At 30.6% G+C, this 55877-nt stretch carries 72 protein-coding genes (2 of these 72 running past the window's edge); 8 read left to right on the forward strand and 64 right to left on the reverse strand.

Annotated elements, in window-relative coordinates; genetic code table 11:
• The 7 genes in view from UEQ13_RS05700 to UEQ13_RS05730 are tightly spaced (at most 11 nt apart) and all read right to left on the reverse strand, a layout consistent with a single transcriptional unit that may run on beyond the window.
• Positions 1–202: the 5' end (the start) of a hypothetical protein gene (locus UEQ13_RS05700; protein ID WP_329805400.1), read on the reverse strand. The gene continues 263 nt to the left of window position 1, outside the view; only the first 202 of its 465 coding nucleotides appear in the window; it begins with the start codon at positions 200–202; the stop codon falls past the left edge of the window.
• A complete protein-coding gene (locus UEQ13_RS05705; protein WP_329805401.1) occupies positions 180–1103 on the reverse strand; it encodes a hypothetical protein in 924 nt (307 codons plus the stop codon). Before UEQ13_RS05705 ends, UEQ13_RS05700 begins: the two co-directional genes overlap by 23 nt.
• A complete protein-coding gene (locus UEQ13_RS05710; protein ID WP_329805402.1) occupies positions 1103–1312 on the reverse strand; it encodes a DUF7220 family protein in 210 nt (69 codons plus the stop codon). Before UEQ13_RS05710 ends, UEQ13_RS05705 begins: the two co-directional genes overlap by 1 nt.
• Positions 1312–1608: a hypothetical protein gene (locus UEQ13_RS05715; RefSeq protein ID WP_329805403.1), complete on the reverse strand. Its 297-nt coding sequence runs from the start codon at positions 1606–1608 to the stop codon at positions 1312–1314. Before UEQ13_RS05715 ends, UEQ13_RS05710 begins: the two co-directional genes overlap by 1 nt.
• Positions 1609–1619: 11 nt before the next feature.
• On the reverse strand, positions 1620–2654 hold the full coding sequence (locus UEQ13_RS05720) for a DUF6712 family protein (RefSeq protein ID WP_329805404.1): 1035 nt from the start codon (positions 2652–2654) through the stop codon (positions 1620–1622).
• Between the two features lies 1 nt (position 2655).
• Entirely contained in the window at positions 2656–4023 is a 1368-nt protein-coding gene (locus UEQ13_RS05725) for a hypothetical protein (RefSeq protein ID WP_329805405.1), read from the reverse strand.
• A gap of 4 nt (positions 4024–4027) precedes the next feature.
• Positions 4028–4306, reverse strand: a complete 279-nt coding sequence (locus tag UEQ13_RS05730; protein ID WP_329805406.1) for a hypothetical protein — start codon at positions 4304–4306, stop codon at positions 4028–4030.
• Positions 4307–4748: 442 nt separating this feature from the next.
• Between UEQ13_RS05730 and UEQ13_RS05735 the strand changes: the two genes are divergently transcribed.
• The 5 genes from UEQ13_RS05735 to UEQ13_RS05750 all read left to right on the forward strand — a co-directional run bounded on the left by UEQ13_RS05735 (position 4749) and on the right by UEQ13_RS05750 (position 6610).
• Positions 4749–5180: a hypothetical protein gene (locus UEQ13_RS05735; protein WP_329805407.1), complete on the forward strand. Its 432-nt coding sequence runs from the start codon at positions 4749–4751 to the stop codon at positions 5178–5180.
• Between the two features lie 71 nt (positions 5181–5251).
• Positions 5252–5479 carry a hypothetical protein gene (locus UEQ13_RS05740; RefSeq protein WP_329805408.1) on the forward strand — a complete coding sequence of 76 codons (228 nt, stop codon included), beginning with the start codon at positions 5252–5254 and terminating at the stop codon, positions 5477–5479.
• Positions 5469–5654: a SymE family type I addiction module toxin gene (locus UEQ13_RS15510; protein WP_407934649.1), complete on the forward strand. Its 186-nt coding sequence runs from the start codon at positions 5469–5471 to the stop codon at positions 5652–5654. Before UEQ13_RS05740 ends, UEQ13_RS15510 begins: the two co-directional genes overlap by 11 nt.
• Positions 5647–5964, forward strand: a complete 318-nt coding sequence (locus UEQ13_RS05745; RefSeq protein ID WP_329805409.1) for an ArdC-like ssDNA-binding domain-containing protein — start codon at positions 5647–5649, stop codon at positions 5962–5964. The genes UEQ13_RS15510 and UEQ13_RS05745 overlap by 8 nt, the downstream gene beginning before the upstream one ends.
• Positions 5957–6610, forward strand: a complete 654-nt coding sequence (locus UEQ13_RS05750; protein WP_329805410.1) for an N-6 DNA methylase — start codon at positions 5957–5959, stop codon at positions 6608–6610. The genes UEQ13_RS05745 and UEQ13_RS05750 overlap by 8 nt, the downstream gene beginning before the upstream one ends.
• A gap of 90 nt (positions 6611–6700) precedes the next feature.
• On the opposite strand, the gene UEQ13_RS05755 is transcribed toward UEQ13_RS05750, so the two are convergent.
• The 41 genes from UEQ13_RS05755 to UEQ13_RS05955 all read right to left on the reverse strand — a co-directional run bounded on the left by UEQ13_RS05755 (position 6701) and on the right by UEQ13_RS05955 (position 32650).
• The gene (locus tag UEQ13_RS05755; protein ID WP_329805411.1) at positions 6701–6928 is read right to left on the reverse strand and encodes a hypothetical protein; all 228 of its coding nucleotides are present in this window, start codon (positions 6926–6928) and stop codon (positions 6701–6703) included.
• Between the two features lie 15 nt (positions 6929–6943).
• Positions 6944–7156 (reverse strand): hypothetical protein, encoded by a 213-nt coding sequence (locus tag UEQ13_RS05760; protein WP_329805412.1) that lies wholly within the window; start codon positions 7154–7156, stop codon positions 6944–6946.
• 4 nt (positions 7157–7160) lie between these two features.
• Positions 7161–7448, reverse strand: a complete 288-nt coding sequence (locus UEQ13_RS05765; protein WP_329805413.1) for a hypothetical protein — start codon at positions 7446–7448, stop codon at positions 7161–7163.
• On the reverse strand, positions 7439–7834 hold the full coding sequence (locus tag UEQ13_RS05770) for a hypothetical protein (RefSeq protein WP_329805414.1): 396 nt from the start codon (positions 7832–7834) through the stop codon (positions 7439–7441). Before UEQ13_RS05770 ends, UEQ13_RS05765 begins: the two co-directional genes overlap by 10 nt.
• A gap of 38 nt (positions 7835–7872) precedes the next feature.
• Positions 7873–9582 carry a hypothetical protein gene (locus UEQ13_RS05775; RefSeq protein ID WP_329805415.1) on the reverse strand — a complete coding sequence of 570 codons (1710 nt, stop codon included), beginning with the start codon at positions 9580–9582 and terminating at the stop codon, positions 7873–7875.
• Complete coding sequence (locus UEQ13_RS05780; protein WP_329805416.1) at positions 9554–10198, reverse strand: hypothetical protein; 645 nt, start codon at positions 10196–10198, stop codon at positions 9554–9556. The genes UEQ13_RS05775 and UEQ13_RS05780 overlap by 29 nt, the downstream gene beginning before the upstream one ends.
• Complete coding sequence (locus UEQ13_RS05785) at positions 10185–10508, reverse strand: hypothetical protein (protein ID WP_329805417.1); 324 nt, start codon at positions 10506–10508, stop codon at positions 10185–10187. Before UEQ13_RS05785 ends, UEQ13_RS05780 begins: the two co-directional genes overlap by 14 nt.
• A complete protein-coding gene (locus UEQ13_RS05790) occupies positions 10501–10677 on the reverse strand; it encodes a hypothetical protein (RefSeq protein WP_329805418.1) in 177 nt (58 codons plus the stop codon). Before UEQ13_RS05790 ends, UEQ13_RS05785 begins: the two co-directional genes overlap by 8 nt.
• Positions 10678–10679: 2 nt before the next feature.
• Positions 10680–11282: a phospholipase D-like domain-containing protein gene (locus UEQ13_RS05795; RefSeq protein ID WP_329805419.1), complete on the reverse strand. Its 603-nt coding sequence runs from the start codon at positions 11280–11282 to the stop codon at positions 10680–10682.
• Complete coding sequence (locus tag UEQ13_RS05800; RefSeq protein WP_329805420.1) at positions 11263–12375, reverse strand: hypothetical protein; 1113 nt, start codon at positions 12373–12375, stop codon at positions 11263–11265. The genes UEQ13_RS05795 and UEQ13_RS05800 overlap by 20 nt, the downstream gene beginning before the upstream one ends.
• A gap of 137 nt (positions 12376–12512) precedes the next feature.
• Positions 12513–13337, reverse strand: a complete 825-nt coding sequence (locus tag UEQ13_RS05805; RefSeq protein ID WP_329805421.1) for a hypothetical protein — start codon at positions 13335–13337, stop codon at positions 12513–12515.
• 29 nt (positions 13338–13366) lie between these two features.
• Entirely contained in the window at positions 13367–15532 is a 2166-nt protein-coding gene (locus UEQ13_RS05810) for a hypothetical protein (RefSeq protein WP_329805422.1), read from the reverse strand.
• A 32-nt stretch (positions 15533–15564) separates the two neighbouring features.
• Positions 15565–16446 carry a Clp protease/crotonase-like domain-containing protein gene (locus UEQ13_RS05815; RefSeq protein WP_329805423.1) on the reverse strand — a complete coding sequence of 294 codons (882 nt, stop codon included), beginning with the start codon at positions 16444–16446 and terminating at the stop codon, positions 15565–15567.
• Between the two features lie 4 nt (positions 16447–16450).
• A complete protein-coding gene (locus UEQ13_RS05820) occupies positions 16451–17044 on the reverse strand; it encodes a hypothetical protein (protein WP_329805424.1) in 594 nt (197 codons plus the stop codon).
• Position 17045: 1 nt separating this feature from the next.
• Positions 17046–17591 carry a peptidoglycan recognition protein family protein gene (locus UEQ13_RS05825; protein ID WP_329805425.1) on the reverse strand — a complete coding sequence of 182 codons (546 nt, stop codon included), beginning with the start codon at positions 17589–17591 and terminating at the stop codon, positions 17046–17048.
• Positions 17575–18102, reverse strand: coding sequence for a hypothetical protein (locus UEQ13_RS05830; protein WP_329805426.1), 528 nt, complete (start codon positions 18100–18102; stop codon positions 17575–17577). The genes UEQ13_RS05825 and UEQ13_RS05830 overlap by 17 nt, the downstream gene beginning before the upstream one ends.
• A 57-nt stretch (positions 18103–18159) precedes the next feature.
• A complete protein-coding gene (locus tag UEQ13_RS05835; protein ID WP_329805427.1) occupies positions 18160–18711 on the reverse strand; it encodes a hypothetical protein in 552 nt (183 codons plus the stop codon).
• 5 nt (positions 18712–18716) lie between these two features.
• Positions 18717–19187: a hypothetical protein gene (locus tag UEQ13_RS05840; RefSeq protein ID WP_329805428.1), complete on the reverse strand. Its 471-nt coding sequence runs from the start codon at positions 19185–19187 to the stop codon at positions 18717–18719.
• A gap of 3 nt (positions 19188–19190) precedes the next feature.
• Positions 19191–19640: a hypothetical protein gene (locus tag UEQ13_RS05845; protein WP_329805429.1), complete on the reverse strand. Its 450-nt coding sequence runs from the start codon at positions 19638–19640 to the stop codon at positions 19191–19193.
• Positions 19637–21100: a hypothetical protein gene (locus UEQ13_RS05850; protein WP_329805430.1), complete on the reverse strand. Its 1464-nt coding sequence runs from the start codon at positions 21098–21100 to the stop codon at positions 19637–19639. Before UEQ13_RS05850 ends, UEQ13_RS05845 begins: the two co-directional genes overlap by 4 nt.
• Positions 21101–21105: 5 nt before the next feature.
• Complete coding sequence (locus tag UEQ13_RS05855; protein ID WP_329805431.1) at positions 21106–21597, reverse strand: hypothetical protein; 492 nt, start codon at positions 21595–21597, stop codon at positions 21106–21108.
• 1030 nt (positions 21598–22627) lie between these two features.
• On the reverse strand, positions 22628–22933 hold the full coding sequence (locus tag UEQ13_RS05860) for a helix-turn-helix domain-containing protein (RefSeq protein WP_329805432.1): 306 nt from the start codon (positions 22931–22933) through the stop codon (positions 22628–22630).
• Between the two features lie 2 nt (positions 22934–22935).
• The gene (locus UEQ13_RS05865; protein WP_329805433.1) at positions 22936–23247 is read right to left on the reverse strand and encodes a hypothetical protein; all 312 of its coding nucleotides are present in this window, start codon (positions 23245–23247) and stop codon (positions 22936–22938) included.
• A gap of 343 nt (positions 23248–23590) precedes the next feature.
• Positions 23591–23848: a hypothetical protein gene (locus UEQ13_RS05870; RefSeq protein ID WP_329805434.1), complete on the reverse strand. Its 258-nt coding sequence runs from the start codon at positions 23846–23848 to the stop codon at positions 23591–23593.
• Positions 23849–23870: 22 nt separating this feature from the next.
• A complete protein-coding gene (locus UEQ13_RS05875) occupies positions 23871–24038 on the reverse strand; it encodes a hypothetical protein (RefSeq protein WP_329805435.1) in 168 nt (55 codons plus the stop codon).
• Between the two features lie 5 nt (positions 24039–24043).
• Positions 24044–24376, reverse strand: coding sequence for a hypothetical protein (locus tag UEQ13_RS05880; protein ID WP_329805436.1), 333 nt, complete (start codon positions 24374–24376; stop codon positions 24044–24046).
• 5 nt (positions 24377–24381) lie between these two features.
• Positions 24382–24648, reverse strand: coding sequence for a hypothetical protein (locus UEQ13_RS05885; RefSeq protein ID WP_329805437.1), 267 nt, complete (start codon positions 24646–24648; stop codon positions 24382–24384).
• Between the two features lie 5 nt (positions 24649–24653).
• Positions 24654–24857 (reverse strand): hypothetical protein, encoded by a 204-nt coding sequence (locus UEQ13_RS05890; protein WP_329805438.1) that lies wholly within the window; start codon positions 24855–24857, stop codon positions 24654–24656.
• Between the two features lie 8 nt (positions 24858–24865).
• On the reverse strand, positions 24866–25198 hold the full coding sequence (locus tag UEQ13_RS05895; RefSeq protein ID WP_329805439.1) for a DUF3850 domain-containing protein: 333 nt from the start codon (positions 25196–25198) through the stop codon (positions 24866–24868).
• Complete coding sequence (locus UEQ13_RS05900; protein WP_329805440.1) at positions 25199–25402, reverse strand: hypothetical protein; 204 nt, start codon at positions 25400–25402, stop codon at positions 25199–25201.
• Positions 25403–25601: 199 nt separating this feature from the next.
• Positions 25602–25883, reverse strand: coding sequence for a DUF3127 domain-containing protein (locus UEQ13_RS05905; RefSeq protein WP_329805441.1), 282 nt, complete (start codon positions 25881–25883; stop codon positions 25602–25604).
• A gap of 9 nt (positions 25884–25892) precedes the next feature.
• On the reverse strand, positions 25893–26078 hold the full coding sequence (locus tag UEQ13_RS05910) for a hypothetical protein (RefSeq protein ID WP_329805442.1): 186 nt from the start codon (positions 26076–26078) through the stop codon (positions 25893–25895).
• Between the two features lie 11 nt (positions 26079–26089).
• Entirely contained in the window at positions 26090–26746 is a 657-nt protein-coding gene (locus UEQ13_RS05915; protein WP_329805443.1) for a hypothetical protein, read from the reverse strand.
• Entirely contained in the window at positions 26727–27011 is a 285-nt protein-coding gene (locus UEQ13_RS05920; RefSeq protein ID WP_329805444.1) for a hypothetical protein, read from the reverse strand. The genes UEQ13_RS05915 and UEQ13_RS05920 overlap by 20 nt, the downstream gene beginning before the upstream one ends.
• Positions 27001–27411, reverse strand: a complete 411-nt coding sequence (locus UEQ13_RS05925; RefSeq protein ID WP_329805445.1) for a DUF2528 family protein — start codon at positions 27409–27411, stop codon at positions 27001–27003. The genes UEQ13_RS05920 and UEQ13_RS05925 overlap by 11 nt, the downstream gene beginning before the upstream one ends.
• Positions 27412–27598: 187 nt before the next feature.
• Complete coding sequence (locus UEQ13_RS05930; protein ID WP_329805446.1) at positions 27599–27928, reverse strand: hypothetical protein; 330 nt, start codon at positions 27926–27928, stop codon at positions 27599–27601.
• 190 nt (positions 27929–28118) lie between these two features.
• Positions 28119–28637, reverse strand: coding sequence for a hypothetical protein (locus UEQ13_RS05935; protein WP_329805447.1), 519 nt, complete (start codon positions 28635–28637; stop codon positions 28119–28121).
• Positions 28638–28647: 10 nt separating this feature from the next.
• Complete coding sequence (locus UEQ13_RS05940; RefSeq protein ID WP_329805448.1) at positions 28648–31524, reverse strand: primase-helicase family protein; 2877 nt, start codon at positions 31522–31524, stop codon at positions 28648–28650.
• Between the two features lie 3 nt (positions 31525–31527).
• A complete protein-coding gene (locus tag UEQ13_RS05945; RefSeq protein WP_329805449.1) occupies positions 31528–31713 on the reverse strand; it encodes a hypothetical protein in 186 nt (61 codons plus the stop codon).
• Between the two features lie 89 nt (positions 31714–31802).
• The gene (locus tag UEQ13_RS05950; protein ID WP_329805450.1) at positions 31803–32345 is read right to left on the reverse strand and encodes a helix-turn-helix transcriptional regulator; all 543 of its coding nucleotides are present in this window, start codon (positions 32343–32345) and stop codon (positions 31803–31805) included.
• Between the two features lie 20 nt (positions 32346–32365).
• A complete protein-coding gene (locus tag UEQ13_RS05955) occupies positions 32366–32650 on the reverse strand; it encodes a hypothetical protein (protein WP_329805451.1) in 285 nt (94 codons plus the stop codon).
• 91 nt (positions 32651–32741) lie between these two features.
• On the opposite strand from UEQ13_RS05955, the gene UEQ13_RS05960 reads away from it, so the two are divergent.
• Positions 32742–33065 carry a helix-turn-helix domain-containing protein gene (locus UEQ13_RS05960; protein ID WP_329805452.1) on the forward strand — a complete coding sequence of 108 codons (324 nt, stop codon included), beginning with the start codon at positions 32742–32744 and terminating at the stop codon, positions 33063–33065.
• Positions 33066–33514: 449 nt separating this feature from the next.
• Here UEQ13_RS05960 and UEQ13_RS05965 read toward each other — a convergent pair whose 3' ends face one another.
• The 14 genes from UEQ13_RS05965 to UEQ13_RS06030 all read right to left on the reverse strand — a co-directional run bounded on the left by UEQ13_RS05965 (position 33515) and on the right by UEQ13_RS06030 (position 52084).
• Positions 33515–34579 carry a DUF6371 domain-containing protein gene (locus UEQ13_RS05965; protein WP_329805453.1) on the reverse strand — a complete coding sequence of 355 codons (1065 nt, stop codon included), beginning with the start codon at positions 34577–34579 and terminating at the stop codon, positions 33515–33517.
• Positions 34580–34618: 39 nt separating this feature from the next.
• Positions 34619–35650, reverse strand: a complete 1032-nt coding sequence (locus tag UEQ13_RS05970) for an AAA family ATPase (protein ID WP_166125777.1) — start codon at positions 35648–35650, stop codon at positions 34619–34621.
• A gap of 4 nt (positions 35651–35654) precedes the next feature.
• Positions 35655–35921 (reverse strand): helix-turn-helix domain-containing protein, encoded by a 267-nt coding sequence (locus UEQ13_RS05975; RefSeq protein WP_166125779.1) that lies wholly within the window; start codon positions 35919–35921, stop codon positions 35655–35657.
• 58 nt (positions 35922–35979) lie between these two features.
• On the reverse strand, positions 35980–36546 hold the full coding sequence (locus UEQ13_RS05980; RefSeq protein ID WP_329805454.1) for a hypothetical protein: 567 nt from the start codon (positions 36544–36546) through the stop codon (positions 35980–35982).
• A gap of 368 nt (positions 36547–36914) precedes the next feature.
• Entirely contained in the window at positions 36915–37793 is an 879-nt protein-coding gene (locus UEQ13_RS05985) for an Abi family protein (protein WP_329805455.1), read from the reverse strand.
• 178 nt (positions 37794–37971) lie between these two features.
• Positions 37972–41079: an Eco57I restriction-modification methylase domain-containing protein gene (locus UEQ13_RS05990; protein ID WP_329805456.1), complete on the reverse strand. Its 3108-nt coding sequence runs from the start codon at positions 41077–41079 to the stop codon at positions 37972–37974.
• Between the two features lie 242 nt (positions 41080–41321).
• Complete coding sequence (locus tag UEQ13_RS05995) at positions 41322–43313, reverse strand: heavy metal translocating P-type ATPase (protein ID WP_329805457.1); 1992 nt, start codon at positions 43311–43313, stop codon at positions 41322–41324.
• Between the two features lie 10 nt (positions 43314–43323).
• On the reverse strand, positions 43324–43689 hold the full coding sequence (locus UEQ13_RS06000; RefSeq protein WP_329805458.1) for a DUF3703 domain-containing protein: 366 nt from the start codon (positions 43687–43689) through the stop codon (positions 43324–43326).
• Between the two features lie 2 nt (positions 43690–43691).
• On the reverse strand, positions 43692–44048 hold the full coding sequence (locus tag UEQ13_RS06005; RefSeq protein WP_329805459.1) for a cation transporter: 357 nt from the start codon (positions 44046–44048) through the stop codon (positions 43692–43694).
• 15 nt (positions 44049–44063) lie between these two features.
• Positions 44064–44381 carry a heavy metal-binding domain-containing protein gene (locus tag UEQ13_RS06010; RefSeq protein WP_187003023.1) on the reverse strand — a complete coding sequence of 106 codons (318 nt, stop codon included), beginning with the start codon at positions 44379–44381 and terminating at the stop codon, positions 44064–44066.
• Positions 44382–44421: 40 nt separating this feature from the next.
• Positions 44422–45711, reverse strand: coding sequence for an efflux RND transporter periplasmic adaptor subunit (locus UEQ13_RS06015; RefSeq protein WP_166125799.1), 1290 nt, complete (start codon positions 45709–45711; stop codon positions 44422–44424).
• Positions 45712–45721: 10 nt separating this feature from the next.
• Entirely contained in the window at positions 45722–50071 is a 4350-nt protein-coding gene (locus UEQ13_RS06020; RefSeq protein ID WP_329805460.1) for a CusA/CzcA family heavy metal efflux RND transporter, read from the reverse strand.
• Between the two features lie 96 nt (positions 50072–50167).
• Positions 50168–50494 (reverse strand): DUF6660 family protein, encoded by a 327-nt coding sequence (locus UEQ13_RS06025; RefSeq protein ID WP_225875131.1) that lies wholly within the window; start codon positions 50492–50494, stop codon positions 50168–50170.
• 291 nt (positions 50495–50785) lie between these two features.
• The gene (locus UEQ13_RS06030; RefSeq protein WP_329805461.1) at positions 50786–52084 is read right to left on the reverse strand and encodes a phage integrase SAM-like domain-containing protein; all 1299 of its coding nucleotides are present in this window, start codon (positions 52082–52084) and stop codon (positions 50786–50788) included.
• Between the two features lie 213 nt (positions 52085–52297).
• Between UEQ13_RS06030 and UEQ13_RS06035 the strand changes: the two genes are divergently transcribed.
• Together UEQ13_RS06035 and UEQ13_RS06040 are read left to right on the forward strand one after the other, a co-directional pair.
• Positions 52298–53152, forward strand: coding sequence for a zinc-dependent peptidase (locus tag UEQ13_RS06035; protein ID WP_329805462.1), 855 nt, complete (start codon positions 52298–52300; stop codon positions 53150–53152).
• 161 nt (positions 53153–53313) lie between these two features.
• Positions 53314–54291 carry a T9SS type A sorting domain-containing protein gene (locus UEQ13_RS06040; protein WP_329805463.1) on the forward strand — a complete coding sequence of 326 codons (978 nt, stop codon included), beginning with the start codon at positions 53314–53316 and terminating at the stop codon, positions 54289–54291.
• Between the two features lie 62 nt (positions 54292–54353).
• Here UEQ13_RS06040 and rpe read toward each other — a convergent pair whose 3' ends face one another.
• Both rpe and UEQ13_RS06050 read right to left on the reverse strand, forming a co-directional pair.
• Positions 54354–55016 carry a ribulose-phosphate 3-epimerase gene (gene rpe / locus UEQ13_RS06045; protein ID WP_329805464.1) on the reverse strand — a complete coding sequence of 221 codons (663 nt, stop codon included), beginning with the start codon at positions 55014–55016 and terminating at the stop codon, positions 54354–54356.
• Positions 55017–55287: 271 nt separating this feature from the next.
• Positions 55288–55877, reverse strand: partial view of a sigma-70 family RNA polymerase sigma factor gene (locus tag UEQ13_RS06050; RefSeq protein WP_026718320.1) — the 3' portion only. 274 nt of this gene lie beyond the right edge of the window; 590 of the gene's 864 nt are visible here — the last part of the coding sequence; the start codon falls outside the window, past its right edge — the gene reads right to left on this strand; its stop codon occupies positions 55288–55290.

A 55877-nucleotide genomic window follows, 5' to 3' on the forward strand; every position in this document is an offset into this window, starting at 1 on the left:
TTTCGTACTTAGTTCTGTCTTCAGTTCCTGTTAAACCATGATCTGGTATAACAGCAAAAAACATTATATTATCAGATTGTTTTCTTTCCTCTAAGAATTTTTTAAAGTCATCATCTGTGGTTAAAACTTCCGCATATTTTATTTGTGGAATAGCATCTTTTACTTCAGCGACTAATTCTCTAACTCGATTGACTTGTAGCATTTTCTTGTTGTTTTTGAAGTTGTAATTCTTTTATACGTGCATCGTACATTTTTATCATGATTGTCCAGAACGATGTTAGATCTACTTTTTCAAGATTCCCAAAAACACCACTTTCGGCCATAACAAAAACCACAGCATCTAATCCAATGCCATCGGCTTCAATTTCTTCGCTTTCACCTTGTTGCGTGAATAAAATTGAAAAGTCTAATACTTTATCACCCCAAGGAACTTCTGCGCTTGAAACAAACATTTGCATACTGGCAAAATATAAGTAAACACCGTAAACGAAACCAATTGGTCCTTTTTTAAAGACATCGATACGTTTTTTCATTTGGTAACTATTATATTTTTGACGAACATCACCATCAAACTTGTTTAATAGTTTTTCTACGAAAAGGAACGGTTTTTTTGGTCGATATAATGTAGCTGCTAATTCATATAATAATTCTATTTCACCTGTTTTGTTGAATTCTAAAAACAATCTTAATGCATCTCGATATTCACCAAATTTTACATTCATAAACCCGTCGGATGGACCGTGATATTTTCTCCATAATGGCTTATATGATTCAACAGGATTGTTTATATAATTTTGCTTTATTTTTAGCTGGTAAGATTCTGGATTATCAGGATTCTCAATTTTTTCGAAAAATGATTCTTCGATTAGTTCGGTTATTAGAATTAAATTCGAATTATCTGAATTTTGGTTCTTTTTTTTACTTGGAACCATGTCCAGCAATTTATAAGCAGCATCTACTAAAAATTGTTCTTTGGTGATAAGTTGTGATTGATACCTAAGAAACAAATCGCAGATATAAATATATTGCCAAGATTGACATTCCGACAATTCAGCCGGAATGTATCTTTTTATGTTTGCTTCTGGAAATTCAAGTAGGTGCATTATTTTATGGAATTAAAAAATCTTCTTATGAAATAACCTCTTATTAGTGATGCGATGAAAAACACTAAAGTGATAATAATGTTTTGCTTTGTTGAAACCGAAATATTGAGTATTGGATATAAAATTATTTGAATGAAATAACTAAATAAAAGGCCAATTAAAATATTGGTTAAAGTTTCTAAAAATGATAGTTTTTTTGATTGTTTCATTAAACAAATTTTAATTCATCAGTAATTCCAATCCCTAATAATCTCATTTTATAGCCGTAATCTTTTAAAATCATTGCCTTGATTCTAATTCTTGAAACGTAACTCATTGGTATATATACCGATTTTCCTTTTCTTACTTTTTTTGGAATCATTGCTGAAGCTTCGCGAATTAATTTGATTTTTTCGGCTTCTTTATTGATGATTCCTTTGATTAGTAATTTTTCATATTTTTTGGCAGCTAAATATTTTTTCCAATGCCATAAATTGAAGAAAAACGTTTTGATTTTAGATAACATATAATTGGTTTTTAAGTTAGTGATATAAATTTTTCTGAAGAACAGACTGGTCGTAAAACTTCTCTCGTTTGCGTTTCTTCAGGTAATGGTTCTGGCTTTACTAAATCTTCAATATCAATTAAAGTTTGTGAAACCGTTTGCGCAAATGATTGTCGTGCTAATTCATGTTCGTTTAGCATTGCTGGCTTTTTTGCTTGTGTGGTGGTTCTATCCGAAACTTGAAATTGAAGTACACCTTCTGGAAACAATGTTGCAGACATTCTTGGAATTGCCCAAGCTAATGCATAAAAGGCAGTTGCTTTTTCGATTAGTAAAATTAATTCTTTGTCTTTATCTTGTAAATCAGTTCCTTCTTTTAGAAAAGCCATTTTTTCTTTACCAATTCTAGAAATAATTTCACGTGTTTCACATTCGATTATTCCAGGAGTAATTTTTATAAGAAGAAGCCTTGATTCAATCGAAAATACATCATTGAATTTATCTACTGTATTTAAGAAACACTTTTTAATTTTTTTGAATGAATCAGAATTTATCCACTTATAATAAAGCGTTTCTTTTTGAGCAACTTCTTCCATTTCTGCATAACCTTCTGAAATAGATTCATCCAACAAGTCAATTAAATCATCCAATGCACGATAAAATCTCTTTTCCTGTGCTTTGTTATCTTCGTCGATTTGCCATTGCCAAGGTTGCTTATTGTTTTCTCCAGCTCTAACAGTCCTTCCGTCTCCAGTATGTGATAAATCGTTATTTGGTGCGAATAACCAATAAGCTTTTACTAAAATAGGGTAGCGCAATGCTCTTAGAATTACTGATTCGCTATCTGTAAAATCATATGTATAGGTACCATCTGTTAAACCATCTTCATAATGTTTATGAAGATGATCATAAACTTCTGTCCCAATAAGTTTTTTCACTTCTTTAGTAGAAGTCATAACATCTGGTAATAAATTTTTATAGCTCAAATCAGCATCAACATAACCTAAATGCTCTTTTATTTCGTCTGAAGAAATATCTTTATCTTCAAGGTTGAAAAGTAATTTCATACTATTGATTGTTTTTAGTTCGTTCTGCGGGTGGTGTATTTTGTTGCAATTCAGGAACATTATGAAAAAATCCTATTTTAATATTCTTATCAGGGAAATTTGCTTTCAATGCATAATTCAATGGTTTGCAAATTATCATTTCTTGAATATCAACACCTGTATTCAAATAATTAAGTAAGGCATATATTTGCTCGCTTCCGCTATTTGATTTACCCGAGTCAGTCATATTCGCTAAAACTGGATGAATATTTACTCCTGCTGATATTGCTTTGTCCGCTTTATCTGAAATTAATATCTGTGCTTGAACAAAGTCTTTTACCTTTTGGTCAAGTACTTTTATTTCCCAACCTTCTTCGTGCAGTTCATGTCCTTTTACAACCATTCCTCTAGTGGTGTGCAAAAATTTACCCGCATTTGCGTCTCCAGATAAAACTTCACCGATTTGTTTTAAGAAACTATTTTCGAATTCAGTCAACATACTTTCATCGTATGTTATATTTTCATTTCTACACTTATCCTGAAGCTGTACTCTTTTCTTATCCCAAAAACCTGCAGGAGAAATGATATGGTATTTAAGATTTACTGCATTCATCGAAAACGCTTTAAATATCAATGGCACAGCAGTACTACGATTAATCCATTCTAATGAACCATATAAATCAGGCACAGTGTAATAATCTGTACAGAATGAATAGAAGTTGCTATAAAATATTGAGTTCTCAAATTTAAATGGATAATTGAAATTGAATAGGTTATAGGCTCTTGTTTCTGAAATAGCATTAATGTGATTGAAGTTCCATGTACCAACTAATACATGGGTAGGTTTTTCTTCAGTAGCTTTTCTTAATCTTGCTAATCTTGCTCTATCAGGGTTAACATGATGCAGTCTGTTAATAGATGGCTTACCTATACGATTACCTCTATTTAATTCAAATCGTGTGAATGTACCCTGTAGATGTTGGTAGTCAACACAGCATTGCAGTAAGTAATCTACAGCGCCCCATGAGTCCAACCATTTCTGTACATCTTTATCTTCAACTCTTTTTCTTACATCCTTTCCATCTTCTGTTATAGTGTCAGTATATAGCTTAGGTCCATTGCCCCAAAGTAGTTCTGTTTTCCTTTTTAGAAAGCCAGGAACATTATAACTATTATCAACAGTATCTTTTATTAATTTAGGTATATCGTTGTTTACTCCATAAGGATATACAACATACTCACCGAAATGATTCTGGATGTTATTCCATTGTAAGTTACTAATAGGTAACGTAGTATTAAAGTCTCTTGGAGTTGTTCCTGCTACTTGATAAGTGAATGCTACATTAGCTGTCTCAACGATTTTACCTGTACTATGGTTAGTAATGTTCATGCTTTTAAGGTTTTATCTTATAATTATTAAATGATTGAATCAACGACAAGCGGAAGAACCTTGGCGCTTCCTCTTGGTCTAAGTCAACATAAGCTATCAATACTTTAGCGTATTCACTCTGGTCGTCACGTAACCCCATTCTTAACACTGCGCGCTTGACTTCTTTCAGTCCGTCTGTTTTATCTTTTGTTTTATTGTATGAGTTGAATGTAAAAGAAAAAGGAACTCCTATCTCTGAATACCTACGCATCATAAACAACGCTTCGTATGGTGTTGCGGTCATGTAATTACCAATTATGATACAAGTTTAGTATGATAATATATTAAAGAGTGTAACGTGACAAATTATTGAACTTACAGTTGGTGGGCTTCGCCAATTGGTGGGCTTCGCCCTGCTAGTTGGTGCGGTCTGTCATATTTCTACTTTTTCGCCCTTTGATGTAATTACCAAACGAGAACTTAGCGGGGCGCGCTTTTCTTTCAAACAAATAACCTTAACCATTTTTTTTATATGGTTAGGTCGTTGTTTTTCAGTTAGTTAGTTTTTTGTTTTTGTTTTAAAGTGTGTTTTTTGCATTCGCTTTTTATGTGTTTTTACCTTATTTAGAAAGATTTTAAATATATTATTTATGTCATTGTTTTAGTGTTTTTGTGCTTAAAATAGTTGTGTGTAATTACCGTTTTTTGTATCTTTAAGTATTGATAATCAAATAAATAGTAACATTATGAGCCAAAAAGAGCAAGTGAAAAAAGCGGAAGAAGTTGTAAAAAATGATGCAACGTTAAAAGTGGTTGAAACTCAAAAAGCAACCGTAGAAATTAAAAAGCCTATAATTTCACAAGAAGAAAAAAACAAGGCAAACGAGGAAATAATTAAAATGTTACATCCAACAGCAGAAGAGAGACTAAAAAGCCTTGAACAAATGAGAATTTTAGGAGACAAATTCACGTTTTTAAAAACAAAACAGGATGAATTGGAAAAGTTTATGTTGTCAAGTGATGGAACAAAAGAAAAAATTTCTTTAAGTAATGCAAGCGGTTTTAATTTTGAAGTTTCAAATTCTCAAACCATCGAAAAAGTTTTAGAGGTAATATCTTCAGATTTGAAAATATTTACCGAAAGAGCAGACAAAGAAATTTTAAATTTCTCAATCTAAAACCTTTTTAAACATATAACGCCACGAGTGGAAGTCGTGGCGTTATTTGATAACCAAATAATATACACGCCATGCAGACACGTACAAATTTGAACGACAAAAATAGCGCTTTTAAGTTAAGCACGCAAGTAAATAATATACTACACGAAAAAGGGTTTTCTTTCCTTTTCAATTACAACGATTATAAATATTTCAAAGCACAGGTAAACGACGCATTTAACAAAGCGGTTGTAATTGCTGAAATGTTTATAGAATACTACGGAGACAATAACAACGATTTTAGCGATTATGTTTTTTAGGTTGAGGAATTGCACAATTTCGTCTTTAGTTGTGCGCCCACGATGGAAAAAAGCATATATAAAACCAAAAATAACGATTTCGGGGAATTGGCTAAAAGATGCAGGATTTCAAACAGGCGAAAAAGTAGAAATCCAAGTTTATAAAAATAAATTAATCATTACGAAAAATGAGTAAAAGAGATAAATTAAGAGAACTTTCCAAACTCGCAAAAAATAAAATGCAGTTAGATTGTGAAGGTATGAGTGTAAACGAAATTTTAATTCAAGAATTTTATACAAACGAAGAACACCAAATTTTTAAAACTTTCCACGATTGGAAAAAAGAAGATTTTTTTGTAAAAAAAGGAGAAACGGCTTTTTTAATTTGGGGAAAACCCAAAGCATTAAATAAAAAAGAGCAGGCAGAACCAAACGAAGACGAAAGCGAATTTTTCCCGATTTGTTTTCTTTTTTCTAACGCTCAAGTAAAACAAAAAGATGCTTAAAAATAGAGAAGTACCACAGGAGTTAAAAAATTTTAACTCCTTATTTTTAGATTTTAAATATAAATATGATTTGAATATTATTTTTGATGACCTTCTAACAATTATTATTTGTGCACTTGGTAGAGAAACACAAGAAAAATTATATTTTGAAACAATAGCGAAATATACCAGAGAAGAATTAAATATTTTTTGTAAACTTTTCGGAGAGCTTTTAATAATTTATGAAACAAATATTTCCGCAGGTTATTGGTGCGACACATTAGGGGAGTATTACGAATGTTTAGCGGGTAATTATAAAAAATCTAATTTTGGGCAATTCTTTACACCAAAAGCAATTTGCGATTTAATGGCAGTTTTTGTAATAGATTCAAACGAATGGGGGAAAAATATAAACGAGCCAGCGTGCGGAAGTGGTCGGTTTATTTTAGCCGCTAACCACAAAGCAAAAGGCAATTATTATGTATGTGAAGATTTAGACCCAATTTGTTGCAAAATGACTGCAATTAATTTGTGCCTACATGAAATAAGGGCAGAAATTCATTGTCATAATGCTTTATTAATGGATAAACCCCGCTTTTCCTTGGCTATAAATTACGAATTTTGGAAACATAACACAAAGTGTATTTTGTTTTATCCTAACGCTTAAAACGGCTTATTTAAAGCCGTTTTTCTTTTATAAAAAAATTCCGCCACTGGGGTGGCGGAATTGCTTTCTTTTTCTTTTTTTTTTAAAATACTATCGTATTTCTTTACTTTCTATCGATTGAAGTAAAAACCCATCTTTAATATAGAAATTATCACCCTTTGGAAGTTGAATATCGAAATTAACCTCAATAACAGTCTTACCATGACTAGTATCAACCTCTAAGATACCATTTTCAAATGATTTTTTTATTTCATTAATAAAATTTGTTTTCACGACAGATCTACCACCAACAAAATATAATCCATTATCTTTTGACATACTTTATCTTTTTTATTAATTGAATTCAGTTTCTCCTGCAGATAATTCTATTAGCTTTTCCTTTTCTTTTGAAGATAATTTCATTGTGCCTTCAAACCTAAGTGTGAAAATTTCTTTTTTAAAATCATTTAAAGAATCTTCATTTATAAATGTAGGATTTATAACTAATTCAGCTCCGTTTTCAAAAATCAAAAGCACATTTTTGTTTGTATTTGGAATATCATTCATAATATTACTTTTCAATTTCAGACAATCTACTTTCTTCAACAATCTCATAAAGCGCACAACCGAAAAGTAATTCCGCACCCGGTTGTTTATAAATTGGAAGTTCGTTTTTAATTTTAGCAATAGCATCAAACTCATTTACTTCGTTTACTTCCATTACTTTCCAAATAATTTGACAGAATGGAGCTATAGTTTCTAAATATTTTTCGCCTTGTTTTTCACGAAAAGCATCCCTTGCTGTTTTCAAAATCAATAAACTTGAAATTGTTTTTCTTTTTGTACCAATTAATCCCATCTAAATATATTTTTAGTGTTTACTTTGATTAATATTTTATTTTCATTCGCAAACCTTCTAACTTCAAACTTATAACCTAGTTGAATAGTCATTGCTTTTTCAATACACATCAAATCTTCAATTTCAAATTTCAAATCTTCAGTTTCATTTATTATATAACTAAAAATATTTTCTTCTCTGTTTTTAATAATTGCATTATGAAAAATCATCATTAATTGATGAATTAGTTCTTTATGTTTTGAAACTAATCCGGCATCTTTAACTGATCCCGAAAAAAATCTTCTATCAGTTTCATTAGAAATTCTATTTTGAATTTGTATAAATTCATCAATTTTATTTTGACGAACTAACTTTTCCCAAATTTTATTACTTTCAGCGCTATCCATAACTTGTTAAAAATTAAGTTATTCAAATATACAAAATTTTACTTAACAGACGGGTCCACACCAACATAAATAGTGTGAATGTTAATTCGATTAAAGAAATCTTCGCGACAAATCCAATATTTAAAAGCATCGGAAAAGTTAGTAGAAAACATTGGTCTGGAAGCTAAAGGAAGTTTCTCAGACGATTTGTCTTTGTGAATTGTTCTTGAACCTAATCTATCTGTTTTTACAGTGATTTTTGTTAGTTTTAAAGAATTCGTCATACACGGACATTTCAATTTATCAATTTTTAAAGTAGGTAATCCTGGAACCATATTTCCCATCATCGATTTAGCTAAATTAAATTCTTCTTCCTGATAAATATTTCCTTGGCCAACATTCATTAAACGAACATCCCAACCAGTTGGAGTTCCATCTGGATGATACATAATTGCATTCATCAAATATGTAGCCTTATCTTCTTTGATTTTCGCATTGTTGTTTCCGGAACGGTCATAATACATATACAAAACTTTGTATCTGTGTTCTTGATAAAATTCACGGAACTTTATTCCTAAAATAGTTTCATCTTCTGGATGTAACGTATAAAATTCTTTCAAAGCGTATAAATAGTTCCCACGATATTGTCCAGAAACCATTGAAGACATATCTCCAAAATCCACACCGCACTCCATTGGACTATTTATATCGTAGTATTTTGCATTTAAAGATTTGCATCCATCTACAACACCTCCTAAAATATCAAATTGATTAAAATAAGACAGATCAGTTCCGTCTTCGTAAAAATGTTGTTCGCCTAAATGAGAATAGAATTTTTCGCCTTTAGAAACATTAATTTTAAAAGATAAAATTGCCGATCTAAATTCTTCAGGACCTAATGCTTTTAAAGTTGATTTAAAATAATTATCAGTTAAGTTGTCCAGGTTAACTAATGAAGAAACTGCATAGAAAAAAGTACTATCTTTTCTAATTCGTGTATAATATTCATTCCATTGTCGATATGCTTTTTCTAATCGTGTACGTTCTGACACAATTCCCATTTGCTCATTGGCCAACATTTCACGTTTAATATCATTCAAAACTAAAGCAGCTTGTAACGCAAGTTCTATTTGTTCGGAATCCATTTCCTTTTCCATCTGCAAAATCCAATCATCATCCGTTGTCAGAAGATTTGGCATATCGGTAGTAAATGTATTTCCCATGTAATATGGAGAATGTCCAAAACGAACAAATTCACCACGCAAAGCAGGAGTAGAGCGGTCTAGTTTTTTCTTTTTTAATAATCTGGCTTCATCACCAAATCTGTGTTGATACGAACCACCGGCTAATCCAGATGGCTGGTCTAAACTTCCCAGATTAAACATATTCCCTGTAAATGTGGAAATAGTATGTTTGTAGTGTAATGGCGGTTTGTATGGAAGTTTGAAATGTGCAGGCGGTCGTTTATCGGTAACAAAGTGAATTCCTTCACGCCATCCCATTCTTTGCCAACCTTCAATTAAAGCAGGTAATACATTTGTTAAAGCATTCATGTAAGTATCAGCCACAAACATGGAATAACATCCTTGCATATCATAACAAATATGCTGTGAACGTTGGGCCACAATTCCAGAAGTTTTAGCTAGTGCACGACCACCAATAAAATATAAATCTTTCGGACGAATTAGATCAACTAGCATTTGTGCCTTGTTGACTAATTTTCCATCTACGTTTTCATCCTTAATTTTTACGTGGATTCTCTTTGTCATTTTGCAAGGCTTTAAAAGGTAGAATATCGGCTTCTTGGTACAATCTGTTTTTTTCCGATTCAGTTAATTCAGGAACTTTGTTATCAATAAATTCCTTGATTCTATTTCTGTCAACTTTTGGCAATCCTAGAGCTTCAGCATCAGAAGTATAAACCACCCATTTTGGAGTAAATAATTCCGCAGGTAATTCTTCTTTTACTTCTTTACCACCGCCACGAATTTCGTAAGCATCTTTTATCAGTTTTCCAACAGCTCCTGCGTCTTTAACATCTTTCACGGCCATCATTGCCAAATTGATAAGTTTATCCATTTTTTCGGCATAAATATTTTGCCAAGCTTCAATAGAAACTTTCTGATCACAATAAAAGAATTCGCGAGCTTCATTTATGACTTGCTTCGCCTTGTATTGCGATAACTTATCAGTAATTACAAGTGTTTTTACAATTAAATTATCGTTTGGATATTTATCAAAACGAATTAACATCCCTCTAACTTTATCTAAAAGTTCTAAATATTCAGCGACTCCAACAGGAGCGGCATTCGGATTTCCGTTTTTTAAAAAAGATTGGATATCATCCAAACTCATGCTTTCAATTATTTCATTAATCTTCTCCAAAATACACGAGTTTTTTAAGGTTTTCGAATTCTAATCTTTCAGATTCTTTCATGAATATTTGAGCAGCTGTAATATTTCCGCCTTCAGCATGTTCTTTTTGCTTAGTCATGATCGCTAAAGTAGTTGCCAGTTTTCCTGCATCATAAGCCTGTCGAACCTCACTATCTTTATCATTAAAATGCTGAAGAAATATTTTTTTATCCATACACAACTGAAGTGCAATTTCGCCAGTAGCAAAATTACAAGCAGCCATATCTTGTATGGTTTGAATTTCGGATTCATCTAAATGAACTGGAAGTAACTTATTCATCTTGATTTTTTGATTTTATCATTAAAAAAATACCAACCAAAAAACAGACAAATGCAGAAAAGACTAACGGCCTAACATCTGTGTCATTTTTTTTAAAATCAGAAATAATACCAATTAAAAAACCAGTAATTATAAATAACAAACCAAAAACCGAAAATGCTTTTTTCATACTTAGTATTTTATCATTTTAATAGTTGTAAACAGCTGTAATCTGAAATCGTAAAGTCCTTTACTATTTGCAAACAAATACTGCTCGTAATGTGCGTTTTCTGCCCAATTTCCAGAACCTTCAATAACGAAATGGAAATCGTGTGTTTTCATCAAACAAACTTTAGCATGTGACCAGGCGTATAAAACTTTCATATTCGGTCTGGATGTACACATTGCTTTTAAATTGTCAATTGTTTTTGGATTTCGCTTGATCATACTTTCAGAAATTAAAAGCGTGATTTGCTCAATCATTCCTTTATCGTGCATTTCAATTAACGCATCAATAACTCTTGATGAAATCGAGTAGGTGCAAGCGTATAATTCTTTTATTGGATATATTTTCGCAACAAATGGAATAAAAGTAAATGCATTAAAAGCTTTGTCTGTTTGAAGAAAGAAAAACTCATCTTTCGTCGGAACTCTCATCAAATCATTTTCTAAAGATTCTATCTTTTGAAAGTGTGACGCAATGTATTTAGATGTCCAAACTTCGTTGAGTTTTTCTTCTTTTTTTACTTCTTTTGATTGGTTGAAATCAAAAAATTTATTTTTTTTCTCCAGCATCAACTACACCTGCTTTAGCTTTTACTAAACTTAATTTGTATTTTCTGTCTTCAATTTTGGAGTTGATTTCCGCAATTTTAACCGCATCATCCTTGTGCTTTTCTAATTGCTTTTTTTGTTCAGTAAAGAATTTAGAAGTTGCATTGATATATTTAAACAATTGCTCGTTTGTCATTGTTTCAACTTCTTTTTTGATGTTATCTTCACGGAAAATAGGATGCTTACCTAAAATTTCATTTGTAGTTGCATAATGATTTAATTCATCCCACAAAGCTCTGTTATCAGAAAAAGCAAAATCGCATTCAGCAGTAATATATTTCAATTCTTCTGGAGTCGCTTCTAATTTTCCTTCGTTGATTTCTTGAAGCTTTGCATGTAGTTCTTTGTGCTTATTATATGTTGCAATTCTTTTACCTACGACAACATATAATATTTGTGGGCAATCAGGATTATTTAAGAAAGGAAATTCCGCACGTAAACTAGTTTCAGTTTCAGTATTTACACCTGCATCTAATTTTAATACTTTTCCTGCAGTATCTACTGGCGTTTCATCAACATCAATATTATTTATGTATGTATCAATAAGTAAAGGATTTTCTTCAAGTTTTGCAGATAAAATATCAGACATTGAGAAATCTTTGTTTTCACTAATTACTAACTCAATATTTTCATTTTTAAAAGTTTCAAAATAACTCGTTCCAATAGCAACAGATTCTTTTAATGGTTCTGAATTTTCAATTAAATCTTGGAACTTTTCAAGCAAAATAGCTGCTTTTAAAATCGAATCCTTTGTTTCTTCAGATAACTTTTCAAAAGCATCTGCAATTGTATTTGTCGAAGCTATAACTTTTTCAGTTATAGGTTCAGAATTTGAAAAAACATCTACATCTGTAATTTCGTAGGCTTTTTTCAAATCATAAAGTAAATTCTTTAAACCTTGCTCTGAATAACCTCTGCGGTTATAAGAAGCTTCATTTATTTTGTTTTTTTTCGATGAATTTCGATATAATTCAAAAGCTTTATTGAATTGTTCGAAAGGACTTTCTGGAAGATCTCTCAAAAAGTCTAATACTGGTTTTTTTAAATCTGACATGTCTTATAAATTTATGTTAGTAATTACAAGTAGCTAATTTGGTAATTACATTTTTTTAAATGTGTAACGTGACAAATTATCATAAAAAAAAACCCTTTAAAATAAAGGGTTTTTAAATCAACTCAAAAATAATATAACTAACTTCTGTTTACTTCAATTAAGTAAGTTATTGCACCAGACTTGAAAACTCGTAAGTTAAATACAGCATTTTCTAAAGCTACCCAATTAGTTGAACCGGCCAATATAACATGAACAGTATTAGCTCCTCCATTAGATAATGTTGCAGGATTCGCACCACCGTTTCCAATTAATGTTACAATTTGTCCATGCTGTAAAGTTACAGGCTGATTAAATCCAATTTCTGTAGCTACTGACGTTGCAGGAATTTTGTACATAAGTCCATTGATAGGATTTAAACTAATATTAGTCGCGTCAACTACATCAAATGGTTCAGCAAAAACAACAGCTCCGTTATATTCTTTAGGCACAAAACCTGATTTTGCAAACGGCTCAAATGTTAATGTCCACATTCTACCGTCATTGTTGTCCTGTTTAGCAGCTTTTAACTGAAGTGGTGCACATGGCGTACCCATAACTTCATAGTGATTTTCACCACAAGCTTTATGCATAGCTACAACATTTCTACCAGTCCAGTACTGAACAAACTCTTTAACTTCTGTTGAATTACCCGGATGCTGCAAAACCAACTTAGCCTTAAACGACATAGTATCTTCGTCTCCTTCTGTCTCCATAGGTGCATCTGTTTTCGATTTTGTTGAATAAACAGTAACCATGTTGGTTCCGTTTTTCATAACAAAACTACCCTGCATAACTACACCTTTTTCATCTGATATTGGGAAAACCGCAATATCTTCTGCTTCCATAATGATAATTTCATTTTTTGGAGCAGCAGAACCAGGAGATGAACTCCCGGTTGCTTTATTTAAATTTATTTTAAACATAATTTATTGATATTAAGCTTAATTATTTATTAAGCGATTAAACGACTAGTTTCGTACCAAATACCATTTACACGTGTAAGTGTAATGTAATTCGCAGCAGCTCCAAGTACCGCATTAGAAGCAACTTCTACTAAACCTGCAACATCCGCAACAGTGAAATCAACTCCAGCAGCATCAGTACCATAAATTGTAATTGATTTACCATCAACACCATTTAAAATGGTTGCTAAAGTTGCGCTTGCCGCACCACCATATCTAAATACTGAAGTACCTTTTACATCAATTGAATTTGTTGTAAATGTTTTATCTGTTTCTGCAGGAGCTGCAGGACCAGTTGTAGCACTTAATTTTTTCAATTTTAAATCTTGTTGAACTACTAGTGTTAATGTACCACCTGTATTCAATTCGAAATCTGCACCAAGTATTAAGTTCGCGTTATTCTTAACTTTTCTCGCAGCTGATAAAGTTTCTAATCCTGTAATCGTAACGATTTGTCCAGGAACAACACCTGTAATGTTAACGATGTCCTGACCGTAATCGTTTTGAACGATTTCTAAGTGTGGATAAAAGAATGGAAACTTGAATGAAATCGTTGTCGATTTTGGATCAAACAATGGAATTCTAGTTTCAGATGAGAAAACAGGAACTGAGTTAGAATAAACCATTTGGAATTCGAATTCTTTTGGCTCACCTGCAGTATATTTTCTACCAACTTGTACGAAGCGGATTCCTTCTTTGAAATCTGCAAACATGTTAGTATCTCTTTTATCTCTAGTTACTGTTAACTCTCCTTTTTCGTTTTCACGATAGTATAAAGTTTCAACATTTTTAGATTTAGTAATACCAATAAATAAAGTATCTGTTTGGTCAACTAATGGTTGAAATTTAAAGTTCGGATAATTTAACGGAGAAACTCCTGTGTAATTAGATTTACCTTGATCAGTTGCATAATGTAAAGCGTAAAACTCTCCAGCTCTTTCTTTATACCACAATAACATATCAGTTGACATTTGAATTTCCCAACCTTGCTGATTTCTTTTGTTCAAAGGAATCATTTCAATCATTGTTTTTACATAATCAACAATGTTCTCTTTTGTAGGTTCTCCAATATCAAACGCTTTGTATTTTTTCTCAATATCTCTATAGTAGTACCATAACGAACGTAATCCATTTTGTGAATTAACATTCATACCAGTTAATTCTTTTGGAGTTTTAACGAAAATACCGTTAACCATAGCGATACGAGAATCTAAAACAGCTTGTTTGAAATACTCACCTAATAAGAATCCAACGAATGTAGTTTTCCATGGGTGAGAACCGTCGTTACCATTCATGAACGTTATCCAACTTTTTTCAATTTGTTTTAGTTTTTCACCAGTTAAAGTAATGTCGATTTTCTTATCATAAACTCGACCTTCTTCTGTTTCGATAACAACTTCACCTTTTGGATTCCATCCGCCGTTATCACCTTGAGTAATTTCAGAAGGAGCAATTAAACCATTGATAACTCTATCAATAATACCTGATTGAGTTCCCCAGTCTTTTGGTAATCCTTCAAAATCATCAAAAATTGATTCTAAAACTGTTGGGTTTTTTCTAACGAAGTGCTCAATATCACCTTGTAACAAAGGAATATCAACTTTGTCATTAAAATTAGAAACACCTGCAGTTAATCCAGCAGCTCTTTTATTCCAAGAACGACCTTCAAAAGCGTCGAACTCAAATCCAGATGCATGTAAATGCGTAGATGAATGTTGTTTCATTTGTTTACCACCGTTTAATTTGATTACTTTTCCAGTGTCTCCAACACCTTCACCAACCAAGGCTTTAAATTTTGCTTCCCACTTCTTGTTTATAGCTGAAATTTGTTCATGAAGTGGTGAATTTGCCGCTTCTGGTTCTTCCGCTCCTGTTCCTGGAGCATTTTCTTCTTCTTCTAAAGCTAAAGCTTGTCTTGCAGCTGCCAGTTCATCTTGAATAGCTTTTAAATCGAAATTCGTGCTGGCAAAAGTTTCTAACTCTTTGTTAATTGCCGCTCGAACATTTTCATAGTCTTCGCCCAACGCCGCTTTAGCTTGAGCTTCTTGTTCTGGAGTTAACTCCATTTCTTTCTTTTCGGCATTAATTGGTAAATCAGTTAAGTTAAACATCGTTAACAGAAACGCTACCGTTTTGCCCATAAATTTCCATTTCATAGAATAAAAAATTAAAAATTAAACATTGGTTTTTATAGTGATTTAAGTTCACTCAAAATAGTTAATCGTGCTAATGCTTCTGGAATAGTACCAACTTGTTGAGCAAACCCAACTTCAATGGCATCATCAGCATAAAACACTTTCCCAGTTAAAACACCAGGTACTTCCTTTTTTAGATTTGGATTTAAACGAATCATATCCGCTTGAAATCTTTTAGCTAACGGAGAAAGCATTTCCGTTTTTATTAAATCAAATTTTCCTTCTAGCGCTAATCTTACAGGAAGATTTTTATCTTCACTTTCATTAGCATAAACGGCAACTTTTTCAAGCCCATTCATTTCCATCCATTTCTGATCATCTAAATAAGAAAGCATAACTCCTAATGAACCAGCATTAGCAGTTATATTATTTGATGCCCAAACAAAGTCCGGTTGCATTCCGTATGCTAAATACAAGTGAGCAGAACACATTTGTTCGTAAACAATTCCCAATGGTTTCTTTTTATCTCTGGTATTTCCAAAATTTAAGAATGGAGAAATTGCAGAAACTGCACCGCCCGGACCATCCATAAAAATCAATATTGCTTTTATGTTTGGGTTCCTGTTTAACTTTTCTAATGAAGCTACAATTTCATCAGCACCATAAAACCACCAATTTCCGTAAGTAGAAATAGGGCCTAACATATTTACAATTGCAGTTGAACCTTCTGGAATTTCTACAAGCCCATCTTGATTAGGTCTAACCGGATTGTTTTCATCATCAAATAATTCGATGAAATTTTTTGCTTTTATATCTGCACCAACTTTTTTACCTTCAACAATGTCTTTGAAAATAGGGTAGAAGTACTTATAAGCTTCAACGTTCATAGCCCATTGACCCTTATATAAATCAGTTATAAATTTATCTACACTCATGATTTTATTTATTTAAGGAATTAATAAAAGATAACAACCACTTAAAGCGTTTGTTTAAGTAAAGCAAAACAGCAATCACTATTAGAAAAAGCCAAAACAGACAACTAGAAAAGATTGAACCACTTTTTTCTTTATTTAGATTTGCTTCCGAAACCTTAGACTCCACACTGTTGTGCTTGGACAAATCGATTTCTAGTTTAGAATCTGTTTTTGATTGGCTTTCTTTTTTAGATGTTGCATCTGTGTTTTTAGTACTGGTTGTTTTTTTTGATTTTCCAGAACCTTTATATTTTGTTGAACCTGTTTTTTTGCCATTGGCATCATAATTAGTTACTTCTAATTCTTGGCCATCTGAAACTTCAATTTCGTTTGTTTCTTCCACAACTTTTTCAGTTGCTTTTGTTGCTTCGATGATTTTAGTTTCTTCAACTTTATTTTCAGTAACTGAAGAATCAATTTTAATTTCCGATTTAACTTCAGTCGTAGATTTTTGCTTTGATTTTTTCAAACTTGAGCAAGAAGCTAACGGGAAAAATAAAACTGAAAGCAGAAATAAAATCACAATGATTTTAATTCCGATCATAATGTGTTTTTTCATATTATCTGTTTTTAGGTAATTTTAATTTGTGATATAAAGGATTGTGTTTTTCCATTAAAAAAGCATATTCTTTATATGCATCATAAGAAGGACATTCTTTAATACGCTCCCACGATTCAATTGCACCGTTTTTATTTTGGTCTGTACTAAAATGATAATGACCTACAATCATTACATCCTGCAAATCGTTTCCATCATCACTAAGCCTATCAATTATTTCTAAATGAAGTTTTATAAGTGCGTTTTTTTGAGCTTGTGTACGTGTGTCTTTTCCTTTATAAATTGGTTTTTTTGCAGTTCCAATATTTTCAACTCCACCACGATAACAAATATGAATAGCCTGTTTATTAAAGCCAGCTACTCCGTTTGTGATATCATTGAAATCAGCTAAGTAGTGTACGGTTCCATCAAAATCAACCCAAGCATAATAACCAGGAGAATTCCAACCCAAAACTTCTTTCCAATATTTCTTCATGCTTTCAAGCGTACCAGTACCTGCTTGGCAATGGTCCACAATATATCTAATGTCTTTAGCTCTGTTTTTCATTCGTCAATTCTTTTACATTAAAATTTTGATTGAAACTTTTAATCTTATTCATAAGTCCAACTGGAGGAAATTTACCATTAGTAACAATCGACATATTAGCCCAACATGACGCAGCTGGATACATGAAAACAGAAAGCCTTAAAGCCATAATTAAACCGTTGGATAAAATATTTTCACCCCCTAAAAAATGAGGTAATGCTTCTCCTAAATACCCACCAAAAATTATCATTGCAACTTTAACAAGAAGTCCTTTTGCGTTTTCTTTCCATGAGAATGTTTTACATTTTATGTGTTTAAGAATTCCAACCGCCCAATCACATAAAACCGCACCCATTATAATCCAAATTGTAATGACATTACTTAAATACCAATTTGTTAAATTTTCAAGCAAAAGAGCAAACGGAGAAAATGTACTACCTAAAATAACACTCGATTTTAGTTTAGCTGATAAGACACCTTTGTGAATAATCACAACGTGTTTTATGAAGAATGTTTTTAAAGAAAGAACCATGCTAATTTTTTTACGAAATTGAGTAAAAAAATTAGTAAAGCGTGTGAAGTGAAATTTCTACAAAAAGCCTAAAACATTATTACTAGAGCGGATTTGAAATCTACTCAAGGCTTTTTTTTTCTTTTGCTCGTAGTACATTTTACGAACGCTTTCAGATTCGAAACCATATTCAAGTAAATTGTATTTTTCCATGAATGCATTAACGCCAAATCTTACAGGTAAACGTCCTATTTTGCAACCTTCAATAAAATTTACGATTGAGATTCTGAAAATATCTTCTAATAAATTATTGATATCTCTTACCTTATCAATTGGCAACATTAATTCATTCTTTACACCTTTGCTGTCAATATAAATAGTTCCGGTAAAGGTGAAAGTTTTTTGAGTATTTACAGATAAATACAAAATGAAGTTGTCATTTGGCTTTCCTTGGTTTTTAATTTCGTAACCAATGTGCGTATATAAATAGTTTGCTAATGACGAGGATGGAAGCAATCTTATCATCTTTGCTTTTTGTCCATCGTATGAAGCTGTTGTTCCTTCCATTTCTTCAAAAAAGAATGGTATTAAATGATCTCTTAATTTAACTGGAACAATCTCTTTTGTCATTAGTTTTATTTTTTTATAAGCGTTTCGTAAATTTCAAAAAACAAAAATCTATCTTCTTTTGTGCAGCGTTTTCCTTTAATCAAATATATATACGGCGTCCAGAACGGATAGGTAAGTATTAGCAAACTAAAATTTATCCAGGACAAAAACCCTTTTCCAGTTCGTTCCATTTCTTTAGCGTATAGCCAATCAGAATAGAAACGAACATACCAATTAGCTGATGTTTTGAAAATTATATATAAATAATCATGAAGCATTGCATTAATATCTAGACCAGGAATATGATATAAATCTTTTACAATTGTAGCCCCATCAAATTGTTTAGGATTTTTGCAGAAATAATTGAAAGCTTTTAAATAAATATTAATTTCACTAGTTGAATAATAATTAATATTTAGATAAGTAATTAAACTTAATTTTCTTATATGTAAAGCTTCAGCGGACTGAAAAAAATATTCTGATTTACTTCCTAGCATAATTTAATTACCTATAAATATTTGATCAACATCATCTTGTGAAAGTCCTTCCATTGTTGCTACTAAATTCAAATCGGCGTCATGACGTTCGAATGTTCTAGCAGTGATATATTTTACTTTCGCTTTTGCTTTTTCTAATGGCGGAAACATAGAGTCTGGAATTGAATCTATATCATCAAAAATATCTTGATCCGATATGTTTCTTTCTAACAGCCTAAGACTTAATGCCATTTTTGAAATTTCTTGAGGAACTAATGGTTTACTTGCTTCTAAAATTTCTTGAGGCGTTGCACCTTCTGTCCAAATTTCATTATCAAAGTTCCATTTCTTACGTGTAAAAACTCCTTCACAAATTGGAACTTCAATTGCGCCTTTACTTTTTTCTTTTAATATTGCAGTTTCATCTTGATACAATCCAAGACTAAACCCTTCTGAATTTACTAGTTGTATCATACTTCCTCTACTTCAATTATTATTAATGGGTTTTGAATCGGTGCATTGGTCGATCCTCCAGTGTTTATAAACAGCTTATTACAGCTGCCTTTTTTCAAGATATAATCATTATCTACATTACTATCACTCATTGCTTTATTTATCCCACCTCCGCCACTAATACTATTTGTTTCTCTAGCAATAATAACTCTATCAGTTACTCCGCTTCCAGCAAACGAACCAAAAGTACTTGCAAGTTTAAAATTCAAAATAGCTAATTCTAAATTATATGTAAGACCATTATTAAAAGCATGTACATATACATTCTTAACTTTACAATCAAAAGGAACTCTTTCGGAAAATGCATTATAAAATGCTGCAAAATTATCAGATGGCGTTAATGTACTTAATGGTCCATAAGGTTGATTATATTTACCGCCGTAACTATTTACATAAAACCAGTAACCACTGGCATTACTGAAGTTACCTCCAGCAAAAGAAAATTCTATAAAGTGAGTTCTTTTACTAACTCCAATTTCACTCACAGGTTTCATGCCCTGAGTTCCATCAGCATTTTTTAAATAAACTTTCTCGACATCAACTGTCGAAACTTTATCTAGTTTTTCAGATGTATCACCCCAACTTTTAAAAAAATCAATTACATTATTAGTCATTACCTTAAGCAAAATTTTCCCATTATTAGGAAAAATAATACTTGAACCACTATCAAAATTAAATGGAAGAATTGCTGTTAAATTATTGTGTTTCAATTCAATATTATGACCGCTTCTGTTTATTAAATAAATTGGTTTGCCTTTATGTGGCCATTCTGCCAACGTTGGATTAGCGTCTAAATCTGTAAAAGAAAATCCTTTAACAGAAGTCAATGAACCTGTTAACTCAATTGTGCTAAAACCACTTACGTTAAAAGGAATTTCAACATTGGCACCTGAAGCATTGAAAGTATAAACTTTGTCGTAATCTTTTTTATTGAATATATTTCCTACAGTTGGAGTATCAGGTTCACCAACTTCAGAATCGTTAACAGGAATAAAAGTATAATCTATAGTATTAACTGGTTTAGATTGCGCAACTGGATTAGCTGTAAATTCTACACCTTGAACTCTGACAAAATTATTAGTAGTATCTAGAACAATTCTGTCGGTTCTTACTTTTCCTGTCGCGCATAATGGAATAGTAATTTCTTGATCTGTAGGATTTGTATAATTTAATCCGTTTATATTCCATTGCGTTCCAGCATTCCCTTTAAAAATCTGGCCAACTTTTGTGAAACTGTTGTTTACAAAAATTGTGTTTATAATTGCTACGTTAGTAGAAGCTTCTTTTAGTTCAGCTAAACCTGCAGTCATTTTATTTATTTCTTCTGCACTCAAATATTTATCTAACCCGAATTGCTGAAAAAAGGCTAACAATTCTGGAGTATTTATTTTTTCGGGTATGTTTAATGGAAATACTGACATATTAATTAAAATGATAATGGAATAAATACTGGCAATCCGAATGCGTTTAAATTTGGAGTATAACCAGATGGAAAAATGCTAGATGTTTCAAACGATACTTCGCAAATTTGTTCGTTTTGTTTGATTTTCATTTTAGGCCTTGCGTTTTGGTTGAAGTCATTTCTGCCAAAAACTATATCTAAAGCATTGGTTTGTTTTAGTTTAATAAATTTTACCTTACCTAAAAGATTAATTCTGTTTGATCGTTGTGAATCGGAATTTGGAAAACGAAAAGTTACTTTCTGCTTATATGAAGTACCAGAACTAGATTCATTACTTTCTTCATCGAAATTTATTGAAGCAAGTGAAGCGTATGCTTTTTGAAAATCATAGTTTTGAAATGTGCTATTATAAAACGGCTGCCATCCACTAATATTGGATGGCACAACTGTAGAATTAAAAGATAATTCTACACCGCATAAATGAATATTACTTACCACTCTATCAAGTAATTGCATACTGAAATTTTTATTTCAAATATACTAAAAAGTATTTTAATATCTACTAAAAAGTAGGTATTAAATAAGTATGTAAATCTTTTAAAATTCTTGAAAAGTTCACTAAAAAATTGTAATTCTGTAATTTTTGGTTTTAATCGTTGTAATTAATTGATTTTAAAGTAGTTATAAAATACAATTGTTTTGTAATTCAGAGGAAGAAGATAAATTCATTTTTGTACGCTTTCTATTTATTACATTTTTTTTGTAATTACTATTACAAAATTACAACTAAATTGTAATAATAAATACTAGATTCTTCGGCACATTCCACCATATATTACAAAATTACATTTTTGAAACGTCTTTTAATTTGTGGGGGTGGGGAGTGGGAAAAGTCGCGTTTTTGGCCGTAAGTAATTTAATAAATGAACGGTTCTGCGAACCTGTTTTTTTTCATTGGCAGAGCCAATGATTGTATTGTGGGTATTTTATAAAGGAACAGCCCAAAAAAGGGCTGTGTTTTATTAATTATCAGCAGAGCTGATAATTGTATTCGTGAAGTATTTTTCGGAGAACCTGGCGTCTGATTTTATCTCATCCCTTATTTGGTTTTCGTGTTTTGAAATTGAATTGATATAGAATTTACGCTGCTCAGCTAAATAGTAAATATCGATGCAGATTTTCATACTAAAGTTTATTCCGGAAGATTGTAACCATTTTTAAAATTCGTGTCGGAAATGAGCGATATACGCTTCGTGGTATTCTTGTTCTTCGTACTCTAAAGAATAATTTGATTTAAGTTGTATGTCGAGCTCGAATAATATCATGCGACAAATTTAAAAAGAAAAACCACTCGATGGAGTGGTTTTATTTGATTTTACTTATTGTCACTTAAATTATATTTAATAATACGCAATTGTGAATTTTATAAGTCGTTTATTTTTAGATAGTTGAAAATGCAATTTCGTCAAGCGATATGTTATAGGCAAGCAAAAAGCCAATCATTACGGATAAAGATTGGATTTGAAATATTGGAAATTAGATGTGTTTAGTTCTTAGGCAGTTTATCAACTCTTCTTCCGAGTTGTTCCATTGCTCTTTCCATTGCTAAATTTAAATCAGTTTTACTTTCTTTGTCTTCAAAGAAGAAATTAACTCCAATTGCTTTAGAAATTTTTAAGAAAGTTGGTAAAGTTGGAGGAAATTTACAACTGAAAAAACGGGAAGTATGAGCAGGAGCAATCCCGCTTAATTCTGAAACTTTTAAATTTGATAGTTTTTTTTGTTGTCTGATTTCGTCAAGAAGTAAAACGAGCAACTTCCATTGCTCGTTTTCATTTTTATTTTGTTCCATTTTTATAATTCAGTTACTTGATTTGTTGTTGTAAATCTTTGATTTCCTAAACCTTGAAAAACTGCTTTTACAAATAAACCTAAATTATTAACTTCATATTGTGCAAAAATCGGCATTTTAGAAAAACCATATTTTTCAAATTCAAAATCAATAATTTCAATAGTTCTTTTTTCTCTTTCTAATCTGTGAACGGTACAATCTCTTAAGAAAGAATTAGAAGCATCAATTGCACTTTGTTCGTTGTTGTAAAAAGCTTTAGTTACTTTTCCGAATTCGTTTGTTTTGATTAAAGTTTTCATCTTAATTTTTGCCATTTGTTATGAAGTTGCTGATCTCCTTTTTAAAGTTTGCCGTGTAAATCACTTCCTTAACTCTTGTACAAATATACAACACTTATTTATATTAATTACCATAAATGGTAATTATTTTTAATTTATTTTTATTTTCCCTTATTTTACAAGGGTTTACGAAAACAAATTTTTAATCTAATTTCCAATATTTCAAAGAATGTGGTCAAATTGCCTGCCTATAACCTGTGTTTGGCAAAATGCAAGGATTTAATGGAATTACTTTTCCGCATCATCTTTAGTGCTAAACCGAAAAAAATCGGTCACGAAGCCTTGCACTTCGCCAAGCACCTTACCGTTATGTGCAAGGCTACATTTTATCCATCAAATCACAATTTGCAGATGTGTAAGCAATGTGTGAATCAATATATCCCTTTACCATATTACCATCTTTGTCAAAAATAATACCTGCATAAAATTCATCATAACCACTTTTTGTAAATATTTCTGTGTTTTTTTGTGGGTCTGAAAACACCATTATAGTATTTCCATCTTCTAATTGTTTTTCTTTGGACACTTCCATTTGCATCCAACCCATAAATTTTTTAAATACTTCAATATCTGTCATTTTTTTCAAATTAAAATTAGTGCTAATAATCCGACGGAGAAAAATCACAGTTTAAATAACGATATGTTATTTTAGAAGTAGACTTTTGAAATTTTGCTGTTAGGGTTCTTGGTGTTACTTTTGTAATAACTCCTTCTCCTCTTGTTGGACATTGAAATTTAAATCCAACAGGAACTTCGTGTACTTTCATGATTTTTATTTATTAGAATTAGACTGCTTGAATTCAGATTTTGGTGCAAAAAATATTCTGCCATCATCAAGTTTAATTTGCATTGTGTATGGCTTTCCTGACGGCTTATAATGTTTTACAAAAACACCAGTATTTCCAGTTTCAATATGAGTAAATCTTAATCCTTCACGTAAACCATAAAATTCATTATTAGAACATTTTGGACAAACTAATTCTTGCATAGAAGTACCTTCTATTTCGGAAACGTATTTTTCAACATCGGTTCCTTGCCACTTACATTTTCTTTTCGTGCACTCGTATCTTATAGGAGTTTCACCGCTTGCTGTATATTTTGACATAATTTTTAAATAAATCCGAATGCTAAAGCTGCTGCCTCTCCAATATCTAATAAAGAATCGTTTTCTTCTTCAGAAGATTCGTTTTCTTGATTATAAAAATTAGATATTTCAGTTTCTAATTCATCCCATTTTTCAGATTTTTGTTTGTACTGCTCTGCATATTCTAAAGCAATAAGTTTTAAATCTCGAATTGTGTCTTCAATTGGCTTACCAGAATGTATTAAAAAACTGATCTGAAAGCCTATTTTATTTTCCAATGTATCTACGTTCATTTTTATTAATCTTTAGTTGATAATCTTTGAATTCCAGTTACTTTATTTTTATTTAAAGTACTGAGTAAAACTTCTTCTTGAAGTTCTAATTTGTTATTGATTTTTACAGCTTGCGCTATGCAAAAACCACTTACTGAAAAATCTCTTATTTTTACCAAATAATAATGATCTTCTTTTAAAACGGTCGTGTTTAAATTTCTTAGTATCATAATTTAGTTTACATATAACCTTTTTTATGTGCGATTTCAACAGTTTCCTTTGCTATTTCATCCCAAAAAGAACCTCTTGAATTAGGAATGTCATATTTGCTTTCCATTTCTTTTAATCCTAATACAACATATCCTTTTTCAATTCCATATTGTCCGCCTTCTAAAATGTATTTCACATCTTTAATTACAAATTTTTGAAGAGCATCATACGGAAACTCTAAAAATTTTATTCTGTCTCCAACTTCAAAATTTCTGTCTTTTTTTCTGACTTCAAATTCTTTTCTGTTAAAATAAACATCATCAAAAAAAGGCTGCTGGAGTTTTAACACGTGAACTTTCATTTAAATAATTTCAAGTGTATCTGGAGCAATCATATGACGCGCACCGTGTTTTTCAACAATGATCAAGTTATAACCATTTTTGTTGGTATTCAAATCTGCAGGTTCACAGGTTCTGAAATCTGCCAATTGTAAAGTTCCTTCTACTACTTTTGCATTATCAAGCCAAGTAGATGCTCTAAATTTTTTATCTGTTAAAATATTCATACGATTTTATTTATTATGAAACACATCGGAATTCCTATAATTCCTGAAATTCCGATGAATTCCGGTTATTAAATTACATTTTCTAAAAAAAAGCGAGCTGTTACTAATAATAATATCATTAGAAATACCGCCCCTGTGAAAAATCCTATAAGGAACATTTCGTACTTTTCAACAACTTCAATTTTCTTAATTAGTTCAGTTACTGAGCTAGTTTTTCTATTTTCCATCCGCCAATTGTATTATAAACAGCTATGTCGCCGTTTTCTTTAGTAACTTCTTTTCCTTTTAGATTTACGCTGATTCTAACTTTGTCACCAGCTTTGTAATTATCTAATTCTGCAGTTTTGTCCTGGACAAATTGAATTTCTAAAGTTTGTGGATATTGTTCTTCAGTGGTTACGTGAACATTTCTAATTTTAAAATTCTTTTGACCTACTTCTTGAGTGTCTTTAATTCTTACGATTTTTGCTACTACTTCCATGTGTTTAATTTATTTGATTTGTTTATAATTTTCAATTTGTTCGTCTATATATTCTTTTAATTCCCAAGGACTTTCGTCTCCTGTATATTCTGTAGTGACAGAATTACCATGTGCTTCTTTTATCCATTCAATCATTTGTTCTAAATGTTTATTTTTTTGTTCTAACACATAGATAGTGTATTCTAAATTTGACATAATAATGCTGATTAAAAGTTTATTGGTTTTTCTATGCATTCAAATTCGACTACCCAAACCCAAGGATTTAAAGCCCAAGCTTTTTCTCCATTAATTGAATTCCAAAGAGAATAAAATGAAGTTTTAGGAGAGTCTAAATAACTATCATCACGAAGATCATTACTAGGATAAAAATAATAGCATTCTTTTCCTTCGCAATTCTCTGTATTAATCCCTTCAGCAATTGAATCTTTGTCAGATATATCATTTAATTTTTCTATTCTGACATCTTTTATTTGAAGAAATATTCTTGCGAATGTTTTGGGCATATGAATTGAAGGTCGGCTTTTTCCTCTATGCAATGGTCGTATTGTTTCATGATTTTGAATATCCGCAGCATAAAATATTTTAGATTCACACATAACCATTTGAGAAACACTCCAATGGTTTTCAGATTCAATTGAATAAAAATTTTCACGAACCCAAAGAACATCGCCTACCTCGTAAGGCTTTTTAAGTTTTTTAAAACCATTAATATCGCTTTTTGCCCAAAGAGATTTAAGTTGTTCTATTTTCCAATCCGAAGGATCTATATTTATAATATTTAGTCCTTTTGTTCTACGTGTTTGGGTTTTTCTTCCTTGAAGAATAGCCTGAACCATTTCTGTATTAAATAAAATTGGATGCATTTTCATAAATAAAATATAAAGTGATTACCAGGAGAAATGTTACCAAAATTCCAATCATAATACCAAGCCAGATATTGGCTTTATTGGTTCTTACATAAAAATGCCTTAGCGCTGATTCTGTTAAATTTTCTTTGAAATAAAATTCGCAGAATTCTTGAAGTTCATCGCCATCCATTGCATGACATTTTAATTGTTGCGGAGACGTTAAACTATTTCCCCAGAAAGCATTATATGCTTCGCAAAATTTTTCCTCGTTATTTTTCATCAGTGATTTCTTTTATTGTGTAATCTTCAAAATATGACAGCTCCATTTCTGAAACTTCTAATAATCTTATTCCCATAGAACCATCCATTGAACAATAACCTTCTTGACTTTCAAAATGCCTTATAACACCTGAAGTGTTTACGTAAAATTCATATTGGATTCCTAATGCTTTTTGGCACAAATTTTTAAGGAAAGCTTTTACATAATCGCCTTCATAATCTTCGATTAATTCTTCGCCACTAGTCCAAAACAAAACCATTTCTTTGATTGTTTCCAAAATAGGAACTTCTTTTTTCTCCATTAGTTCATTAACTTTATCAAAATCAATTTCTACCGTGATTTCTCCACCTGTTGGTTGGTGTTCAATATTAAATGCTTTTTTTCCTGTATATTTTTTCATTTATTCTGTTTTTGCAGTTTTAATAACCTTTTGTTTGCTGATTCTCTTTTTTTATAGTTTTTGACTATTTCGCCGTTTATGATAAAATTGTAGTTCTTTTCACAAACCCTCACAATACTTACCATAAGGCCTTTACTATCGAGTTCACTTAATATTACTCGATATTCTTTTCTTGCACCGGGCATTGTTAATTTAGAGTTGGTGAGAAGTAGTCTAGTTTTTCGATGATAACTAATTTAGCTGCAGTAATTTTAAAATTTATTGCCTCACATGTTTCAACATAAATTTGATTTTTAAATCGCCTTGCATCAAAATTTACTGGAAGTGATTTCATTCTGCGATACTTCTCGTTTAGCTTTTGAATTTCTATTTTAATACGTTCCTTCAGTTCTGGTAATTCAGATGATTCAATTAGTAACCCATCTAAACTTTTGAAGTATTCAAAAGTTTCATGTTGCAACTTATTTTTCGTTGCATTGCAGTGTCCTAACTGCAAAAAATAATGTGTGTTTTCCATTGTGTATAAAATTTAGTTATCAATTAAAAATTCAATTCATTTACTCTTTTTAAAGAGATATATTCTATGTTATGAAGCGGTTGTCCATATTCTACGTTAAACCTTTTTATTATTCTAACATATTTAAATAACTCAGCTATTGAGTTGCAATTATTTACAATTGACTGTATGTCTTCTTTTGAGCACATAATTATGATGCTTTAGCGATTAAAACTCTTTCGTATGTTTGTTTTTTATGTGGAACCATCACAATTCCTTTTTTTAAATTTTCGTACATCAATTCCAATTCTGTATTATCATCTAAATAATATGGACCAGTAAACTGCATACTTTCATTAAGTAGATAATAAATTGCACCTGATAATACTTCTTTTGGACTATTAAAAATGTCAAACTCAACAGCTGTTTTCAAGTACATTTTAAAACAATAATCATCTTGGTTGTAAGTATTGTTTAGTTTATAAACTAACCCCAATGAAACTAAAAAATCAATTTGAATTTCTGTATATTTCTCCAGGGCATCTTGAAGTTCGTCGCGATGAACTTTAGCGTTTACACCTCTTAATCTGTAGGTATTTTTGAATTCCCTTGTTACAATATCTTTTGTGAAAAAAAATCTGTTTTCAAGGAATGAACCATCCATTTTTCTGAAGTCTTCACTTTCGCATTTTGAAAGTGAAGCGTTTACTAAATAATACTTGATTTCCATAATGATCTATTTAAACATCTTCGCCAAAAATCTTTTTAGCTTCTGATTCTGTTATAATTTTTTCTACATTATTTAATTCTTGTGCAACTTGTGTATTGATAAATAATACTTCTTGTGATTTTCCTGAAATTGATTTTATAATTCTACCTCCAGTTGAATTATGCATGTCTTTTGGATTTAAAACCCATTTATTCCACTTGCAATAAGCCGAAATTGCTTTTTTAAATTTAGCAGGAGACCACTTTTGTTGCTTTGTTGCTTTCATAAAATCTTCAAATGAATCTTCTTTAGAGAAAATTGCATCCCTATATTTAAAGCTTACACCATCTGGATTTAATTGACCGAAAAAGCCTTCCGCCCAACCCATAAATACATCACCCATTTCAGCTTGCAATGTTCTTTTGGTAACATTGTCCATTGGCGGATTTAATTTTTCATCAATTGATAAAAAGAACTTCACACACTGTGCACAGAAATTGTAATAGTAATTGTACTGCTTCCAATCGAAATCCGTAAACAAGTTTTTACCGTCGAAATCATCTGATACTTTTCTCACTTGTTTGTATTCATCATCGTTTTGTCCGTGGTAATAATCAGAGAAAACAGAAATCAACAATCTTCGAGCTGTTGATGGATCAACATTCCTTAAAGCGAAATTTGATGTGAATACGAATTTCGGAGACTTCTCAAACGGAATTTCAAACGGTGAACCATTTTTAGGATTCACTTTCAAAGAACCTGTGATTTCAGAAAAGAAGAAATCGAAATTCAAATATTGTGTAGCATCATCGATTAAAATATAGTCGGTATCTTCTGAAACCTCGTGATAGATGAAATCGTTTTGTGTTAATTTTGGATCACGCCCTTTTAAATAAACCCTACGTTTCAAAATTTTATTTAAAAATGAATAACACAAAGACTTACCAGAACCACCATGTGATTCTCCTAAATCTGAAACTTTATTATCCATTGCAAAAACTGCCCAAGGTTTATTATAATTCTTGTATTGGTGCAGCGTATAACCAATGCTGTAAATTTTATTGATCAAATGCAATTTTTGTTCGTGCTTTTTGTCTTCAGATAAATTTGGACCAGCAATATTGAATTTGTTTTCTTTGAAATATTGCTCAGCTTCAAATTCGCCTTTAGGTCTGTCTTCAAAATATTCTTCTAATTCTTCCTTCCAGTGAACTCTAGAAGTATTAATTAGATAATTGAAAAACATATTTTCCTTATTCAAAATTTCAATGTCAAAGTTTCCAGATTCGTCCTTGGTAATTTCAAAATGCGGATCATCTAATTTTATTTCAAAATCGATTATTTTATCTTCCCAAACGTACTTATCTACTTCGCCTTGTTTGTATTCTAAAATTTCATTGCCAGTAATTTTCCAAACCTTTTTAGGGAAAAACATATATTGTGATTCTCTGTCTGCAGATGAAAAATCAATATTAAGTTTTGGCAGTTTAGACAAACTTCTTTCTCCTAATTGATTGTTTTTGTAGACATAATCTCTTAATTCTGGATTCATTCCGCGAGCTTCTAGAAACTCATGTACAAAATTTTCAATTTCATAAGGCTCTAAAATTCTGATAATAGATCCTTCTTTTTTTACGAATATGTAACCTTCCTTATTTGTTTCGGTTTCATAACGCCCGAATCCTAACATCGACAAAAAATGATATAACCTGGTATTTGATAAATTGTACTGAAGCTTTCCGTTTTGCGCGAAATGTTCTGTCCAAAATTGCAATGGCAATGCGTTTGCAATAAGTTTATTAAATCCGTTTACAAAGACTAATGATTTGTCTTGGTAGAATTTTTCTACATAATCTTTGAAATCTTTACAAGGGTTATTACGTTTGTCTTTATATGCTTTTAAAGTGTTTGGCAACCACAATAATTTGATGTCAAGGAATTTTAAACCAACTATTAAAGCCTGTTTTACACCCGTTGAATCTAAATCCCCCAGATAGATTATTTCTTTAGCGTAAATTTTTAATTGCTTGTATTCTTCAAAATCGATTTGTTCCGATTCTGAATTAAACCAAATCGCATAATGCTCAAAACTTCTAAGGTTTAATCCATCAGAACCACCGCTTGCAATGAAAACTCTGTCTAAACGTGGATCCTTTTTCTTTTTCTTCTTTTTAGACGGTTCTTCATCATCTTCGTCATAATAATCATCTTCATTCTCAATTTTTTTCTTTCTTTTTTCGAATTCTTTTTTAATCGCTTCTAATCCCCAAACATGTTTTTTAGGTTTTTCTCCAGCATATCTAAAACGATATTGTTTTTCAAATGAATTTGGTTGATAAATCTTTTGCCATGTTCCAAAATCAAAAACGAAAATTGGATATTCATCAGTAGCAGTAGTTACAATTGCTTCATTTTCTTTACAGAAAGTGAAACTTTTACAACTTTTTAAATTGATTTCATCACAATGAGATTGATTAATTCTAGGCCCGAGTATCTTTAATAAATGTTCCGGAATAGTATCATGATAATTGAAAATATAATCACCCTTTTTTTCTTTTGATTTTAAAGGACGTTTTTCAATAGAAGGAGTGAAGACTTGCATTTTTGCACCTTCAACACCATATTGTGCGCCAAGTATTTCACAAGCTTTAGCATAAGTAACATTTTCCTCAAGCATACAAACCTGTATACCGTTTCTTGAAACACTATCACCTCCAAAATCAGTTACAATCCAAATCCCTCCAGCTAATTCTTTTAATGAAGCTGATGCAGTTTTTTCAGAGTTTCTTATTTTGAAAGACTTAGCCGCTTTATGAAACACTCTAGCTGCATCTGGGTAATACGATAAAATTATATCTAGACCTCCGTTGGTTTTGTCGAATATATCTGTGTCTTTAACGTAGCTCATAAATTATTTTATCTCAATGTGATTGGTTGAATCGATTAATTTTACTTGCTCCAATTGAAGTCTTTCAATTTCGGCTTCTGCTTTTTTTATTAATGGAACTGCTTCCAATTCAGAAAATAGTCCACTATTTTGATATTGTTTTATTTCGCCTTCAAGACGATTTATTTTTGATTGAAATTCACTATTCATATTGCTTTATTTTTAAAACTCCTCCCGTGAGAGGAGTTAATTAATTTAATTGATGTGTAAGTACACATAACAAAGGGTAAGAACGTGGTTTAGATAAAATTCATTTCAATAGCAATCTTTGTCATACACTGCTTTGTTTGAATATTACCTAGCTTTTTATGAAGAATATTTTTGAATTTATGGAATGTGCCCATTGGCAATCCTAAAATATCCGCAATAGCTTCATTTGTTTTATTTGTTGTTGATAATTTAATTAGTTCAATTTCAGTCTTTGAAAGTTCGTGTCCGTTAAATGTTGGCGCCAAACAAACAATTCCTTCTCCTGGACAGTTACCACGATTTGGACAGTGCCAATATTCTCCTTTTTGCAATTCTCCGTTTACGATGTCTGGAGTTAAATCCAAACCACCTAATCGGCAGCTTGCAAATTTTTTAAGTTGATTGAATTCTGAATTTGGAAACCAATCCATTAAAATAGCTTTTGACTGAGGTTCTTTTTCTATTGCTTCTTGAAGTAGAAGTATAACAGAAGTCGGAGCTTCTTCAAAAGGTTTTAATTTTCCATCGCTCACATACTTCAAATCTGTATTGTGATTAAAAAACTCGAATGAGTTATCTAGTAATCCTGGCATTATTTGCATGGTTATATAATTTAGTTATCGGTTTTTAAATTGTTCGCTAGTTTTTGAACAGATGCTTGATATTCATTCGCCACTTCCACTAAGGCGTTTAATACATCTAATCTCGAAAAAGGATATTTTGAAATTCTATTTTTAATATTTCTAACAGTTCCAGCGTTTAAAGTTTTGTCTGATTTAAGTTTTGATAAAACTTTTTCTACATAGCCAACTGGAAGACTATCCTTGATAATCTCATAGGCGTTGTCAATATGCGTTTGCACATCTTGTTTATTGCTTTTTTCTATTATCTTTGTCATATAAGTATTAATTATGTCACAAATATATACTAAATAGTATATAAGTTGATACTAAAAAGTAGTTAAAATTATTAATTTAGAATCGGTCTAAATGGAATTTCAAGAAAAAATAAAATTAATCCTTAAGGATAAAGGTCTGAGCGAGAGTAAATTTGCGAAGAGCATAGGTCTTAATGCAACAGTTTTTAATAGAAATGTTTTACAAAACAATTTAACTGGTGATATGATTAAGGCAATTGCCGATAATACCGATATTGATATTAATTGGTTGGTTAGAAATGATGTTGAAAATCCTGAAGAAGACACTAACGTTTTGAATGAACCTCCAACAGTTTATTCTACGAATCCATTAGAAAAGATTGATAAAATAATAACAGAATTAGAAAAATTAAAGCTAGAATTTATAAAGAAATGACACGTATATGACACGTGGAATTTACAAACCTGTGTAAAATTAGAGTGCTTACGATGGTTAGATAACCCTGCCGAGGTCACTTTCAAAGCATATTTATAAGGCTTAACGTTATTTTTAGTCAACATTTAGTCAACCGATATATAAAAATATAGTTTTCTACATTAAAAATGTTTTAACTAAAATGATGTTTAATATTAGATTGCTGAATAAATTAAGCAAAAAAAATCCTATCAGTTATTTGATAGGATTTTGCTTTTTATATAAAGGCAACAGAATAAAATTTTTTGTTTTTAATACATTGCAAAAACTATTAAACAAGCATTGCAAAATTATAATTAAAACTTTGTTACAGTCATTGCCTTTAATAACTGGGTTGTAATATCATAAAATATAAGCTTTGCAACAACAATTTTCTATTTTTGCAAAGCAATTGAAATAATTTATTTATGTTAAATTACTTTTCTTATTTCGTTCCAGTTGCAATCTACTAAACCAAACGTTTCAATTAGATTCCAAATTTCGGGTGTGTGTGTTTCAAATTCGTTAATAATATTTTCGGTGTCGGTATAAATAATTTCATGTTTTTTATTTTTTTCAGCTTCTTTTTTTTCAATAAGTAATACATCTGCAAAATCTGTTCCTGCTTCAAAATTCGTATTTTCGAGCCAATCATTAACAATTATATCAAAACCTAAGATATTGAGTTCGGTGGCTTTTTTAAACCAATCTGCATACTCGCTTTTATCAGGAAATGCAATAATTTTATATTGCTTAATTGGTTTCAGATTTTCATATTTAAAACCTTGTTTACTTCCTGTGGCTAACCAAATATATTGAGGTTTAAATATACTCATCATAATTGCTGTTTTTTCTCCCTCAACAAGTGCAATGGTTTTGGCATTACTTTCATTTATTAGGTGCAAACCGAATAAGCATTGATTAAGATTATAATCATTGATTGTTTTGGTTCGTTTTAAAATACTATGTACCCAATCTATTAAACTTTTGCCGTCTTCGTTTTTGTGTCGTTTGCCAGTTTTTGAAACATATTGTAAAATTTTACCAGCGTGAACCTTTTGCAAATTATCAATTTGCCAAAATATTGTAGCACCATTCCAACGCTTTGATGTTCCTATCAAATATTTTAGTATTGCTTCTTTTACTTCAGTTTCTGTAAAAATGGTTTTTAAGAACTGGATAAAATTATTTTCTTTGTAATTCCTACCACTTTGACTTACTAAATCGAAATTATGAAAACTTGGTTTTGGTTTCGGAATATTAACCACTTCAAAAGGATTATTAAACTCGCCTGTTGGTGTGTTATGAAAACCACAATTTGTTTCACGGTCGCAACGTCCAAAATCTTCATTCAAATAGTTTCCTGTTTCCGTTTCTTTATATTTTACAAGGGTTCGTTTGTTGCATTTTGGACAAACAAACTTTTTACTGCTTTTATCTAAATTGTATTTGTATTGTTTCATCGCATTTAAATTTTTACTGTTCACGGTGTTCATACTGTTCACACTGTGAACACCGTGAACAGAATGAACACTTTACAACTTTAAATATTTATTTACAGTCCCAACTGACACACCCAATTGAGTAGCAATTTGCCTTTGGCTTTTTCCTTGTATGTTTAATTCCTTTACTTTTTCAATGTTTGTTTCACGGTCTTTATCAGTATATTGTTTTAGGTGTTCACGTTCATTACCATAACCAATAAACTCAAATTGTAAAAAATTATATTCTTTATTTATATGACAAATACAAACATTATCTGTATCAAATACTTGCTCACAATTACGTTGTTTAATTTGTTTGATATATCTTATTTGCTTGTCTTGGTTACTTTCTCCAATAGCAAAGGAACTATCACAAAAATTCATAAGCATTTTGCTTCCTGACAAATCATTTCTTGTAATTGGCTTTGATAAATCTCTTTTTGGCGTGTGTGCTAAAATCAAAATTGAAAGTGAGTACTTGCTTTTTAATTCTTTAAGTTTTTTCATTAATGGTAAAGCTTCTTTTGCTTTTTCATTATCGGTTTTTAAGTAGGTGAGATTGTCAATAATCAAAACCTTTGAATTAGATTTTAAAAGACTTTGCTCGATTGACAAGATAAGAAAGTCATCAAAATTTTGATTAATTGGTAAATCAGCATCGGTATTGATTTCTATTCTTAAAAAATTATTGTCAAAGTTGTAATTTTCGGTATAATCTTTTGAATATCTATTTTGAAATTGCTTATCCGACAATTCAAAATCAAAGTAAAGAACAGACTGTTTTTGAGTTTCAATTTTGAACCCAATTATATGTTCTGACTTACTTATGCTGTTGCCAATTTGAACTGCTAAAATTGATTTCCCTAAATTGGTATCAGCAAACAAAATACATATTTCACCCTCATACCATAGTTGACTAAAAAGCATCTTCGGTATTGGTCGGTTCTTTGCTTCCTCCATCCACTCATTAGCTGTTTTTATCAAAAATAAACCATTTTCTGTTGTCTTAACTTCGCATTGCATTGCTTTGTCAATTACATTGCTAAAATCGGTTAAACCAATTGCCTGTTTATCTTTATCCATATTGCTATGAATTAATTGACTTAACCGCTTCTAAAACTTGTTTTCTGCTATAATACACCCTGTTTCCTATTCCACTACTTAATAGTTTACCACTACGAGTATGTTTCCATAAAGTCGTGAAATTTATACTCAAAAGAGTACAAACTTCTTTTCGGGTCATTAAATCGTTTTCGGGTTGTTGTGATTCTTTTGTTGCTTGAGGTTGCAACAATGGTTTAAGTGCTTCGGCTAATTGTTCAATTGTGATGCCGTTTAATAAAATTTGATTCATTTTTCTTATTTTTTAATTAATAAGAGCAAATGAACTTTAGGTTTATTTTGGGTTTAACCTAAATCGTTTCTTTTAAATTTATTCCAATTCGGATTAATTCTTTTTCTACTTTTTCAACAGCCTTTAATGAGTTCATTGGGTTGTTCGTTTGCGAAACAGAATTATTGACAATAGGATTAATCATTGGATAAATAGATGATGTTTTTATTCCAGTAATTCCAGATAAAAAAGATGCTAAACTATGTGTGTTTGTATTAAATGGTGTTTTTGTTCTTAAAAAATCAATTATTCCCATTTTTTGCAAATAAATTATTTTTTCTCTACCATTAGTTTCACTTAAATCAATTTCTACTTCTTCCGCTTCTGTTTTTCCATATTTACATTCCGCAATTTTAACTCGAATAAAATCAATAACTTCTTGAAATTTATCCATATTCACAACAGTTCCACCGTAAAGTGCTCCTTCAAAATCTTGATGACTAACTACATGCGCATTATTATAAATTTCTAATTGATAATTAAAAAAGTCTAATTCTGTTTTTGCGGTAGCTAACATAAATTCATTCAGTAAATATTGAAAAGTACTTTTATATTCTTCAACGGTAAAGCAAATTGATTCGTTCATATTATGGATATATTCTGTTTAGTTTATTTTAGTTTATTTCAAAATTACTTTATAAATCACCAAAACAGAAAAAAAATATTCTTGTTCCAGCGATTATATTATAAATTTATTTTACAATTGGATTCATTCAAATTAAATTATTTTTTGACATATTTTAAATGTAGAAAGAAGTTCTTTGAGAAGTAAACACAATATTTTTTTTAAATATAATGCAAAAGCAACATTGTTTAGATTGCGTTTTTATAAAATAAAAAACCCAGAGCAAGTCTGGGTTTAAATTATTTTTTTAGAGTGCACCATTAATGCTATGAATAATAAGGCACTTTGTATAGTGCAAATGTATATATACATTTTGAATAATACAAATATTAAGAGTTAATTTTTCTATAACCTATTTCTGTTGCTATTATATTGTTAATCACTTCATTATCAGAATATTCTGAAAATATTTTATCTATTTCTTTTTCAATATCAAGTTTCCTGTTGTCTGATATTTTACCTAAAATGTATAGAATTACTTTCATCGAATCATCTAAAGAACATCTGTTTTGACTATTAAAATTAATGTCTGGAATAGCAGAAATACTTTTAGGTAATTTTAAATCATACAAAACACCACCATGAGCGCAAACATTTCTAACATAAACAATTGTTTCCATTAGATTAATAAATTTTTGCAGATTTTGAATACCATACAAATTAGAAATTCTTTCTTTTATTGCAGTATCATTTAATTCTTTGAAAACCTTTAATATTGCGCCAAAAGTAAAAAACTCTAAAGTTTTCCAAGCTGGTGCATATTTGTCATTAATATATTTTTTATGATGCAGTTTTATAGTTTTATTATTTTTCTTAAAATCATCATTGTAATGCAATTCTATTGAATTAATAAAATCTGAACTAATAACTTTTGGGTCAATAAACCAAGTTGGGGAATTTTTATTAGCGTTTGAAACATAATAGACTACTTTTGTTCTAAAGTTTATTTCTATCCTATTAAGGCATTTTAATAACAAGTTTCTTAAATCTACATCAAGATAATATAATGAAACAGCATCAGAAAATTTAGTACCATCTTTAAATTCATGCTTTCTGTTTTTTTCAAAAGGATTCCAATAAAAACCTAATCTGTAGTAACCAATGTCTAATAAAATTTCTTTTACTTTTTCTTGGTCATAATCTAAATTCATACCTCTTTCTTCAAGTCTTTTTATTTGTTCTCCAAAACTTGTGGCTATATTTCCCATACTTCTTAATTTCTATCTTACAAAGGTTGTGTTTTATTATATCAAATGAAAGTCAAACTTATTCACAAACAAATTCAGTTTTTAACAATAATTCTTTTAACTATTCTCAACAATTTCAATTTACTCACTCTTTTTTATTGTTTTTTTTGTGTTCGTGAATCGCTTACTACGTTTGTCTTTAATTTGAACTTTCTACAATTTCAATTTCCTCATTACTCAATCCATACAACTCATAAACCATTGCGTCGATTTGTTTGTCCGTTGCAATGATTTGGTTTTTTGTTTCAACGGCTTGTTTTTGGTAGGTTTCAAAATACTCTTGAACTTCATCTTTTTGTACTGCTGACAATACAATTTTGGCTTTTGCCAACTCCGCAAAAAAGCTTTGCAACGATAACTCGTACCAAGTTTCAAGTTTTTTAGTAGGCTTTTCTAAATCATAATCCCTTTGCAACATATTTATAACTTTTGATTGTTGCTGTTGCAAAGTTTTGTTTAATGAAAGCATAAGGTCTGCTTTTTCAATAAATGGTTGTTGTTTTTCTTTTTCTAAAACTTTTATTGGTAATTTTTTAGCATCATCAGGATAAAAATGTAGTCCTTCACTTAAAAAGTTTAGGAAATACCAATTGATTAGATTAGAGTTAAGAATTATTAATATGTATTTTAAAGTATAATTAGAAATTAAATTTATATCACTATTTTCAACTATTCTTTTTGCTGAGACATGATTTGAATTTATCAGTTTATCAATTTTGATACAGTTTATTACAGTATGACTATTATATAAATTATCATTATCATATGAAAACCTAATTCTGTCTGAAACAACATTTATAAAAAACAATTTTTCATTTTCAAATAATTCAGGAAACATAGAATTGTAATGTTCATTTGGCTGATAGTTTAACCAAGAGGTTTGATTATGTGAATACCTATTTATATCCTTACCTTCAATAAATTTTTTATAGTCTAAATTGTTTTCAGAATGTACATAATAACTTTTTGGTTTATTTTTATCGAATTTACTATTCACTCTAACACCATAAGCAATAAGACATAAATCTTCTAATCGTTTAGAATTATTTTCTAATTTATTTTTTATTTCTAAAAGATTTAAAAAAGGTTTTGTTTCAAAAACACATTTATTTAATTTAAGAAAATCGTTTTGATTAATTTCATGATAAAATTCTTCCAATTTAGAAGGGACATTAGAACGGTAAATTTTTGTTATTTCTTTAGTTTTTTCTTTACCAATTATTAAAATTATAGTCTTAACAATTGCATCCGAGAATACAAAATATTTACTTGTATCTACAATCGATATTAAATGATTCGAATCAATAATTTTCTCGCGAATATTTTGAGCATAATTTTGATTTATAAATGAATATGGTATAATTAAGCCCATTAAGCCATCATTTTTAATTATATTGATAGCTTTTTCTACAAACAAAACATATAAATCTGTTCTACCTTGAGCAGAATAATACTTATCAAATAAATATTTTTTTACATCTAAATCAAGATTTTCTACATTTACATAAGGCGGATTTCCAATAATTACATCAAAGCCACCTTTCGCAAATACTTTAGGAAAAGCATTTTGCCAACTAAAAGCTTTATTACCAGCTACATCTGCATTGTCAATTAACGAGTTACCACATTGAATGTTGCTATTTAAATCGTTAAGCTTTCGGTTCGGTTGTGCGGTGCGTAACCATAGAGCCAACTTGGCAATTTCAACACTTTCTTCGTTTAAATCAACACCAAAAAGGTTGTTTTCTAAAATGCTTGTTGCAATATCACTTAACACAAAAGTATCTCCAAATAATTTAGCTTTTAATTCGTCAATATATTGGTGTTCTGCAATTAAAAAATCTAAGGCTTGGTTAAGAAATGCACCACTACCACAAGCAGGGTCGCAAATGGTTAGTTGCAATAACCAACTTCTGTAAGTTTCAACTTTATCAATTAATGCTTGTAGGGTTTTCTTTTGTCGCTTTTTATCAGTTGTATAATCTTCATCTGCCAATTGCAATTCGGTTTTCTTTTCCTCACACAACTTACCAATTGTATTTTCTACAATGTATTTGGTAATGTATTTTGGGGTGTAAAAAACGCCGTCTTTTTTACGTTTGGTTTTCGTTTTATCAATTGTTTCCCCCTCTAATTGTGCTTTTATTTCGTCTAACTCGTTTAACGAATTTTCAAAAATATGCCCTAAAATATTCACATCAACCTCACTTGCAAAATCATAATTGCTTAAATTTTCCGTGTGTTTAAACAAAACAGCATCGTCAATTTTAATGTTGTCTAAAATATCATCAGCTTTAAACAATCCGCCATTATAGGCAAAAATTTGATGTTCTTCCACAACGTTTGAAGTCGTTTGTGAAAAGGCTGGCAAAACCACTTTTGCACCACTATTTAAGTCGTTAAAATATATTTTGTATCGTTCATATAAAGACACTTCAATACGCATAGAGCGTAAATTTTGCCATTCTTTATTAATACGAAAAATTAAATTTGTAGGTAATAAGTTTCTGTCTTCGGCAAAGAAAATAAACAAAAATCTATCTAATAATTTTTGAGATTTTTTAAAAAGTTCAATCGGTTCATATTGTGGATTTAAAGCCACTAAATTTTGATGCAATTCTCGTTTAAAAAGCGAATAATCTTTGTATAATTTTTTAGTAATAACGTCTTCTTGGCTTACCGACTCATCTTTGATTGTTTTTGCAATGCCTTTGGAAAGGTTATCGTAAGCTAAACATAAATACAATAATTCAAATTCGGTTTGAGTTAATTGAAACAAATTAAATTCTAAAAACTCAATAGCATTATCAATATAAAATCGGATTTTTTCAAAGTTGGAAGTAATCACATAAACGCAATCGGGTTGGTTGTTTTTATATCCAAACGCTTGTGTTTCAATTTTACCTAAATCGGTTGTGTTTGTGCCTTTTAATTCAATAACTGCTTTTACTTTGTCCTCAATAATAATTGCTCCATCAGCTTTTTTGCTGTCTTTTACGTTTTTATATTCGGTAGTAAGATTAAATTTTATTTCCGTTGAAGATGCTGGCTTGGTGTAGCCTAATATCTTAACAAACAAGTCTTCTAAAAACTCGCCTTGATATTGTTCTTCTTTCAGACTTTTAATATCCTCTTGAACTTTTAAATTTAGGAAGTGCTTTTTATAGGCTTCCCATTTTTGCAAAAGCAAAGTTGAGTTTTGATTTTTTAAGTATTTGGAAACTACGGAATTTTGAAATAATGGCATTTTTATAAGTTGCTTAATTGAGAGTACAATTTATAAAAATTTAATTGTTAAGTAAAATATACTTATTAACAAACCAACCATTGCAAAAACGTTCAAAAAGCATTGCAAACGTATGTTTTAGTGTGTTTTATAGATAAAAAATGTTGAAATGTCCGCTAATTGCTTTGCAATGGAAAAGCGTATTTGTTTCAAAAGCATTACAAAACCAGTTTAAATATTAAGTTTCAATTCAATCAAATGAACTAAAACTTCATTCTCTGTATTCTAACTGCATTTAAAATAGCTAATAACGCAACACCTACATCTGCAAAAACGGCTTCCCACATTGTTGCTAACCCACCTGCTCCAAGAACCAAAACAATTGCTTTAACCGTAAAAGCTAAAATAATATTTTGCCAAACAATTTTCTTAGTTTGTTTACCTATGTTTATTGCCAATGGTATTTTGCTTGGTTTATCATCTTGAATAACAACATCAGCGGTTTCTATTGTGGCATCGCTTCCTAAACCGCCCATTGCAATACCTACGTTACTTAAAGCAACTACAGGCGCATCGTTTACACCATCGCCAACAAAAGCTACAGTTTCATTTTTTGCAATGATTTCTTTTACTTTATTTACTTTATCTTCGGGTAATAAATCACCAAAGGCATTAATTATTCCAAGTTTTTGAGCTACAAATTGGACTACAGTATTTTTATCACCACTTAACATAGTGGTTTTTATACCTAATGCTTTTAGTTTGTCAATTGTGATTTGTGCATCTTCTTTTATGCTGTCTGCAATAGTTAAATAACCCACAAATTTTTTATCGTAAGCTACTGCAATTAATGTGTAAACAATACTTGTCGGGTCAATATCATAAGTAATAGAAAATTTATCCATTAGTTTGAAATTTCCAACTAACAATTCTTTTCCGTTTACATTGGCTTTTAATCCGTGTCCCGATATTTCTTCTACATCTTTTAAAACTATTGCACTATCAATTTTACCAACAAATTGATGAATGGCGGTTGCTACTGGATGTGTACTTTGACTTTCTAAAGCATTAACCAGTTGCAAAATATCGGCTGCATTGAAATCGGAATTAAAAACAACTTCTTGAACTTTAAAAACTCCTTCGGTCATTGTTCCAGTTTTGTCCATTACAACATTTTGAACCGTAGCCATAACATCAAGGAAGTTACTTCCTTTAAATAGAATTCCGTTTTTTGAAGCTGCACCAATTCCTCCAAAATATCCTAAAGGAATACTAATAACTAATGCACAAGGACAGGAAATAACTAAGAAAATTAAAGCTCGATATAACCAATCATTAAACTGATAATTTTCTACAAAAAACATTGGTAACACACATATTGCAAGGGCTAAAGCAACAACAATTGGGGTGTAAATTTTTGCAAATTTTCTAATAAATAATTCGGTTGGTGCTTTTTTAGCTGTTGCATCTTGCACCATTTCAAGAATTTTTGATAATTTACTATCCGTATAAGCAACGGTTACTTTTACTTGACAAACCGAATTTAAGTTTATCATTCCTGCTAAAACTGTTTCCCCTTTTGCTTTTGTGTCTGGTTTACTTTCGCCTGTTAATGCAGCAGTATTGAAAGAAGCTGTATCAGAAAGTAATTCACCATCTAAACCTAATTTTTCACCTGCTTTAAGTTGGATTATATCTCCAATTTTTGCGGTTGAAGCTTTGATTGTTTTAGCTACATTATTTTCCAAAACAGTAACTTCGTCTGGTCGTTGGTCGAGTAATGTTTTGATATTTGCTTTTGCTCTTTGAACAGCTAATGTTTGAAATATTTCTCCAATTGCATAAAATAACATAACAGCAACACCTTCAGGAAATTCGGCAATTGCAAAAGCACCAATTGTAGCAATTGACATTAACAAAAACTCTGAAAACACATCACCTTTTTTAATGCTTTCAAATGCTTCTTTAAGTACAGGAAACCCAACAGGAATATAAGCTAAAACATACCAAGCTATTCTTACCCAACCTGTAAACCAAGATTGTGTAAAATAATTATCAAAACCAATGGCAATCAATAATAAAACAAAACTTATTATTGCTGGTAAAAACATTTGAAACGTTGATTTTTCCTCGCTTGAATGGTCGTGGTCGTGTCCGTCATCATCAGAATGATGTTCGGTTTTTTTATTTATTTTTTCTTCTAATGAGCAACAAATTTGTTTTCCTTGCTTGTCGTAAATGTGCTGATGTTCCATAATATAATTGTTATGAATTCGAATTTAAAATTTCTTTAATATCTTCAGGTATTTCCATCACTTTTAAAGGTGGTACATTTGCACCACCTGTATTACCTACTGGAATATGACCAACAAATGATTTTACACCACCTACCAATAATCGTGGAATTTGACCAATAATTTCTTTTGAACTTTTTATCTTAATACCAAACTGCAACATTTTCCAATGTACAAATGTGTGTTCATAAAGATGTTTTTGCCCAATAATATGGGCACGCTCCAAATGATACCAAGCAGTTTGTAAATTATCTTGCTTTAAATTATCCTTAACGGCTTCTAACTCTTTTTGATAAAAAGGAATTAGTTTATTTGGCATTTTGATATTAAACTTCATGCCTATGCTTTACAACAACCATCTAAACTTTCATAAGCTTCTGTGTCAGCTTTTACTTCATCTGCATCATATCCTAATTTAGAAATACCTTCTTTAATTGCTTGTAAAGTGGTTTTCTTTGAATTATAATAAATTGTAAAAGTCATTGCTTTATCATCTAATTCATACATCTTAACACCTTTTATTTTAAGCATTTCTGTTTTGAATTTTTGACCGCAGGTTTCACATTCCTTACAATGGTCGCAATGAAGAAAAGTTTTGATAACTACTTTTTGAGTAGTTTTTTGTGCTGAAACAAAATTTGAAAAGAAAAATAATGATACAACTAATACGATTAATTTTAAAACTGAATTTTTCATATTTTATTTTTTAAATTAATGATTATGTCCGTCGTGGTTTTCTTTTGAATGGTCATGTCCTTCATGATTTTCAGTTGCATGGTCGTGCCCTTCGTGATTATCTGCTTTGGCTTCAATTAATTCCATTTTACAAACTGGACAAGTTCCTTTTTTATCATAGGTTTTACCTTTTTCACAATCCATCGGGCATTCATAAGTTACTTTATGAGCTTCTCCTTCTTTGTGATTATGACCTTCGTGTTCTGTTGTAACTTCTGTTTTTTCATTTTTATTACAAGAAACTACACTTAATGTTGCAATGGCAAAAGCCAAAATTAAAATTGATTTTTTCATGATAATTTTATTTATTTAGATGAATTATTGTTGAATATTATTAATGTGCGTGTCCGCCACCGCCTTCACTTTTTAGTAAATGACTTTGTACATAATACGCTCCTTTTAGTACAATTTTTGCATTAGGTTCTATTTTTTGAAGTAATGTTACTTGTGTATATCCTAATTGTGATGTACCTGTTTTTACTTCAATACGTTGGAAATGGAAAGTTTTTCCTTCAGCTTCTTCGTGCTTGTCACCATCTTCGTGATTATGTCCTTCTTTTTCATCGTGTGCTACTTCTTCTTTATGACCTTCTTCTAAAACAAAAATAAATTCTCTACCATCTGCTTTTATTATTGCTTCCGTAGGTAAAGCTTTAACAGTATTTGCTCCTGCATCAATAAGTGCATTTACATACATTCCTGGTATTAATTTTTGTTGATTATTCGAAATGTCAGCGTGTACTGCAACTGATTTTGTTTCGTTTTCAAAAGATTTACCAACGCTAAATATTTTTCCATTAATTTCGGTATTATCTTGATTGGTCAAAATAAAGCGAACATTTTGACCTTGTTTTACTTTAAATAAATCTTTTTCATACACTAATAAATCTACGTGTAATTTAGAATTATCAACTATATTCATTAATGGTTTACCAGTTTCTACATTACTACCAATTTTAATATAAATCTCTGTAATATTTCCTGAAATTGGCGCAAGTACTGGCACTGTAGCCGTAGTATTTCCATTGCCACTAATGTGCAAAGTATTTAGTTGTTTTTGCAATGAATTGAACCTTGCTCTTTCAATTTCATAATCTGATTTAGTTTTTTGAAAAACTTTTTTAGAATTTACTTCTTCATCACTTAATGTTTTTTGTCTTTCAAATTCTAATTTTAAATACTCTAAATTACTTTTTGAAGTTAAATAAGCTTCTTGAATTTTGGTAAACTCAGGACTTTCAATTGTTGCAATAGTTTGTCCTTTGCTAACTCTTTGTCCTTCCATTACATTTATTGTTTTTACAATTCCTGTAGTGAAAACTGATACATCAGCTTGATTTTGTGGTGGCAACTTCGTATATCCATTTGCCTTAATTACTTCGCTTAAATTTTTATCTGAAAAAGTACCTAATTCTATACTTGATGCTTTAAACTGAGCTTCATTTAATTCCACTTCTTTAATTGTTGTTGGCTCTTTTTCGTCCGAATGACTTTCTTCCGTATGAGCTTCGCCATCTGTATGTACATGTCCATCACCTTCAGTATGACGCAAAGAAAAATATAAAATAATAGCAAGAATTATTGCTCCTACTATTGATGCGTATATGATATTTGATTTTTTCATTTTATTTTTATTATTGATTGATACTATATTGAATTGTAATTATAGTTTGATTATAATTATAAATCGCTTCGTTATAATTTAGCTGAATTTGACTTGCAGTTTCTATACTCTGAACATATTCTACATAAGAAATATCTCCGTTTTGATACCCTTTTGTTGCATTTTTGATTATTAAATTTGCATTTGGTAATGCTGTGTTTTTATAATAATCAATTAACGAACTATATGTAATTAATTGTTCGGATTGTTGTTCTAAATGGCTTTTAAATTGCTGATTTATATAGTCAGCATTTTTCTGTTCACGTTCAATATTAGTTTTTGCAGCTTTCGCTCTTGCAATATTACTTCCTGCAAATAACGGAACTGCAATACCAACTGAAAATCCTTGAAATTGTGGTGAATTATTATAATAGGTTGATGTTCCTTTTACATCTTGATTACCTGTTATAGACTGTAAAAAATAACCAACTGAAAAGTCTGGATATAATGCAGATTTTTCTACTTTATGATTTGCCTGTGCTATTTGAACTTGTTGATTTGCTAATTGAACTATTGGATTTTGTTTTACCATTGTAGTATCAACTTTTGCAATAGCAGGATGTGGCACAAATGAAGTATCTATTGCCATAAAATCAGTTTTTAGATCTAAAATTACTTTTAGCTTTGATTTTTCAATTGCAATTTGTGTTTTATTTTGCTTTATTTTTTGTTCTAATTCTTGTTGCTTTGCCAATGCAATTGTTTTTTCTAAAGCATTTGTTTCACCTGTTTGAAACTTTAAATTAGCAGACTTCACAAATTTTTGCATTACTATATTTTGCTTTTCTAAAACGGTATTTTGTTTTTCGTAAAATAATAAGGTATTCCAAGATTGACGAATTGAATAGGTTATTTCTTGCTTTGAAACTCCTAATTTAGTTGCACTGGCATTGCTATATGCTGCAAGCAAGGTTCTTTTAGCACTAATTTGAAAAGGATTAAAACTTTGACTAATTTGAAAGTTTTTATCTTGAGCTTGCGAATTTATTTGCCCAAAAGTACCAGATAATTCTGTTTTAGGAAGTTCAAAAGCTGTTTTTTGAATTTGCGTTTGCATCTTTACATCTAATTCTGAAGCTTGAATATTTTGATTGTTTTTTAATCCAATTTCAACTGCTTGCTTTACATCAAGCTTTTGAGTTTTTTGTGCAGTTACAGTAAATGAACCCAATAAAAAAGCTATTACTAAAGCCGAATTATTCATAGTTTTTCTTTTGATTTTTATTCCTTTTTCAAAATATAAATACAGAATTGGTAAAACTATTAATGTTAGTAAAGTAGCCGTTATTAATCCGCCAATTACAACAGTTGCTAATGGTTTTTGAACTTCAGCACCAGCACTACTACTTATTGCCATTGGTAAAAACCCAAGCGAAGCAACGGCAGCTGTTAATATAACAGGTCTTAATCTTACTTTTGTTCCTTCTTTTATTCTGTCATATACATTATCCATACCTTGTTTTTTAAGTTCATTAAAATACCCTATTAAAACAATTCCGTTTAATACGGCTACACCAAAAAGGGCAATAAATCCAACACCTGCGGAAATACTAAACGGCATATCTCGTAGCCATAAAGCTACAATACCACCAATGGCAGATAATGGAATAGCTGTAAATATTAATAACGATTGTTTAATTGATTTAAATGTAAAATAAAGTAGCACTAAAATTAAACCTAAAGCAACTGGCACAGCAACAGAAAGTCGTTTGTTAGCTTCAATAAGATTTTCAAATTGACCACCATAAGTAGTATAATAACCTTCAGGTAATTTTAGTTTTTCGTCTAATTTAGCTTGAATAGTTTCTACAACCGTTTTTACATCAGCACCACGAACATTGAAACCTACAACAATTCTACGTTTTCCGTTTTCACGAGAAATTTGCATTGGTCCATCTTCATATTTTACATCTGCAATTTGTTCTAACGGTATTTGACTTCCTGATGGTAAGGTTACAAATAAAGCTTTTAGATTTTCAATATCCTTTCTACTATCATTATCTAATCGTACAACTAAATCAAAACGCTTTTCTCCTTCATATACAACACCTGCGTTTTCGCCTGCAAATCCCATACGAACAACTCTGTTTAAGTCGCCAATCTTTAATCCGTAAAGTGCTAATTTGTCTTTATTATAACGAATTGTTATTTGTGGCAAGCCAGCAACTCGTTCTGCTTTAGCATCTGAAACACCTTCAATACCATTAATTAACTGTACAACTTCTTCACCTTTGCTAACTAACATATCAATATCATCACCAAAAATTTTAACTGCAACGTCACTTCTTACACCAGTCATTAACTCATTAAAACGCATTTGAATAGGCTGAGAAAACTCGGTAAATGCACCTGGAATATCAGACAAAGCATGTTCCATTTTTTCCATTAATTCTTCTTTGGTTTCTGCTGAAGTCCACTCGCTTTTATCCTTTAAGAGAATAATCATATCTCCAGCTTCAATAGGCATTGGGTCTGTAGGAATTTCAGCCGAACCGATTTTGGTTACAATCATTTTAATTTCTGGAAACTTATCTCTTAAAATTTGTTCTGCTTTTGTAGTTGCTTCCACTTCTTGAGATAATGAACTACCCGAAGCAATGATTAAATGCGTTGCAATATCACCTTCATCAAGTGTGGGAATGAACTCACCACCTAATGTATTAAATAAAAATAATGAGCCTATAAATAAGGCAATAGCTACACCAATAATTGCTTCTTTAACTCGTAATGCTTTTTCTAAAATAGGTGTATAGAAATTGTAAATTGCATCTATTATTTTATCGCTAAAATTCTTTTTATGTCCTGTTTGTTTTTTTAATGCCAAAGCTGACATCATTGGAACATAAGTTAATGACAATATAAATGCTCCTAATATGGCAAAAGATACTGTTTGTGCCATTGGTCCAAACATTTTTCCTTCGATACCTACTAATGCTAAAATAGGTAGATATACAATTAAGATTATTATTTCACCAAAAGCCGCACTACTTCTAATTTTTGAAGATGCTTTATACACTTCATCGTTCATTTCTTGAGTGGTGAGTTTTCCTTTATTACTGACTTGGAGTCGATGTATAATCGCTTCAACAATAATAACAGCACCATCTACAATTAACCCAAAGTCGATTGCTCCTAAACTCATTAAATTACCACTAACTCCAAAAAGTTTCATCATTGAAATGGCAAATAATAAAGCTAATGGAATAACTGAAGCTACTACTAAACCTGCTCTCCAATTACCTAACAATAATACTAAAATGAAAATTACAATTAATGCACCTTCAATAAGATTGGTTTGAACCGTACTAATAGCTTTGTCAACTAAAACTGTTCTGTCCATAAACGCTTCAATTTCTACACCTTCGGGAAGTGATTTCTTGATTTGTTCCATTTTCTCTTTCACAACCTTAACAACTTCACCACTATTTTCACCTTTAAGCATCATCACCATTCCTGACACTTCTTCGCCTTTTCCATCTTTTGTAACTGCACCATATCTGATACTACTACCTATTTGAACATTGGCTACATCACGAATAAGAATAGGAATACCATTTTGATTTTTAACTACAATTTTATTGATGTCGTCAATACTACTAACCATTCCCACACCTCTAATAAAATAAGCATAAGGTTTTTTATCTATGTATGCGCCACCTGTATTCTCGTTGTTATTTTCTAACGCATCAAAAATTTCGGTAATTGTAGTATTCATACTTTTCAGCTTATCTGGCTGAACAGCTATTTCATATTGTTTAAGATTTCCACCAAGCGTATTCACTTCGGCAACACCTTTTGTACCGATTAATTGGGGTTTTATAATCCAATCTTGAATGGTTCTTAAATCTGTAGCATTGTATTTTTCTTCAAATCCTTTTTTAGGAAAAACTACATATTGGTATATTTCACCTAAACCTGTACTAACTGGTGACATTTCAGGTGTACCAACTCCTTTTGGTATGGTGTTTTCGGCTTCTTTTATTCGTTCTGTAATTTGAGCTCTTGCCCAATAAATATCTATTTCTTCTTTAAATACAACGGTTACAACACTTAATCCAAAACGACTTATTGAACGAAGTTCAACAATATCAGGAATTGATTTAACTGATTGCTCTATTGGATAGGTAATAAATTGCTCTACTTCTTGTGTTGCCAAAGTAGGCGAACTTGTAATAATTTGTACTTGATTGTTTGTAATGTCTGGTAATGCATCAATTGGTAAAGTATATAGTGAATAACTACCAACGATAACTAATACGAGTGTGAAAAGCCCAATAATAAATTTATTATTGATACTAAAATGAATGATTTTATCTAACATTTTTATTGTATAATGAATTAATAAACAGAGAACTGTTTTTCTTTTTTAAGTTGTTTAAAAGACACAACTTGTTAACCCGAAATTACTCGGGCTTCATTATACTAACTGCGGTGGTTGCCAAATACTTCCGAAGAAATTTGAAAAAGAAGCTGACTTATAAAAAGAAATAGAAGATTTTATTTCTTGAAATTGCACTAAAAATTGAAAGGATTGAATTTCTAAAAACGTTAATGTTTGTTGACCACAACAATTGCAAACACAAAAAGGAGAACATAAATCGGTTTCTTCGTCGTGAGAATGGTTGTGTTGTGAGCTACTTTGTGATTGTGATGATTTACCTAAAACATCATTATGCTTATCTGCACAAGGATAGGCAGTAAGCATAATTATATATATTGATAATATGATGTTTAGTATTTTCATTGTTGTAAAAGTAGTATTTTTTTACAAAAAATAAAAATAATTACAATTTGTGTTTTTAATTTTAAAAATAAGTAGAAATTCCTAAACTATATCCATCTGTAATTGATGGTGGATTTCCAAAAATATCGGTTTGTTTTTGCAATCTATAATTAAGTCGTATTACAGTTGCAATGGTATTGCAATGATATGATTTAACAATTGCAATGCCATTGCAATGATTTTCTACTCTCTTTTGTAGTGAATTTAAAAAGAATAAATATTGAAATGTCAGTTAATTGTTTTGTTGAAATATTAAATGTTACTTATTACTTCCATTTGTGGAGGTGTTTTTTTTCTTGATACTAATTTACTGAATAATTCCGCCATATGAAATGCGTTGTCATAAGTTGTTTTTCCGATGTAAGCTAAAAATACTTTTTCTGTTCCATGCCCTGTTATATTCATTAATACTGGTGTTGGAATAAGTCCGTAAAAATTAGTTGCAAAACTCCTACGTCCAACGTGTGATGTTATGAATTTGTGTTTCGGCAATGTTTTTATTGTTGTTGCTCCTCTACTTGTTGCTTTATTCCTGTCAGTTATAGGTTCATTTATTTCGGCAATTTGGCAAACAAGTTTAATGTATTTGTTATAATTTACTAATGATAAATGATAAGGCAAACCGTTTTTAATAATTTCTATTGCTTCGGGCAACAAAGGTATTGCAACTATTTTTCCTGTTTTCTGTTGTTTTAGTTCTATTATTTTAACACCATTTAATTCTTTAAAGTTGTCGCTTGTAATATTTAATAAGTCGCCACCACGTTGCCCGATTAAGCAACTTAATAATAGCCATTTTCTGGCGTTTATTAATGCTTTTTTATCTATTTTGGCAACTTTAATTTTTTCCTGTTCATCTTCGCTTAAATAAATAATATTTTCAGGTTCTTTAGTTTCGGATATTGCTTTTATGTTTTTTATTTGATTAGAAATTTCAAAATCATTTTTTTCAGCATCTAAACAAATTGTTTTTAAGTTTGCAATGTTTTTGCCTACATAATTTATAGAGTATTTTTGAGCAAACAACCATATTTTAAAATTCTCAACAAATAGTAAATTTATGTTTTTTACTAATATTGATTTACTGTTAAACTTTTCTAATTCGTAACGTATTATTGTGTTTTTGAATAGCTTTAAGTTTTGAATACGTCCATTGCTTAATCCAGTACCATTTTTTCCGTTTTCTTTGTATGGTGCTTCGTCAATATATTTTTGTGTGTATTCTGTTAATTTGTCAAGTTCTAATTTAGGTTTTTTATTATTGAATAAATCAATTTGAAATTGTAACCAGTCGCCTGTAATTTCTTCGCCAGCACTAACAGCAATATTGTAAGCATCATTTATAAAAACAGCTAACTTATCAAGCTTTGATTTTAAAGCTTTTGTTTCTTCACTTTTTTGTATGGGTTGCCCTTTATCTTTACTCCAATCTTTAGCGTTTATAATAAAACCTGTTTTGCGTTTTAAGACAGTTGCTCTATTTATAGAGTACCGAGCATAAATATTAGAAATTTCGCTTTTACTTTGAAGTAAAAATTTTATCTTCGCCATTATATTTTAATTTTTGTACAAAACAAATATAATATATTTAGTCAACATTTAGTCAACGAAATGCGAATTTAAACAAATTTCAATAAAACTGAATGAATTAAAAAACTCGTTAAGCTTTGATTTTATTGTATTTTTACGTTTTATAAGTTTTACGTAAATTCATAGGTTCAGTCCCTGCCGAGGTCACTAATGTATTTAATACTTTATTACAAAATGCAAGAAATTCCTGTACTAGAAAGAGAATATACTATTGCCGAATATTTTGTAATGTTTTTGTTGTTGTCTCCAATTATTTTTGGGTATTGTTACTTCATGTTATATGTGGTTGAGATTATTTATCAACGTAATTTCAAAAAGCCATTAATTGTTTTTGGACACATCTTCAATAAAAAAGTATCGGAAACTGATAAAATTATTTTGAGAAATAACAGTCAATTTTATCAGAAGTTAAAACCGAAATTTAAAATATATTTTGAGCATCGAGTAGCTACTTTTATTGAAAAAACCGAATTTTCTACTCGTGATATTTCTATCAATAAAGAAATGAAACTTTCTATTGCGGCGGTTTATATTCAGTTGACTTTCGGAATGAAGAATTATTTAAATAAACTTATTCAACAGATTATTATTTATCCTAATGTCTATTTGTCTACTCATACTGATGAGTATTATAAAGGAGAATTCAATCCAAAATTGAAAACTATCGTTTTTTCTTGGTCCGATTTTAAAAGTGGAATAGACATTAAAAACGATAATTTGAATTTAGGTTTACACGAATTCACCCATGCTTTACATTTCGCAACTCTAAAAAGTGACAAGACGACTCATGTGTTGTTTAATGAATCTCTTCGTAGTTTATTCTTGTCTTTTTCTAACGAATCGTTACGACAGGATTTGTTGAATTCTGGATTTTTACGAGAATATGCTTTTGAAAATCAGTACGAATTTATAGCCGTTTTATTGGAACATTTCTTTGAGTCACCAGAGGAATTAAAACAAAAATTTCCTTCAATTTATATAAAAGTGAAAGAAATGTTGAATTATAATGAAACCGTTTTTATTTCGTGAAATTTTAAGTATTAATAGTTTTAACTTATTCTAAAGTAATTTAGATAAAGCATCATTGTTTTTTATCGGATAAAAGCATTCCTTCATCGAAAATTTGAAAAAGAAAATTAATGTAAATATTTTTATTATTATGTTTGTAATTAACTATAAATGAATGTATTATGAATATAAAAATTACTTCTAAATTATTTGCTGTATTATTTGCATGTACATCAGTAGTAAGTGCTCAGCAAATCTATACAAATGGACCAATAGCGACGGGTACAGTTTCCACAAATTCAACAGCCGCGCCAGCAGGATATTCTTGGTCTGAATTACAAACGCCTAATAGTTCGTTAGGTCTTTCAGGATATTATAATAACGCACTTACGACAAATTTTGCTTTGGCGGATGATTTTGTGGTTCCAGTTGGAGAAACTTGGAACATTTCAAGTTTAGATGTTTTTGGATACCAAACCTCATATGCTGGAACTACAATTCCAATTGATGTTATTCGTGTAAGAATTTGGAATGGTGATCCTTCTTTAGGAACATCTTCTATAGTTTTTGGTGATATGACTACAAATGTTTTAAATGCCGCTGGAAGTGGAGAAGAGTTTGTATACAGAACCGCTACAACGACAGGTACAACAAGAAAAGTTTGGCGATTTAAAGCGAATGTAACTGCGTCATTGGCCGCTGGAACCTATTGGGTTGAATTTCAAGCGCATGCTATAAATGATGCAACTTTGTTTTTTCCTCCAGTAACTATTTTGAATACATTATCTAGTCCAACATGGAATGGGAAGCAAAGAAATGCGGCCGCATGGGTAAATACTGCAGATGGTGGTTCTACAAATATATTAGCTATACCATTTAAATTTAACGGAACAGTTTTGGGATTAGATTCAAATGAATTTTCTTCTCAAATTATAATGTATCCGAATCCTGTTAAAAATAATTTAACCATTGTTAATCCAATTTCTGTTACAGAAAATTTAATTGAAATTTTTGATATGACTGGTAGAGCAGTTTTTACTTCAAATACAAAATATGAAACAAATTTTAGTATTGATGTTTCCAATTTAATAACAGGAAATTATATAGTAAAACTAACTACTGAAAACGGTACAGCAGTTAAGAATTTTATTAAAATTTAATAGCGTTTTCTAAAAGTAGAAAGCCTTATAAATTAATTTTTTATAAGGCTTTTTTTATTTCTCTATTTTGTAATTTTCTTTAAATCTGCAATTGTTGCCATTGGATTTTCTGCTCCAAAAACATAGCTTCCTGCTACTAAAACATCAGCTCCAGCATCTACTAATTGTTTGGCATTTTTATTGGTTACGCCACCATCAATTTCAATTAAAGTGTTCGATTTACATCTTCTAATCATTTCTTTTAATTGAAAAACTTTGTCGTATGTTTTTTCAATAAAACTTTGTCCTCCAAAACCTGGATTCACACTCATGATACACACTAAATCGATATCCTGAATAATGTCTTCTAAAACTTTTACGCTAGTGTGTGGATTAATCGCTACTCCAGCTTTCATACCTTCTGCTTTAATAGCTTGTAAGGTTCTGTGTAAATGATTGCAAGCTTCGTAATGTACAGTCAAAACATTAGCGCCTAATTTTGCAAATGTAGAAATGTATCTATCTGGATCAACAATCATTAAATGTACATCGATTGTTTTTGTAGCGTGTTTTGAAATGGCTTGTAAAACCGGCATTCCAAAAGAAATGTTTGGAACAAATACGCCATCCATAATATCAATATGAAACCAATCTGCTTCAGAATTGTTAATCATTTCGATGTCGCGTTGTAAATTAGCAAAATCAGCTGCTAAAACCGAAGGTGCAATAAGTGTGTTTTTACTCATGTTGTTGTATTGTAGTTATGTTGTTTGAGCAAAGGTAAAATTTAACCGCAAGGTTCGCAAGGTTTTTCGCAAAGTTCGCAAAGTAATTTTTTCGTAAGAAACTCCCCTTTGGGGTTGGGGGCTAAAAACAAAACTCCGGAAACCCGAGCACTTGTGCGAACTGACTGGAGTTTTGTTTCCTAAAAAAAACAAAACTCCGGTAATCAGCCGGAGTTTCAATCATCAATCAAAAAACGAACCGTTTACACGGTTGTTTGCTGTAAAAAACGTATTATCCTAAATATGTTTTTAATATTTTACTTCTAGAAGTATGTTTCAATCTTCTAATTGCTTTTTCTTTAATTTGACGAACACGCTCACGAGTTAAATCGAAAGTTTCTCCAATTTCTTCTAATGTCATTGGGTGTTGGTCGCTTAATCCGAAATATAAACGCACTACATCTGCTTCTCTTGGAGTTAACGTTTCTAACGCTCTTTCAATTTCTGTTTGTAATGATTCGTGGATTAATTCTCTATCTGGATTTGGAGATTCACCTGAACGTAAAACGTCGTATAAGTTAGAATCTTCACCTTCCACAAGAGGTGCATCCATTGATAAATGACGACCAGAGTTTTTCATAGACTCTTTTACATCATTAACTGTCATGTCTAGTTCTTTTGCAATTTCCTCAGCACTTGGTGGACGTTCGTTAGATTGCTCTAATAAAGCGTACATTTTGTTGATTTTATTGATAGAACCAATTTTGTTTAATGGTAAACGTACAATACGAGATTGTTCAGCCAAAGCTTGAAGAATCGATTGACGAATCCACCAAACGGCATAAGAAATGAATTTGAATCCACGTGTTTCATCAAAACGTT

This window comes from Flavobacterium facile, assembly GCF_036321945.1.
In the GTDB taxonomy this organism is placed as follows: Bacteria; Bacteroidota; Bacteroidia; order Flavobacteriales; family Flavobacteriaceae; genus Flavobacterium; species Flavobacterium facile.

What these genes read in the sequence shown, in the direction of transcription:
- UEQ13_RS05965 (WP_329805453.1), bottom strand. Translation starts at nt 34,579, where the DNA reads ATGAACACCGTGAACAGTAAAAATTTAAATGCGATGAAACAATACAAA.
- UEQ13_RS05955 (WP_329805451.1), bottom strand. Translation starts at nt 32,650, where the DNA reads ATGACAAAGATAATAGAAAAAAGCAATAAACAAGATGTGCAAACGCAT.
- UEQ13_RS05715 (WP_329805403.1), bottom strand. Translation starts at nt 1,608, where the DNA reads ATGTTATCTAAAATCAAAACGTTTTTCTTCAATTTATGGCATTGGAAA.
- UEQ13_RS05900 (WP_329805440.1), bottom strand. Translation starts at nt 25,402, where the DNA reads ATGAATATTTTAACAGATAAAAAATTTAGAGCATCTACTTGGCTTGAT.
- UEQ13_RS05875 (WP_329805435.1), bottom strand. Translation starts at nt 24,038, where the DNA reads ATGAAAGTACACGAAGTTCCTGTTGGATTTAAATTTCAATGTCCAACA.
- UEQ13_RS05885 (WP_329805437.1), bottom strand. Translation starts at nt 24,648, where the DNA reads ATGAACGTAGATACATTGGAAAATAAAATAGGCTTTCAGATCAGTTTT.
- UEQ13_RS05985 (WP_329805455.1), bottom strand. Translation starts at nt 37,793, where the DNA reads ATGGGAAATATAGCCACAAGTTTTGGAGAACAAATAAAAAGACTTGAA.
- UEQ13_RS05870 (WP_329805434.1), bottom strand. Translation starts at nt 23,848, where the DNA reads ATGACAGATATTGAAGTATTTAAAAAATTTATGGGTTGGATGCAAATG.
- UEQ13_RS05860 (WP_329805432.1), bottom strand. Translation starts at nt 22,933, where the DNA reads ATGGAACAAAATAAAAATGAAAACGAGCAATGGAAGTTGCTCGTTTTA.
- UEQ13_RS06005 (WP_329805459.1), bottom strand. Translation starts at nt 44,048, where the DNA reads ATGAAAAATTCAGTTTTAAAATTAATCGTATTAGTTGTATCATTATTT.
- UEQ13_RS05790 (WP_329805418.1), bottom strand. Translation starts at nt 10,677, where the DNA reads ATGAAAAAAGCATTTTCGGTTTTTGGTTTGTTATTTATAATTACTGGT.
- UEQ13_RS05845 (WP_329805429.1), bottom strand. Translation starts at nt 19,640, where the DNA reads ATGATACAACTAGTAAATTCAGAAGGGTTTAGTCTTGGATTGTATCAA.
- UEQ13_RS05735 (WP_329805407.1), top strand. Translation starts at nt 4,749, where the DNA reads ATGAGCCAAAAAGAGCAAGTGAAAAAAGCGGAAGAAGTTGTAAAAAAT.
- UEQ13_RS06020 (WP_329805460.1), bottom strand. Translation starts at nt 50,071, where the DNA reads ATGTTAGATAAAATCATTCATTTTAGTATCAATAATAAATTTATTATT.
- UEQ13_RS05880 (WP_329805436.1), bottom strand. Translation starts at nt 24,376, where the DNA reads ATGTCAAAATATACAGCAAGCGGTGAAACTCCTATAAGATACGAGTGC.
- UEQ13_RS05850 (WP_329805430.1), bottom strand. Translation starts at nt 21,100, where the DNA reads ATGTCAGTATTTCCATTAAACATACCCGAAAAAATAAATACTCCAGAA.
- UEQ13_RS06000 (WP_329805458.1), bottom strand. Translation starts at nt 43,689, where the DNA reads ATGAAGTTTAATATCAAAATGCCAAATAAACTAATTCCTTTTTATCAA.
- UEQ13_RS05930 (WP_329805446.1), bottom strand. Translation starts at nt 27,928, where the DNA reads ATGGAAAACACACATTATTTTTTGCAGTTAGGACACTGCAATGCAACG.
- UEQ13_RS05825 (WP_329805425.1), bottom strand. Translation starts at nt 17,591, where the DNA reads ATGAAAAACAGAGCTAAAGACATTAGATATATTGTGGACCATTGCCAA.
- UEQ13_RS05855 (WP_329805431.1), bottom strand. Translation starts at nt 21,597, where the DNA reads ATGCAATTACTTGATAGAGTGGTAAGTAATATTCATTTATGCGGTGTA.
- UEQ13_RS06030 (WP_329805461.1), bottom strand. Translation starts at nt 52,084, where the DNA reads ATGGCGAAGATAAAATTTTTACTTCAAAGTAAAAGCGAAATTTCTAAT.
- UEQ13_RS05725 (WP_329805405.1), bottom strand. Translation starts at nt 4,023, where the DNA reads ATGAACATTACTAACCATAGTACAGGTAAAATCGTTGAGACAGCTAAT.
- UEQ13_RS05970 (WP_166125777.1), bottom strand. Translation starts at nt 35,650, where the DNA reads ATGGATAAAGATAAACAGGCAATTGGTTTAACCGATTTTAGCAATGTA.
- UEQ13_RS05950 (WP_329805450.1), bottom strand. Translation starts at nt 32,345, where the DNA reads ATGCCAGGATTACTAGATAACTCATTCGAGTTTTTTAATCACAATACA.
- UEQ13_RS05770 (WP_329805414.1), bottom strand. Translation starts at nt 7,834, where the DNA reads ATGGATAGCGCTGAAAGTAATAAAATTTGGGAAAAGTTAGTTCGTCAA.
- UEQ13_RS06040 (WP_329805463.1), top strand. Translation starts at nt 53,314, where the DNA reads ATGAATATAAAAATTACTTCTAAATTATTTGCTGTATTATTTGCATGT.
- UEQ13_RS05750 (WP_329805410.1), top strand. Translation starts at nt 5,957, where the DNA reads ATGCTTAAAAATAGAGAAGTACCACAGGAGTTAAAAAATTTTAACTCC.
- UEQ13_RS06025 (WP_225875131.1), bottom strand. Translation starts at nt 50,494, where the DNA reads ATGAAAATACTAAACATCATATTATCAATATATATAATTATGCTTACT.
- UEQ13_RS05925 (WP_329805445.1), bottom strand. Translation starts at nt 27,411, where the DNA reads ATGAAAAAATATACAGGAAAAAAAGCATTTAATATTGAACACCAACCA.
- UEQ13_RS15510 (WP_407934649.1), top strand. Translation starts at nt 5,469, where the DNA reads ATGTTTTTTAGGTTGAGGAATTGCACAATTTCGTCTTTAGTTGTGCGC.
- UEQ13_RS05865 (WP_329805433.1), bottom strand. Translation starts at nt 23,247, where the DNA reads ATGGCAAAAATTAAGATGAAAACTTTAATCAAAACAAACGAATTCGGA.
- UEQ13_RS05980 (WP_329805454.1), bottom strand. Translation starts at nt 36,546, where the DNA reads ATGAACGAATCAATTTGCTTTACCGTTGAAGAATATAAAAGTACTTTT.
- UEQ13_RS05810 (WP_329805422.1), bottom strand. Translation starts at nt 15,532, where the DNA reads ATGAAATGGAAATTTATGGGCAAAACGGTAGCGTTTCTGTTAACGATG.
- UEQ13_RS05800 (WP_329805420.1), bottom strand. Translation starts at nt 12,375, where the DNA reads ATGTCAGATTTAAAAAAACCAGTATTAGACTTTTTGAGAGATCTTCCA.
- UEQ13_RS05720 (WP_329805404.1), bottom strand. Translation starts at nt 2,654, where the DNA reads ATGAAATTACTTTTCAACCTTGAAGATAAAGATATTTCTTCAGACGAA.
- UEQ13_RS05840 (WP_329805428.1), bottom strand. Translation starts at nt 19,187, where the DNA reads ATGCTAGGAAGTAAATCAGAATATTTTTTTCAGTCCGCTGAAGCTTTA.
- UEQ13_RS05805 (WP_329805421.1), bottom strand. Translation starts at nt 13,337, where the DNA reads ATGTTTAAAATAAATTTAAATAAAGCAACCGGGAGTTCATCTCCTGGT.
- UEQ13_RS05915 (WP_329805443.1), bottom strand. Translation starts at nt 26,746, where the DNA reads ATGCATCCAATTTTATTTAATACAGAAATGGTTCAGGCTATTCTTCAA.
- UEQ13_RS05745 (WP_329805409.1), top strand. Translation starts at nt 5,647, where the DNA reads ATGAGTAAAAGAGATAAATTAAGAGAACTTTCCAAACTCGCAAAAAAT.
- UEQ13_RS05835 (WP_329805427.1), bottom strand. Translation starts at nt 18,711, where the DNA reads ATGACAAAAGAGATTGTTCCAGTTAAATTAAGAGATCATTTAATACCA.
- UEQ13_RS05990 (WP_329805456.1), bottom strand. Translation starts at nt 41,079, where the DNA reads ATGCCATTATTTCAAAATTCCGTAGTTTCCAAATACTTAAAAAATCAA.
- UEQ13_RS06015 (WP_166125799.1), bottom strand. Translation starts at nt 45,711, where the DNA reads ATGAAAAAATCAAATATCATATACGCATCAATAGTAGGAGCAATAATT.
- UEQ13_RS05895 (WP_329805439.1), bottom strand. Translation starts at nt 25,198, where the DNA reads ATGAAAGTTCACGTGTTAAAACTCCAGCAGCCTTTTTTTGATGATGTT.
- UEQ13_RS05815 (WP_329805423.1), bottom strand. Translation starts at nt 16,446, where the DNA reads ATGAGTGTAGATAAATTTATAACTGATTTATATAAGGGTCAATGGGCT.
- UEQ13_RS05740 (WP_329805408.1), top strand. Translation starts at nt 5,252, where the DNA reads ATGCAGACACGTACAAATTTGAACGACAAAAATAGCGCTTTTAAGTTA.
- UEQ13_RS05995 (WP_329805457.1), bottom strand. Translation starts at nt 43,313, where the DNA reads ATGGAACATCAGCACATTTACGACAAGCAAGGAAAACAAATTTGTTGC.
- UEQ13_RS05795 (WP_329805419.1), bottom strand. Translation starts at nt 11,282, where the DNA reads ATGCTGGAGAAAAAAAATAAATTTTTTGATTTCAACCAATCAAAAGAA.
- UEQ13_RS05945 (WP_329805449.1), bottom strand. Translation starts at nt 31,713, where the DNA reads ATGAATAGTGAATTTCAATCAAAAATAAATCGTCTTGAAGGCGAAATA.
- UEQ13_RS05820 (WP_329805424.1), bottom strand. Translation starts at nt 17,044, where the DNA reads ATGAAAAAACACATTATGATCGGAATTAAAATCATTGTGATTTTATTT.
- UEQ13_RS05935 (WP_329805447.1), bottom strand. Translation starts at nt 28,637, where the DNA reads ATGGAAATCAAGTATTATTTAGTAAACGCTTCACTTTCAAAATGCGAA.
- UEQ13_RS05760 (WP_329805412.1), bottom strand. Translation starts at nt 7,156, where the DNA reads ATGAATGATATTCCAAATACAAACAAAAATGTGCTTTTGATTTTTGAA.
- UEQ13_RS05905 (WP_329805441.1), bottom strand. Translation starts at nt 25,883, where the DNA reads ATGGAAGTAGTAGCAAAAATCGTAAGAATTAAAGACACTCAAGAAGTA.
- UEQ13_RS05940 (WP_329805448.1), bottom strand. Translation starts at nt 31,524, where the DNA reads ATGAGCTACGTTAAAGACACAGATATATTCGACAAAACCAACGGAGGT.
- UEQ13_RS05975 (WP_166125779.1), bottom strand. Translation starts at nt 35,921, where the DNA reads ATGAATCAAATTTTATTAAACGGCATCACAATTGAACAATTAGCCGAA.
- UEQ13_RS05890 (WP_329805438.1), bottom strand. Translation starts at nt 24,857, where the DNA reads ATGATACTAAGAAATTTAAACACGACCGTTTTAAAAGAAGATCATTAT.
- rpe (WP_329805464.1), bottom strand. Translation starts at nt 55,016, where the DNA reads ATGAGTAAAAACACACTTATTGCACCTTCGGTTTTAGCAGCTGATTTT.
- UEQ13_RS05910 (WP_329805442.1), bottom strand. Translation starts at nt 26,078, where the DNA reads ATGTCAAATTTAGAATACACTATCTATGTGTTAGAACAAAAAAATAAA.
- UEQ13_RS05960 (WP_329805452.1), top strand. Translation starts at nt 32,742, where the DNA reads ATGGAATTTCAAGAAAAAATAAAATTAATCCTTAAGGATAAAGGTCTG.
- UEQ13_RS06010 (WP_187003023.1), bottom strand. Translation starts at nt 44,381, where the DNA reads ATGAAAAAATCAATTTTAATTTTGGCTTTTGCCATTGCAACATTAAGT.
- UEQ13_RS05730 (WP_329805406.1), bottom strand. Translation starts at nt 4,306, where the DNA reads ATGACCGCAACACCATACGAAGCGTTGTTTATGATGCGTAGGTATTCA.
- UEQ13_RS05765 (WP_329805413.1), bottom strand. Translation starts at nt 7,448, where the DNA reads ATGGGATTAATTGGTACAAAAAGAAAAACAATTTCAAGTTTATTGATT.
- UEQ13_RS06035 (WP_329805462.1), top strand. Translation starts at nt 52,298, where the DNA reads ATGCAAGAAATTCCTGTACTAGAAAGAGAATATACTATTGCCGAATAT.
- UEQ13_RS05755 (WP_329805411.1), bottom strand. Translation starts at nt 6,928, where the DNA reads ATGTCAAAAGATAATGGATTATATTTTGTTGGTGGTAGATCTGTCGTG.
- UEQ13_RS05705 (WP_329805401.1), bottom strand. Translation starts at nt 1,103, where the DNA reads ATGCACCTACTTGAATTTCCAGAAGCAAACATAAAAAGATACATTCCG.
- UEQ13_RS05785 (WP_329805417.1), bottom strand. Translation starts at nt 10,508, where the DNA reads ATGAATAAGTTACTTCCAGTTCATTTAGATGAATCCGAAATTCAAACC.
- UEQ13_RS05830 (WP_329805426.1), bottom strand. Translation starts at nt 18,102, where the DNA reads ATGGTTCTTTCTTTAAAAACATTCTTCATAAAACACGTTGTGATTATT.
- UEQ13_RS05710 (WP_329805402.1), bottom strand. Translation starts at nt 1,312, where the DNA reads ATGAAACAATCAAAAAAACTATCATTTTTAGAAACTTTAACCAATATT.
- UEQ13_RS05775 (WP_329805415.1), bottom strand. Translation starts at nt 9,582, where the DNA reads ATGACAAAGAGAATCCACGTAAAAATTAAGGATGAAAACGTAGATGGA.
- UEQ13_RS05920 (WP_329805444.1), bottom strand. Translation starts at nt 27,011, where the DNA reads ATGAAAAATAACGAGGAAAAATTTTGCGAAGCATATAATGCTTTCTGG.